The following is a 57,671-nucleotide window of genomic DNA, read 5'->3' on the forward strand; positions in this document are numbered from 1 at the left end:
TATTCACCGCATCAGCTTCCTGATTGACGCTGACGGTAAAGTTGAGCACGTGTTTGACGACTTCAAAACCAGCAACCACCACGACGTGGTGTTGAGCTGGTTGAAACAAAGTGCCTGAAAGTGAGTGTCGGGTGGCGCCTTCGCCTTACCCGACCTACAAGGATCAGTAGGCCGGGTAAGCGCAGCGCCACCCGGCAAAACTACTTCTCTTCCACCGCCGGCACATCCGGCCACGCGTGGACGACCGCTTTGATCAGCGTCGCCAGCGGAATCGCAAAGAACACGCCCCAGAATCCCCACAGCCCGCCGAAAATCACCACAGACAAAATAATTACCAGCGGATGCAGGTTCACCGCTTCCGAGAACAGCACCGGCACCAGCAGGTTGCCGTCCAGCCCCTGAATGATCAGGTACACCGCGAAGCAGCTCCAGAACTCCGTGCCCAGACCAAACTGGAACAGCGCGACGCCCACCACCGGGATGGTCACGACAAACGCACCGATATACGGGATCAGAACCGACAGCCCCACCAGCACCGCCAGCAGCAGCGAGTAGTTCAGGCCGAAGATGAGGAAGCCAATCCAGGTCGCGACACCCACCACAATCATCTCCAGCACCTTGCCGCGAATGTAGTTGGTGATCTGCTGGTTCATCTCCTGCCAGACCTGCCCTGCCAGACCACGGTTGCGCGGCAGAATGCGCCTGACGGCGTTCAGCATCTGCTCTTTATCTTTTACCAGGAAGAAGACCATCAGCGGCACAAGCACAAGGTAAACCGCCAGCGTCAGCAGGCCGACCAGCGAGGCCAGAGAGTATTTCACCACCGAGTCGCCCATCGTCATGATGCGCGCGCGCATGTTTTCGGCCATCGCATCAATAATCCCGGCATCCATCAGCGCGGGGTAACGACGCGGCAGCGTGGCGGCGAAATCTGAGAGTTTATTCAACATGCCGGGCATATCGCGGATCAGGTAGATCCCCTGCTGCCAGGCAACCGGCATCACCACAAATGCCATCAGTAACAATATGCCGACAAACAGTACCAGCACGATGCTGGTCGCCCAGCGGCGGGAACAGCCGATATTTTCCAGACGCGCCGTTGGCCACTCCAGCAGATACGCCAGCACAATCGCCACCAGCAGCGGCGCAAGCAGGCCGCTAAAGAAGAACAGAATACCGAACCCGGCAACCAGAATAACCAGCAAAGCAATGGCTTCCGGGTCGCTAAACCGACGCCGATACCACTGCATTAACATTTCGAGCATACAACCCTTCCCTGAATCGAATGGCGGGAGTGAGAGCTGAATTGTATCTAACTGTCACAAAAAAGACTTTCGCTTTTTGTATCACTGTAACGATTCGCAAAACCCTGATGAATGGGATTTTCTTCATGTCGCAACACGGCTACACTCGCAAGTCAGTGGAGATGAACGATATGCCGGTTCATCGGTCAAATTGACACATCCAAAATACAGGACAGTGGTTATGTTCAGGCAGTTGAGAAAAACACTGGTTGCGACACTTATCGCCGCACTGACTGTCGGTCAGGCAGCACCCGCCTTCGCTGATTCGGCCGACTCGTTGCCGGACATGGGTACCACAGCAGGAAGCACGCTCTCCATCGGTCAGGAGATGCAGATGGGTGATTACTACGTTCGCCAGCTGCGCGGCAGCGCGCCGCTGATCAATGACCCGCTGTTGGTGCAGTACATCAATGGCCTGGGCATGCGGCTGGTCGCGCACGCCGACTCGGTAAAAACCCCTTTCCACTTCTATTTAATTAATAACGACGAAATCAACGCCTTCGCCTTCTTTGGCGGTAACGTGGTGCTCCATTCGGCGTTATTCCGCTATTCCGATAACGAAAGCCAGCTGGCATCCGTCATGGCGCACGAAATTTCGCACGTTACCCAGCGTCATCTGGCGCGTGCGATGGAAGATCAGAAACGTAACGCCCCGCTGACCTGGGTGGGTGCGCTGGGCTCCATTCTGCTGGCGATGGCCAGCCCGCAGGCCGGGATGGCGGCATTGACCGGTACGCTGGCGGGAACGCGTCAGGGGATGATCAGCTTTACCCAGCAAAACGAACAGGAAGCGGACCGCATCGGGATTCAGGTGTTACAGCGTTCAGGCTTTGACCCGCAGGCCATGCCGAGCTTCCTCGAAAAACTGCTCGATCAGGCTCGTTACTCCTCACGCCCACCGGAAATCCTGCTGACGCACCCGCTGCCTGAAAGCCGACTGTCGGACGCCCGTAACCGAGCTAACCAGATGCGTCCGGTTGTGGTGCAGTCCTCACAAGATTTCTACATGGCAAAGGTGAGAACGCTGGGGATGTACAATTCCGGGCGTAACCAGCTCACCAGCGATCTGCTGGACGCGCTCTCCAAAGGCAACGTGCGAGAGAAAAACGCGGCTCAGTATGGTCAGGCGCTGCAGGCGATGGAGGCAAGTAAATATGACGAGGCGCGTAAAGCGCTGCAGCCGCTGCTGGCCGCCGAGCCAAACAACCCGTGGTATCTCGACCTCTCAACCGATATCGATCTGGGACAGAAAAAAGCCACCGACGCCATCAACCGCCTGAAAGGGGCAAAAGACGTTCGCACCAACCCGGTGTTGCAGCTTAACCTGGCGAACGCTTACTTACAGGGCGGTCAGCCTGCCGAAGCGGCGACCATTCTGAACCGCTACACCTTTAACAATAAAGACGATCAAAACGGTTGGGATCTGCTCGCTCAGGTTGAAGCCCAGCTCGGTAACCGCGATCAGGAGCTGGCGGCACGTGCCGAAGGCTTTGCGCTGGTCGGTCGTCTCGATCAAGCCATTTCTATGCTGAGCAGCGCCAGCTCGCAGGTCAAACTCGGCAGCCTGCAGCAGGCCCGCTACGATGCGCGCATCGATCAGCTGCGCGCTTTGCAGCAGCGCTTCAAGCCGTACGAAAAGATGTAATAAGGAAGAAAAAACATGACAGACGCGGTAAAAATCTACCATAACCCTCGCTGCTCCAAGAGCCGGGATACCCTCAGCCTGTTGAAATCTAACGGTGTTGAACCAGAGGTGGTGCTGTATCTCGAAACGCCGCCGGATGCACAAACCCTTCGTCAGCTGTTGCACATGCTGGGAATGGGCAGCGCCAGAGAGCTGATGCGCAAGAAAGAAGATCTGTATAAGTCGCTCAATCTGGACGACTCACGTTTGTCAGAGGACCAGCTGGTGCAGGCGATGGTTGAGAATCCAAAGCTGATTGAACGCCCGATTGTGGTGGCGAACGGCAAGGCGCGCATTGGACGTCCGCCGGAAGACGTGCTCGAGATCCTCTAGCCCTTATGCCGCAGCGCTTCCAGAAAGGCCTGCGGCGTACTTTCCCCCAGTTTTTTCTGCGCTTTTCCCCGGTTGTAAAACTCGCACAGCGCGATCAGCACCTTTCCTGCGGGTTCATCATTCACACGTGGAATAATATCGCGTAATGGCACCGCCACCTGAAGCGCATTCTGTTTTTGTGGATGCGTATTAACAGCGACGTTCTGCGCCGATGGCGTCACCTCAAAACCAAAAGTCTCAATAGATTGGATATCAGCCGGGCAGGCATCAAGCAGCGCCTGCGTCCAGGTGTTAAGGAGCTGAGGCGAGAGTCCCGCATAAAGCCGGGCATAGCACCAGCCGCTCATCGGTTCACGCGCCCAGAGCAGGTGTTGCTCCCCGCCATCGTCCATATGCAGCGACAAAGGCAGATGATGCAGCGTCAGCGCGTGCGGCATAATGCCTGCCTTCAGCGCCTTTTTCCCCTGCAACGGAGCCCCTTTTTGTTTTGCGGATGCCGGTTTGAGGTAGCGATTCAATGTCGCCCGGGAAACGGGGATCCCCAGCACGTCATTGACCATCTGCAGCAATTCATCTAACGGCGCGCCCGAGACGTCACGCAGGGCATTCACCAGTGCGATCTGCTCTTGTCTCATCGCTTTGTGTATCACTTTCGGTGTCGTCTGCTTATCCGAAACCTGCTCGCGGTTACGCCAGCGCCTGACGGTAGTGACCGAGATCCCAAGCTCAACGGCAAGCTCTCTGTCGCTTTTATCTGACTGCTGAAGATAGCGACGGATGCGCGGCGTGGTGGTGGCATTAGCGTGCAGTTTAATTTCCATCCCGATAATTCCATTAACTAATCATATGAGATTTATATAACACCAGCGAACGCTTTGTGACCGATTTCACCTTTCGCTCGCCGCGCTTCACTGATAATCCACAGACATAACATAAACAACGCCACTCAATCTTGTACGGAGTTCACAATGAACAATGTTCTGGGATTTCTTGAAGCAAAACTGATGCCGCTGGCGGCCAAAACGGCCCAGCAGCGTCATCTTGGGGCCATTCGCGGCGCCTACGTGTCATTCATGCCGTTTATCATCGTCGGCTCTATTCTGCTGGTGATCTCCTCTTTCCCGAATCAAACCTATCAGCAGTTTATGTCTCAGGCCTTTGGTGAGAGCTGGAGCGCCATTATTGAAATCCCGTTCAACGCGGTGTTCTCCACCATGTCGCTGTTCATTAGCTTCCTGGTGGCGTTCCGTCTGGCGGAGCACTACGGGGAAGACCGTATCTCCTGCGGCATTCTTTCGCTGGTCGCCTTTCTGATCCTCACGCCGTTTATTAAGGTGGCGGAAAACGGCGGTATTACCGTCATTCCGGTGGAGTGGATTGGCAGCAAAGGGCTGTTCGTGGCGATGATTGGTTCCCTGCTGTGGACGGAGCTGTTCTGCTGGCTGAAGCGCAAAAAACTGGTGATCAAAATGCCGGACGGCGTGCCGCCAGCGGTCCAGGAGTCGTTCGCTGCGCTGATCCCTGCTCTGCTGGTGATGATTCTGGTGCTGGGTATCCGCATCGTGTTTGAAAACACCCACTACAACACCATCCACCAGTTTATTTACGACGTGGTTGCCACGCCGGTGCGCCACTACGGCACTTCATACTTTGGCGCGCTGATGACGGTGTTCAGCATCACCATTCTGTGGTCAGTGGGCATTAACTCTGGCTCGATGATCAACGGCATCATTCGCCCGCTGTGGATGGAGAACCAGACCGACAACATCGCGGCGATTCAGGCAGGCACGACGCCGCCGCACATTATCACCGAACAGTTTTTTGACATGATCTGGATGGGCGGTGCGGGGGCCACGCTGTCGCTGGTGATTGCGATGCTGATTTTCGCCCGCAGTAAAAACATGCGCGAAGTGGCGCGCCTCGGCGCGGGCGCGTCGGTGTTTAACATCAACGAGCCGATTCTGTTTGGCCTGCCGGTGATCATGAACCCGATCATGCTTATCCCGTTCAACCTGGTGCCGCTGGTGCTGGTTACCGTGCAGTATGCGGCGATGAAGATTGGCGCGGTTGCCGTCACCACCGGGGTGTTTATTCCCTGGACGCTGCCGCCGGTCATCAGCGGTTTTATCGTCACCGGGCACCTGAGCGGCAGCGTGATGCAGCTTATCAACCTGCTGATTGGCGCCATGCTGTACCTGCCTTTCATGCGTATCGTGGACAAACAGTACCGCGCGGCGGAAATGGCCACCGTTACGCAAACCGACACCACCCTTGCAAAACAGGAGTAAAGCATGTGGGGAATTATCGCGACCTGGAGAATGGCGCTTGAAGGCGTCACGGAATCTGCGTCTGCGCTGGCTGCGGGCAAACCTGTCGCCCCGGCGGTGGTGGATGCCGTCGCCGCCGTCGAGGACTTTCCGTTTTATAAATCCGTCGGCTACGGCGGACTGCCTACCGAAAACGGCGAGGTGGAGCTGGATGCCGCCTATATGGACGGCGACACGCTGTCCTTTGGCGCCGTGGGCAACCTGGTGGATATCGCCAACCCGGTGCGCGTCGCTCACGCGCTCAGCCGCCAGCGTTACAACAGCCTGCTGGTCGGCCAGGGCGCGCGGGAATGGGCGCTGAGCCAGGGCTTTGCCGACAAAACCATGCTCACCGACCGCGCCATGCAGCACTACCGCAAGCGCTGCCGCGAAACGCTGGATAAGGGCTTAAGCCCTTACGACGGACATGACACCGTCGGCATTATCGGCCTCGATAAACAGGGTTCGATGAGCGTCGCCACCTCCACCAGCGGGCTGTTTATGAAAAAACGCGGCCGCATTGGTGATTCCCCCATTATTGGCTCCGGCTTTTACTGCGACAGCGAAACCGGTGCCGCCACCGCCACGGGCGTCGGTGAAGATCTGATGAAAGGCTGCACCAGCTACGAAATCGTCCGCCGGATGGCGCAGGGTATGACGCCGCAGCAGGCGGCGGATTCCGTGGTGTTCGAACTGGAGGACAAGCTGATGTCGCGCTTTGGCCGCGTGGGCGATCTTTCCGTGGTATGCATGAACAACAGGGGCGAATTTGGTGCCGCCACCAACATCAAAACCTTCTCGTTCGTGGTGGCGACGGCTCGCCAGCCCCTCACCGTTTTTCGTACCGAACGCCTGCGGGAGAAAACGCATTTTCACGCGGTAGACGATGAGTGGATGCAGGCCTATGCCGCGCGGATCCGCGCGCCGATTGAGGAGCAGTAATGATTACGTATCAGTTTATCACCGCGCTTTCTGACGCGAAGCCGCAAAGCCATTTGATTGCCCGCGCGAGCAGTCAGTTTCTGCCGCAAAATGCGCTTGTCGCGGAAATGCGCGAGTCTGATGGCATCGCAGATACCCGCTTTGGCTGCGCCCCGTTTGCCCGGATCACCCTGCTGCCGGATGCTCTCTGGCAGGACAGCCTGACCGAAGGATTACTGACGGCGCTGCGCCCGCTGCTGGCCTCGCCCGTCAGTCCCGAGGTGATACTCGATGTGACTGATATCGACGATGTGGTGCTGGCGCAGGTGCTGCGTTTTCTCTTTAATCAGGCGCACGGGCTAAGCGATTTGCAGTTGAAGAAAACCAGTGACAAGGTCCGTCTTGAACATATCACCGCGCTCTGCTTACCCGAACAGCAGGACCGACTGGCGGTTATTTTCCGCCAGCAGCAGGCCATCGCCTACGGCATGGTCGCGGCGCGACGTCTGGCGGATATCCCGTCCGACCGCTGCACGCCGCAGTTTGTCGTCGAAGAGGCGCAAAAACTGTGTGCCGCCTTCCCCGCCCTGCGGTGTGACGTGCTGGATGAAAAGCAAATTGTTGAGCAAGGTCTCGGGCTGCTTCATGCCGTCGGCAAAGGGGCGACCTGTCCGCCGCGTCTGCTGGCGATTCATTATGACGGCGTCAACGACGGCCCGGTGCGCTGCTATGTGGGCAAAGGCATTACCTTCGATACCGGCGGCCTGTGGCTGAAGGACGGCGCGGGCATGTACACCATGAAATACGACATGTGCGGCGCGGCCAACGTGCTGGGGCTGATGCTGACCGTCGCAGAGCTGGCGCTGCCCGTTCGCATCATGGGCGTGCTGGCGCTGGCGGAAAATGCCATCGGGCCGGACGCCATGCAGCCCGGCACAGTGGCAACGGCCTGCAACGGCACCACGGTGGAAATCAACAACACCGATGCCGAAGGCCGACTGGTGCTGGCAGACGCCATCGCCTGGGCCAGCCAGCGCCATCCGCAGGCGCGCTATATTATTGATATGGCGACCCTAACCGGTGCGGTCGTGAAGGCGCTGGGATATGAGTTGAGCGGGCTTATGACGCAGGATGAACCGCTACGCGCGGCGCTGACGCTGGCGGGTAAGCAGAGTGGCGATGAAGTGTGGTCCCTGCCGCTGGACGCCCGGCTGAAAAAGCAAACCGATAGCGCGATTGCCGACCTGTGCAACACGCCGACCAACAATGCGGCGATCAGCGCCTCAGCGGCGTGGCTGCTGCATCACTTCTGCCCGCCGACCATTCCGTGGGCCCATCTGGATATCAGCGGTACGGCGTTGTGGCGTGAAAACGGACGGAGCGTGGCGTCGGGAAGACCGATTCCACTGCTTGTTGAGCATTTAATGGGAGATCTTTAGCCGGGTGGCGGCTGCGCCTTACCCGGCCTACAAAGTGCGGCGATTTTTTTGTAGGCCCGGTAAGCGCAGCGCCACCGGGCGAGCAAATTCAAAGCTTGAGAATATCTTTCACAAACGGAATGGTCAGCTTGCGCTGGGCGGTAATAGAGGCGCGATCGAGCTGGTCGAGCGTGTCAAACAGCGTGCGCATTTCGCGATCAAGCCGTTTAAGCAGGAAGCGGCCTACGTCTTCCGGCAGCTCAAATCCACGCTGCTTTGCGCGCAGCTGTAACGCCTGAAGCTTATCTTCATCCGACAGCGGCTGGAGCTTGTAGATTTGTCCCCAGTCCAGACGAGACGCCAGGTCCGGCAGCCCCAGATTCAGCTGACGCGGTGGACGATCGCCGGTGATCAGCAGCCGGGTTTTACCCGATTCCAGAATGCGGTTGTAGAGGTTAAAGATCGCCATTTCCCACGGCTCATCACCCGCCACGCATTCGATATTATCGATGCAGACCAGCGAGAGATGTTCCATTCCCTCAAGCACCTCAGGCACGAACCAGGTACGTTTATCCAGCGGCACATAGCCTACCGCGTCACCGCGCGCCGAAAGCTCCGCGCAGGCGGCATGCAGCAGGTGGCTGCGCCCCGCGCCTTCGCGTGACCAGATATAGATGTATCCGCTGTGATCCTGGCGCAGCACGTTTTGCAGTGCAGCCAGTAAAGAGGGGTTATCACCCGGCCAGAAACTCGCGAAAGTTTCGTCGTCAGGGAGATAAAGTGGCAGAGAGAGCTGTGCCGGTCCGTTCAGAAGTACCTCAACCAGATCTTACATAAAATCGGAACGGAGTTTAGCACGGAACCTGCAAGGAGAGAACCGGGCGGATCGTCCACCCGGTTAAAGGATCAATGTGGCGCTTTTTCGCTGTCGTCAGCATCCAGAATTTCTTCCTCAGGACGCAGAACGGAAATCAGCTTAAAGATCAGGCTCAGGCCCACGCCCACGATGGTCGCCAGCGCCATGCCCTTCAGCTCTGCCGCACCGATGTGCACCTTCGCACCGCTCACGCCGATAATCAGGATAACGGAGGTGAGGATCAGGTTCTGCGCCTTGCTGTAATCCACTTTGGACTCAATCAGCACGCGAATACCGGAGGCACCGATCACGCCGTACAGCAGAAGAGAAACGCCGCCCATCACCGGCACCGGGATGATCTGAATCGCTGCCGCCAGCTTGCCGACGCAGGAGAGCATAATGGCGATGATCGCCGCACCGCCGATAACCCAGGTACTGTAGACGCGGGTAATCGCCATCACGCCGATGTTCTCACCGTAGGTGGTGTTTGGCGTAGAGCCGAAGAAACCGGAGATGATGGTGGAGAAACCGTTCGCAAACATGGAGCGGTGCAGGCCCGGGTCGCGGATTAAATCGCGCTTAACGATGTTCGCCGTCACCACCAGGTGGCCAACGTGCTCCGCAATCACCACCAGCGCGGCTGGCAGAATGGTGAAGATAGCGAACCACTCAAAGCGCGGGGTGTAGAAGGTTGGCAGCGCGAACCAGTGCGCTTCGGCAATCGGGGTGGTATCCACAACGCCCATTGCGAAGGAGAGCGCATAGCCCGCCAGCACGCCGATCAGGATCGGGATAATCGCCATGAAGCCGCGGAACAACACAGAACCAAACACCGTCACGCCCAGCGTTACCAGCGAGATGATAATGGTTTTGGAATCCGGTGACTGGCCGTCAGCAGGCAGCAGGCCGGCCATGTTCGCCGCAACGCCCGCCAGCTCCAGACCGATAACGGCAACGATTGCGCCCATCGCCGCAGGGGGGAACATCACGTCCAGCCAGCCGGTACCCGCTTTCTTCACAATGAAGGATACCAGGCAGAACAGCACGCCACACATGATAAAGCCGCCGAGCGCGACCTCATAACCCAGCGGCAGCAACAGCAACACCGGCGAAATAAAGGCAAAGCTCGACCCCAGATACGCCGGGATTTTGCCTTTACAGATGAAGAGGTACAGCAGCGTACCGATGCCGTTGAACAGCAGCACGGTAGCCGGGTTAATGTGGAACAGGATTGGCACCAGCACGGTTGCGCCAAACATGGCAAACAGGTGCTGCAAACTAAGCGGGATAGTCTGTAAAAGCGGCGGTCTTTCACTCACCCCGATAGCACGGCGCGTCATAGTGTTTTCCTCTGTGTAGTATTGTTGGTGTTTTATTCAAAAAAAAGCCGACTATCAAAGTCGGCTTATTTATCGTTATTCGATTATTTCGTACCAAAGATCTTATCGCCGGCATCGCCGAGCCCCGGGATGATGTACCCGTGCTCGTTCAGCCCCTGGTCGATAGAGGCGGTATACAGCTCAACGTCCGGGTGCGCTTTCTCCAGCGCCGCGATCCCTTCCGGTGCCGCTACCAGCACCAGCACTTTGATGCTGCTGCAGCCCGCTTTTTTCAGCAGGTCGATGGTGGCGATCATAGAACCGCCGGTTGCCAGCATTGGGTCAACCACCAGCGCCATACGCTCGTCGATGTTAGACACCAGCTTCTGGAAGTAAGGAACCGGCTCAAGGGTTTCTTCGTTACGGTAGATCCCCACCACGCTGATACGTGCGCTTGGGACGTGCTCCAGCACGCCTTCCATCATGCCGAGACCGGCACGCAAGATTGGCACAACGGTAATTTTCTTACCTTTGATCTGCTCAACCTGTACCGGGCCGTTCCAGCCTTCGATGGTCACTTTTTCCGTTTCCAGATCGGAGGTCGCTTCGTAGGTCAGCAGGCTGCCCACTTCAGAAGCCAGTTCGCGAAAACGCTTCGTGCTGATGTCATGCTCACGCATCAGGCCCAACTTGTGTTTAACGAGTGGGTGTTTCACTTCCACAATCTTCATTCTCTTTCTCCTCTGAGGTGGCATCCGCAAAAAAATCGCGGGATTATACCGCTTTTTTCGGATTAGGCCATACCCATGTTGCTTGACAGGGATCAAGCAAAGACAAAAAACCGGAGATACGTCTCCGGCTTAAGTGTGGGTTCTGCCCGGTGGCGCTGCGCTTACGCGGGCCTACGTGTAGTGTAGGTCGGGTAAGCGTTAGCGCCACCCGACAATTACAGGTTATCGCCGTTGCTCGCAATCACCTGCTTATACCAGTCGAACGACTTCTTCTTGCTGCGGTTCAGCGTGCCGTTCCCTTCGTTATCTTTATCGACAAAGATAAAGCCGTAGCGTTTTTTCATTTCGCCCGTACCGGCAGACACCAGGTCGATACAGCCCCACGGGGTGTAGCCCATCAGATCTACGCCGTCTTCCACCACCGCTTTTTTCATCTCGCGGATATGCGCGGAAAGGTAATCAATACGGTACTGGTCGTTCACCGTGCCGTCGCTCTCCTGCACGTCAATCGCGCCAAAGCCGTTTTCAACGATAAACAGCGGCAGCTGGTAGTGATCCCAGAACCAGTTCAGGGAGTAGCGCAGCCCCACCGGGTCAATCTGCCAGCCCCAGTCGGATTTCTGCACGTACGGGTTAGAGACCAGGCTCTTGCTCTCGTCGTAGTCCAGCTGCGGATTGTCCGCCGTCGCCTTGGTGGCGAAGGACATGTAGTAGCTGAACCCGATGTAGTCCACGCAGCCCTGCGTCAGCGCCGCTTTATCTTCTTTAGTAATATCCAGCGCGAAGCCGCGACGTTCGAAGTAGTTGAGCAGATGCTGCGGGTACCTGCCGCGCACGTGCACGTCGGTGAACCAGTAGCGGCGGTGCATGGCGTTCATCGCCATCATCATATCGTCCGGGGCGCAGGTCAGCGGATAGATAGGGCACATGGCAATCATGCAGCCGATCTGCAGCGACGGGTTAATCTCGCGCCCCGCCTTCACCGCCAGGGCGCTGGCCACCAGTTCATAGTGCGCGGCCTGGAACATCACCGGCTCGCGGTCTTCACCGGGCGCGTATTTCAGGCCAGAGTTGGTAAACGGGGCAAAGTCTTCGTGGAAGTTGGCCTGGTTGTTGATCTCGTTAAAGGTCATCCAGTACTTCACCTTATGCTGGTAGCGCTGGAACACCACTTTTGCGAAGCGCACGAAGAAGTCGATCAGCTTTCGGTTACGCCAGCCGCCGTATTCGGTGACCAGGTGGAACGGCATCTCGAAGTGGGAAAGCGTGATAACCGGTTCGATGCCGTGCTTCAGGCACTCGTCGAACAGATCGTCATAAAATTTCAGGCCAGCCTCGTTAGGCTCAAGCTCGTCCCCTTTCGGGAAGATACGCGTCCAGGCGATGGAGGTACGGAAACATTTGAAGCCCATCTCGGCAAAGAGTTTGATGTCTTCTTTATAGCGATGGTAGAAATCGATGGCTTCGTGATTAGGGTAATTTTTCCCTTCCAGCACGCCGTTGGTGATTTCACGCGGCACGCCGTGCGCGCCCGCGGTCATGACATCGGCCACGCTCACGCCCTTGCCGCCCTCTTTCCAGCCGCCTTCCAGCTGGTGCGCCGCTACGGCCCCACCCCACAGAAAACCTGCTTTAAATCCTGACATTCGCTTTCCCTCATTCTGCGTTATTTTCTGCAAAAACAATTACAGAAACCGGTTTCAGTTCGATGATGTGCAAAGGGAATACCCGTTGCAAGCAGTTCTCAGAAACCGGTTTCATTTTCGTGAACAGAGTCAAGTTTGGCTGCATTCCCGGAGCACGCAGAAAAAAAGATCCCCACGTCCAGAATAGGCTCGCAAACGTTTGCCTGGACTGTTAGAATTGCGCCGATTTTTCTTACTAGCTATGCAATCGCGTGGGGATTTAAGCCGTGACCAACAAAACTTCTCTCAGCTACAAAGATGCCGGTGTTGATATTGACGCAGGTAATGCGCTGGTTGACCGAATCAAAGGTGTGGTGAAGAAAACCCGCCGCCCGGAAGTGATGGGTGGCCTGGGTGGCTTCGGCGCGCTGTGCGCACTGCCGCAAAAATATCGTGAACCAGTTCTGGTCTCGGGTACTGACGGTGTAGGCACCAAACTGCGCCTGGCGATGGATTTAAAACGTCACGACACGATCGGTATCGATCTGGTCGCGATGTGCGTGAACGATCTGGTGGTACAGGGCGCGGAGCCGCTGTTCTTCCTCGATTACTACGCAACCGGCAAGCTGGACGTGGACACCGCAGCCAGCGTGATTAGCGGTATCGCCGAAGGCTGCCTGCAGTCCGGCTGTGCGCTGGTCGGCGGCGAAACCGCAGAAATGCCGGGCATGTACCACGGCGAAGATTATGACGTCGCAGGCTTCTGCGTCGGCGTAGTAGAAAAATCAGAAATTATCGACGGCAGCAAAGTGGCCGATGGCGATGTGCTGATCGCACTGGCCTCCAGCGGTCCGCACTCCAACGGCTACTCCCTGGTACGTAAAATTCTCGAAGTGAGCGGCTGCGACCCGCTGACCACCGAGCTGGACGGTAAACCGCTGGCTGACCACCTGCTGGCGCCGACCCGCATCTACGTCAAAAACGTACTTGAGCTTATCGAGAACGTCGACGTTCACGCCATTGCCCACCTGACCGGTGGCGGCTTCTGGGAAAACATTCCGCGCGTTCTGCCGGACAACACCCAGGCGGTGATCGACGAATCCTCATGGCAGTGGCCAGCCGTCTTCAACTGGCTGCAGACCGCTGGCAACGTGAGCTCTCACGAAATGTACCGCACCTTTAACTGCGGCGTGGGTATGGTTATCGCCCTGCCGGCAAGTGAAGCGGATAAAGCCGTTAAGCTGCTGACTGAAAAAGGTGAAAACGCGTGGAAAATCGGTACGATTAAAGCTTCCGATTCCGAACAGCGTGTGGTCATTGAATGAAAAACATCGTGGTGCTCATTTCCGGCAACGGAAGCAATTTGCAGGCAATCATAGACGCCTGCAAACAGAAGAAAATCAATGGCACCATTCGGGCAGTCTTCAGCAACAAGGCCGACGCGTTCGGCCTTGAGCGCGCGCGGGAGGCGAACATTCCTGCGCACGCGCTGGAAGCCAGCCAGTTCGCCGGGCGTGAAGCCTTTGATCGGGAACTGGTGCAGGAGATTGATGCCTACGCGCCGGACGTGGTCGTGCTGGCGGGCTATATGCGTATTCTGAGCCCCGCTTTTGTCGAACACTTCGCCGGACGTCTGCTGAATATTCACCCTTCCCTGCTGCCGAAATATCCGGGCTTACACACCCATCGTCAGGTGCTGGAAAACGGCGACGAGGAGCACGGTACCTCTGTCCATTTCGTGACCGACGAGCTGGACGGCGGCCCGGTGATCCTGCAGGCCAAAGTGCCGGTCTTTGACGGCGATAGCGAAGACGACGTGACCGAACGCGTACAGACCCAGGAACACGCCATTTACCCGCTGGTGGTAAGCTGGTTTGTTGAGGGCCGTCTGGAGATGCGCGACGGCGCAGCCTGGCTGGACGGCGTGAAGTTACCCCCGCAAGGTTATGCGGCCGAAGAGTAGTTTGTTATGTCGGGTGGCGCTGCTGCGCTTACCCGACCTGTACGTTGCATTACCCGATATTCCCTTCTCCAACCCTCTAAATTCCCCAACAAAAAAAATAACTGTCATACTTTTCTGGCACTGTTGGACATATCGTGGAAATGCTCGCCATAATAAGGACGAGACGGATTTACCACGTCCTGTGATTGAACTGGAGTGTGAGCTGTAATGGGTCAGGAAAAGTTATATATCGAGAAAGAGCTAAGCTGGTTAGCATTCAACGAGCGTGTACTCCAGGAAGCGGCAGACAAAAGTAACCCGCTGATCGAGCGTATGCGTTTTTTGGGCATTTATTCCAACAACCTGGATGAGTTCTACAAGGTTCGCTTTGCTGAACTGAAGCGGCGGATCATCATCAGCGAAGAGCAGGGTCTAAATTCCCACTCACGCCATCTGCTTGGAAAAATCCAGTCTCGCGTTATGAAAGCCGATCAGGAATTTGATGGCCTCTACAACGAGCTGCTGCTGGAAATGGCGCGCAACCAAATCTTCCTGATTAACGAACGCCAGCTCTCCGCCAACCAACAGACCTGGCTGCGCCACTACTTTAAACACTATCTGCGTCAGCACATCACCCCTATTCTGATTAACCGCGAAACCGATCTGGTCCAGTTTCTGAAGGACGATTACACCTATCTGGCGGTCGAAATCATTCGTGGTGAGAATATCAGCTACGCGCTGCTGGAGATCCCGTCCGATAAGGTTCCGCGCTTTGTGAACCTGCCGCCGGAAACCCCGCGACGCCGCAAGCCGATGATCCTGCTGGATAACATCCTGCGCTACTGCCTGGACGACATTTTCAAAGGCTTCTTCGATTACGATGCGTTAAACGCCTATTCGATGAAGATGACCCGCGACGCCGAATATGACCTGGTGCATGAGATGGAAGCCAGCCTGATGGAGCTGATGTCCTCCAGCCTCAAGCAGCGTCTGACGGCCGAGCCGGTCCGTTTCGTCTATCAGCGCGATATGCCGGATGCGATGGTTGAAATGCTGCGCGAGAAGCTGACCATCTCCCGCTACGACTCGATCATTCCCGGCGGGCGCTACCACAACTTTAAAGACTTTATTGGCTTCCCGAACGTTGGCAAAGCCAATCTGGTGAACAAACCGCTGCCGCGCCTGCGTCATCTCTGGTTCGATAAATTCCGTAACGGATTCGACGCCATCCGCGAGCGCGATGTGCTGCTTTACTATCCGTACCACACCTTTGAACACGTGCTGGAGCTGCTGCGTCAGGCCTCGTTCGACCCGAACGTGCTGGCGATCAAAATCAACATTTACCGCGTGGCAAAAGATTCCCGCATCATCGACGCAATGATCCACGCGGCGCACAACGGCAAAAAAGTCACGGTCGTGGTCGAGTTGCAGGCACGCTTCGACGAAGAGGCGAACATCCACTGGGCGCGCCGTCTGACGGAAGCGGGCGTGCACGTTATCTTCTCCGCGCCGGGGCTGAAAATTCACGCCAAGCTGTTCCTGATCTCCCGTAAAGAGGGTGACGACGTGGTGCGGTACGCCCACATCGGTACCGGGAACTTTAACGAGAAAACCGCGCGTATTTATACCGACTACTCGCTCTTAACCGCCGATGCACGCATCACCAACGAAGTGCGTCGGGTATTCAACTTTATTGAGAATCCGTACCGCCCGGTCAGCTTCGACTATCTGCTGGTGTCACCGCAGAACTCGCGCCGCCTGCTGTACGATATGATCGATAAAGAGATCGCCAACGCCCAGAAAGGGCTGTCGTCGGGCATCACGCTGAAGCTCAACAACCTCGTAGATAAAGGTCTGGTGGACAGGCTGTACGCGGCGTCCAGCTCCGGCGTGCCGGTTAACCTGCTGATCCGCGGCATGTGTTCGCTGATCCCGGAACTGGAAGGCATCAGCGACAATATTCGCGTGATCAGCATCGTTGACCGCTATCTGGAACATGACCGGATCTACATTTTCGATAATGCAGGCGACAAGCGGGTTTATCTTTCTTCTGCAGACTGGATGACGCGCAATATTGATTACAGAATTGAAGTAGCGGCTCCGCTGTTGGACCCGCGCCTGAAACAGCAGATCCTCGATATTATCGAGATTTTGTTTAGCGATACGGTGAAAGCACGTTATATCGACAAAGAACTCAGTAATCGCTACGTACCGCGCGGCAATCGCCGAAAAGTGCGGTCGCAGCTGGCGATTTACGATTACATCAAATCACTCGAGCAACCCGATTAACCTATGCCGATAAATGATAATACGCCACGACCGCAGGAGTTCGCCGCGGTCGATCTTGGTTCAAACAGTTTCCACATGGTCATCGCCCGTGAGGTAGATGGTGCGTTACAGATCATCGGTCGTCTGAAGCAGCGCGTGCATCTGGCCGATGGCCTGGACGCGCGCAGCATGCTCAGCGAAGAGGCGATGGAGCGCGGCTTAAACTGCCTGTCGCTGTTTGCTGAACGCCTGCAGGGTTTTTCCCCCTCCAGCGTTTGCATCGTGGGAACGCATACGCTGCGTCAGGCGCTGAATGCGTCGGAGTTTCTCAAGCGCGCAGAGAAGGTTATCCCCTACCCGATTGAGATCATCTCCGGCAACGAAGAAGCGCGTCTGATTTTTATGGGCGTGGAGCATACGCAGCCGGAGAAAGGCCGCAAGCTGGTGATCGACATCGGCGGCGGCTCAACGGAGCTGGTGATCGGTGAAGACTTCGAGCCGCGTCTGGTAGAAAGCCGCCGCATGGGCTGCGTGAGCTTCGCGCAGATGTATTTCCCGGGCGGCACCATAACCCGCGAAAACTTCCAGCGCGCGCGCATGGCCGCCATCCAGAAGCTGGAAAACCTGGCGTGGCAGTATCGCATTCAGGGCTGGAACGTGGCGCTGGGTGCCTCCGGCTCGATTAAAGCCGCCCATGAAGTGCTGCTGGCGATGGGTGAAAAAGACGGGATCATTACCCCCGAGCGTCTGGTTCTGCTCACCGAAGAAGTGCTGAAGCATAAAAGCTTCGACGCCCTGAGCCTGCCGGGCCTGTCCGATGAGCGGAAATCGGTCTTCGTGCCGGGGCTTGCGATCCTGTGCGGCGTGTTTGATGCGCTGGCGATTAAAGAGCTGCGTCTTTCTGACGGCGCGCTGCGCGAAGGCGTGCTGTACGAGATGGAGGGCCGCTTCCGCCATCAGGACATTCGCAGCCGCACCGCGCAGAGCCTGGCGAACCAGTACAACATCGACCGCGAGCAGGCGAAGCGCGTACTGGAAACCACGGAGCAGATGTACGATCAGTGGCAGGAGCAGAACCCTAAGCTGGCGCATCCGCAGCTTGCCGCCCTGCTGAAATGGGCCGCGATGCTGCACGAAGTGGGGCTGAACATCAATCACAGCGGGATGCATCGTCATTCGGCCTATATTCTGCAAAACAGCGATCTGCCCGGCTTCAACCAGGAGCAGCAGACCATGATGGCCACGCTGGTTCGCTACCACCGAAAAGCCATTAAGCTCGACGATCTGCCGCGCTTCACGCTGTTCAAGAAAAAGCAGTTCCTGCCGCTTATTCAGCTGCTGCGCCTGGGCGTGCTGCTCAATAACCAGCGTCAGGCAACGACGACGCCCCCAACGTTAAAACTGAAAACAGACGATCATCACTGGACGCTGAGCTTCCCGCACGACTGGTTTAGCCAGAACGCGCTGGTGCTGCTGGATCTGGAAAAAGAGCAGCAATACTGGGAAGCGGTCACCGGCTGGCTGCTCAAAATTGAAGAAGAGAGCGCCGACGTCGCGGCGTAATGTCTCAGGCGTCTGCCTGAGACGCCTCTTCTTCAGACAAGGATCCAAGTGCAACCGGCTTGCCGATCAGATAACCCTGGACATAATCGATACCTAGCGCGTGCACCGCGCTACGTATCTCTTCAGTTTCTACATACTCCGCCACCACCAGCATGTTCTTCATTCGCGCCAGATGGCAGATCGACGCCACTATCTGATAATCCAGACTGTTGCTGACGATGTTGCGAATAAAGCTGCCATCGATTTTGAGAATATCGGCGTCCACGCTTTTCAGTCGCGCATAGCTCGCGTAGCCGGTACCAAAATCATCTATCGCAATGCGCACCCCCATTTTTTGCAGCTGTCTGAGGTTTTGTTCCGCCTGGTGGGTGTTGCCGAAGGTGCTGCACTCCGTCACTTCGACGATCAGCTGCCACGCCTCCACGCCGTATCTGGTGAGCAGGCGGCTCACCTCAAGCGGGAACTGCGCCCTGCATACGGTTGAAGGCGCCAGATTAATGGCAAAACGTTGACCGGGCAGCCTGTCGCGATGCTCTGCCTGGAAGCGGAGCGTGTGTTCCAGTACCCATAAGTCAACGCGTGATGACAGTCCAAATTCCTGCGCGACAGGCAGGAATCGATCGGGAGACATTAATTCCCCGTTCTCGTCCGACATCCTGAGCAGCACTTCATGATAGCAATCGCCGCGCAGGCCGCGAACGGGCTGAACCATCAGAGTGAACGCGTTTTTATCGAGCGCGCTTTGCAGACGGCTCATCATCGCGACCTTATCTTTCAGGCTGCGCTGTAAATGTACGGCACCACGCTGCTGGAGGTTCTCAGGGTGGTTGGTCGATAGCGACAGATCGGCGACAACGCCCAATTCCCCCAGAACCAGATAAAGATGGTTAACCGGTGAGCGGACATAGCAGTAGCTGACGCCCACCTGAGGCTGCAAGGGCATGCCGTCCCACAGAAAGCGGAACTGCTTGATATGTTCATCCAGCGTATCAATACGCTGCTGATGCGACTCGGCGTTAAGCCTCACCGCCAGGTCGCAACCGGTCAGATGATAGACCCGCTCATTGTGCTGAAGCGTGCCATTAATCCAGTGCGCCAGCTGCTGCTTGTACTGAATACGCAGCAGCACACCGTAGTTACGCCCCAGCACTTCCAGCTCGGGGATACGCAGCAGGCACAGCGCCGACCACGGGTTTTTAGCAAGCTCGCGCGTCAACGCGCGCAGGTTGGGCATGTGCACCACCGGGTCGAGCAGCGCAAGCCTGCGGGAGCGCATATTCACGGCGCGCTGGCGTGTCGCCAGCATCGACATGTAAATCACCACAAACGAAAAGACCAAATAGCTGGATGAGGTAATGGCCAGCTGAATGTCATAGGCCTGGTGCAGCGGAATGTAGCGGTAGAAAAAGTGAATCGACACCAGCAGCACCGGCGTCCAGATTATCGACATCAGCTTATAGCCAAAACGCATTGCTCCCCAGAGCATCACCGGCATCAGTAGCGATAAGGTGTAGTTAGTGCTGAAAATAGAGCTGTTTTCATTCATCGGCTGCAGCAGCAGCGAAAGCAGCGCAACCAGTGCGATAGCCCAAATCAACAGCTCAACGGCCGTTACTTTTTTGTCTATCTGGGCGCGGATTTGGGACATAAGCCCGTTAATGTAGCGAGGATGGCGTATCACGCGAATGAGCAGATAGCTCAGCGGAACGCCGGTCAGTCCGCTGACCAGCAGCGCCTGATAGTTAATGAGCGTTCGAATGTTAAGGGGGTTTAATCCCGCAAGGCTCTGACGGCTCTCATAGATGCCAAGATAAACCGCAAACTGAAACAGCAGCAAAAACAGCGTTGCCGGGCAGAAAACCTGCCAGAAAATGCGCTGCGCCATCAGTCGTATATCCCCATAAGCCGTCATATTGCGGCGTGGAGCAAACACGCGGTAACCGCCCCAGCTGAGCACTAAAGGGATGAAAAAATGGAAAATCCCGGCGACCGTTTCAAACAACCCAACAGAGGCGTAGTAGCGGAAAAATAGCGCCAGCACGATCCCGGGAATGGCTTCCAGACCAAAAAACATCATCAGAGCAAGCAGGAAAAAGAGAGGCAGATAGTAGAGTGTCACAATACCGTCGCCCAGCTGCGCGAAGGTATTTACCACACTGAGAACAGGCAACAGCGCGATGGGTAATATAAACGGCAGAGCCCACCAGCGATCTTTATTTTTTTTCAGGATAGGAAGAAGTTTCATAGATGCCCGTTTAAAACCCTTTCGCTCCAGAGGGTATAAGAAGACAGGCATCCAACCTGACATACTCGTCGTCCGGCAATGTACGGAACGGACGCAGTGGAGGAGGGATTTTAATTATCGGCGCAGGGAAACCGTTGACATAAATCAAACTAATTTATTCAAATTAACCTTCATTATGATTTTTTAGACTCTTTTTCCTGAACTTATCATTACGTTAAATAGATATATTATTTTTAATAACATGGGTTAATGTAAACATTGACGGTTATTTACACATCGCAGAATTGACCCTTTCTTCCCGCTGTGCCTTAATATCCGCATCGCCCGGAAGGGTATACCCAGGAAAAACACAGTGAGTCAGGCCACGCGTATGCACAAACGACACCGATTTAACACCCGGATGACCCGCATCATACTGCTCATCAGCTTCCTGTTTTTCTTTGGCCGCTTTGTTTACTCCTCCATCGGCGCCTGGTATCACCATCAGGACAAAATACAGTCGCAGCAAACCAGCCTGACCGTCGAAACGCCCGAACGCTAGCCTTGCGGATGCCGTTGCAGGATCCGAATAATGCCTGAAATTCCTTTGCTCAGGATCTTATCCTGACGCATCACGACAGCCAGCTGCCGCTGCAGTACGGGCGAGAGAGAACTGACGCATAATCCTTCGCGGTCTGCCCTCTGTTTCACCGCCATTTTCGGCACGATGCTGTAGCCAAGCCCCGAACGCACCATCCGTTTGATAGCCTCAATGCTGCCGAGCTGCATAGCCGGTGCAATCGTTAATCCACTGGCCTCAAACCAGCCGTCAATCAGTGCCCGGGTTCCGCTGCCCGACTCAAAGGCAATCAGCGGTTGCGTATGGAGTGCATCAGGCCTTAAGTCTGTAAACATCGCCTGCTGCTCCAGCGACGCGATAAACACGAATTCTTCGTCCATCACCGGCATCACGTCCAGCGCCCTCCCGCTGACGGGCAGCGTCACCAGTCCCATATCGAGTCGGTTTTCTTCAATGGCGCGAACAATATCGATCGTATTGCCCGTCGTCACGCCCACGCGTAAAAGCGGATAGTCACTGCGCAGCTGCTGCAGCAACGGTGGCAGAAGATGTATACAGGCGGTCGCGCCCGTGCCAAGCGTAACGGTGCCGCTAACGTCGTGACTGAACTCGCTAACGGAACGAAGGGTTTCATCAACTGCCTGTTCAATGCGCTCCCCGTGCACCAGCAAAGCCTGCCCGGCAGCGGTAGCCTTAATCCCTCGCCCGGTCCGCTCCACCAGACGCGTTTGTAAAAACTGCTCCAGCTGGCGTATTTGCAGGCTGACGGCGGGCTGGGAAATGCCCAGCACATCCGCCGCCGCTGAAAAGCTGCCGCGCTGGATCACCAGACGGAACGTGGTGAGATGGCCCAGATTAAGCGTCGTCATCAAAGTTTCTCTTATACCGCGCATAAGGTTGCTGACCTGCCAGCACAATACCGCGCTCGCTATGCTCTGGACAACTGCATAACGGAATGAAAGACAATGGAAACACCTGCCCTGCCTCGCCACCTTGCCCTCGCTGCCGGGTGCAATCAACTCATCAACTGGGGGATCTCGTTTTATATGCCCGGCACTTTTGCGCTGGCGATTTCAGCCGACCGTGGCTGGTCGTCACCGCAGATTTACCTCGGCCTGACGCTGGCGATGCTGGTGATGGCGGCGGTTTCGCCGTTTGTCGCCCGCCTGCTGGCGCGATTTGGTGGCCAGACGGTGGTGATGAGCGGCACGTTGCTGATTGCTGTTAGCTGCGCAGGGATGGCGTATACCCAGACGCTGTCTGGTTGGTACTGCGCCTGGCTGGTCAGCGGTATAGGGATGCGCCTGTCGCTGTACGATGCGCTGTTCGCCGCGCTGGTGAACCTCTACGGGCAGCAGGCGCGAAGAACAATCTCACGCGTCACGCTGGCGGGCGGGCTGGCCTCCGCCGTTTTCTGGCCGCTGGGCGATGCCCTGCTTCAGGTGATGAGCTGGCAGGAGGCGCTGCGCGTCTATGCTCTCTTCGGCCTGATGAGCGCGGCGCTGATAAGAACGCTTCCCCGGCATCGGCTGGCGGTGACGACAAAAGTCACCGCGCCGCCGCTGTACAACGAGCGGCGCAACGGCTGGCTTTATGCCGCCTTCATTGCCCTCATCACCTTTGTCTCGAACGGCACCTCCACCCATCTGCCCGAGTTTATTGCCCACTTCGGCCTGCCGGTCGCCATCGGCATGCTGTGGGGGATCGGCCAGACGGGTGCTCGCTCGCTGGAAGTGCTGGCGGGTGCCCGCTTAACCCCCTTCAAACTGACGCTTTTTACCGCGCTCACCATGCCGCTCTGCTTTCTTCTGGGAATGAGCAGCGCCCTGTTTGTGTGGTGTGCGGCCGGGTTTGTGCTGGGCTATGGCGCCATCAACGGGCTGGTCACCATCGTGAAAGCCACCCTGCCGCTGGAGCTGTTTAGCACCGAAAGCTATGCCCGCCGCACCGGCATGCTGCTTATCCCCGGCCAGCTGATGGCGGCAGCCTCACCGTTTGCCTATGCGTGGCTGAATAAAACGCTGGGGATCGCGGGTGCAATGTGGGTTTCAACGGGGCTGACGCTGGTGATTGCCGGGCTGGCGATAGCGATTGTGCGCCGTCCCGGCAGGCAAAGTGTATCGCACTGTATCCAGACCCCTGCGCTGACAAACGGGTACAAAACGCCGCCTCCGGCAAATATCTCCGATACATAAAAATGGTTTTCTTTCCCTGTCGCCATTCAGAACCGATGAGGAGAGAAACCGATGATCCGTCGTTATGCACTTATCCCTCTGCTTGTCCTGGCATCTGTAGCCCATGCCTGGGCCACACCGCTGGACAACCTGAGCGCCGCGGACGTTAACGGCCCCGCCGCCGTTGCGCCGCTGGCGCAGCCGCAGCCGCCCGCAAAGCTGATCGTCGATCCGCCGCTTGCCGGGCCGCTAAGCAAAGGCGCGGTGTTTATCCAGTACCGTGCCGAAAACCTGCGCATCGAGCCGGTATTCGGCCCCGAAGCGCTCAAGGTCACCCCGCGCATCGGGCACATTCACGTGGTGGTGGATGACGCGCCGTGGCACTGGGCTGACGCCAGCGGAGAGCCGGTGATCCTGGTAGGGCTGCCCGCCGGTAAACACAAGGTGACCCTTATTCTGGCCGACCCGACGCATAAGCCGCTCGACCACAAAACCGTTGAATTCACCGTCCCGCCCCACGCGGCGGTCCATCACTTTTAAGGAGTCTGAAGATGAAAGCACTGTCTGTAGTGACGGCAGGCCTGCTGGCGCTTTCCGCCAGCGCCTTTGCGCAGAGTAAAACCAGCGTGGTGCTGGTCCACGGCGCGTTTGCCGACGGCAGCAGCTGGAATAAAGTGATTACCCTGCTGCAGAAACAGCACGCAGAGGTCATTGCCGTCCAGCTCCCGCTCACCTCGCTTAAGGATGACGTTGCGGCCACAAAACGGGCCATCGCCCGTGCACAGGGTGACGTGGTTCTGGTGGGCCATTCGTGGGGCGGCACCGTGATTAGCGAGGCGGGCAACGATGCGCGGGTAAAATCGCTGGTGTATGTGGCGGCGTTCGCGCCGGACTCCGGGCAGTCGACGGCGGACCTGGCAGGAAGCTACCCTTCACCGCCGGGCAGCGCGGGCATCGCTAAAACGGCGGACGGCTATTTATACCTGCCGACAGGAGCCGTCAGAAAGGACTTCGCGCCTGACGTGAAGCCCGACGCTCAAAACACGATTGCAGCCACGCAGGGGCCAATTAAGGCCGAGGCGTTTGGTGAAAAGGTCGCCCACGCGGCGTGGCATGACAAACCGAGCTGGTATGTGGTCAGCAAAAATGACCGAATGATCAACCCCGATCTTGAACGGGCGATGGCGAAGACGATCCACGCGAAAACCGCCGAGGTGGCTGCGAGCCACGTGTCGATGGTCAGCCAGCCGCAGATCGTTGCCCGGACAATTGAGCAGGCGAGGCGGATGCACTGAGAAAAATTCGCCCGGCGGCGCTACGCTTGCACGGGCCTACGATTTCGTAGGTCGGGTAAGCGCAGCGCCACCCGACAAGAAAGGCCGTCTCAGCCCCCCCTCCCTGCGGGATAATCCCGATTAATCCACGCGTGATCCTCCTCCCAGGTGAACATCCATTTGCGCACCGGCCCCGCCATCACGTTGAGGTAATAGCTGTCATACCCGGCCATTGTCGCGACCGGATGGTAGCCCTTCGGCACCATCACTACGTCGCGATTGTAGACCGCCATACACTCATCCAGCGTTCTGTCGTCGGTGTAAACGCGCTGCATGCAGAACCCCTGCTCCGGGTTCAGGCGATGGTAGTAGGTCTCCTCCAGATACGTCTCCTGCGGCGGGTTATCCGTGTCGTGCTTGTGGCTCGGGTACGAGCTGGTGCAGCCCTCACTGGTCCACACCTCCACCACCAGCAGGCTGTCGGCGGGCCTGTCTTCCGGCAGAATGTTGTGCACGTAGCGCTGGTTGTGACCTTTTCCGCGCGCTTCGCCGTCGATGTCCTGCGGGGCTATCAGCCGCGTCGGATACGTGCCCTTGCCCGGCGCGGCGCAGACCGCCAGCTCCAGCTTCGTCAGCGCCTTCACGTGCACCGACTCCTGCGGGGTGACGTAAACCGCCCACGGCTTGATGCGCTCGAAGGGGCTCATCCGTTCGCCGATGTCATTAAACTGCGCGGAAGGCGTGCTGATGGAGGCCCGCCCGGCGACCAGCACCAGGCAGCGCTCTTCGCGGACGGCGGGCAGCGTCAGCGTCTGCCCCTCCTGCAGCTCATACGCCGCAAAGCCGACGTACCCCCACCCTGCGCTTTCCGGCGTGACGGACTGGGTGCGCCCCTCCGCATTCGGCTGTTGCCAGCGTGATAACAGACGTGACATGTCCCCTCCTCAGATAAGCCCGGCGTCGCGCGCCAGACGGCTCAGGTTGTTATACCCCAGACGGGCGTAGGTCAGCGGATGGGCAATCGCCGGATCCTGCTCGGCCTCGACCACCAGCCAGCCGTGATAATCCTGCGCCTTCAGCAGCCGCATAATCGGCGAGTAATCGACGCAGCCGTCGCCCGGCACGGTAAACACGCCGCTCAGCACCGCATCGAGGAAGCTGGTTTTGCGGTTTTTGACGTCCGCCAGCACGTCGGCACGCACGTCTTTGCAGTGAACGTGGTTGATGCGCGACGCCCAGCGCTGCGCCACCGCCAGCGGATCGGCCCCGGCAAAGGTCAGATGGCCGGTATCCAGCAGCAATCCAACCTCCTCCCCGGTGTGGATCATCAGGTTGTCCACGTCCTCAGCGGACTCAATCACCGTGCCCATATGGTGATGGTAGGCAATCTGCACGCCCTGTTGCTGCGTATAGCGGGCAAATTCGGTGAGCTTCTCACCGTACTCTTTCCAGCGCGCCTGCGGGAAGCGCGGACGCAGGTGAACCGGGGTTTGCTGCTCGCCGTGAATGCAGCCGCTCACTTCCGCAAAGACCAGCACCTTCGCTCCCAGCTCGCGCAACAGCGTCAGATGGGACTGCACGGCGGCGATCTCCTCCTCCACGCTGCGCTCCAGCAGGCGGCCGGAGTACCAGCCGGAGACCAGCTGCAGGTCGTGGCGTTGCAGGATGGGGCCGAGCAGGCGCGCTTCGCGCGGGAATTTATTGCCCAGCTCGAAGCCCGCAAAACCGGCCTCTTTCCCTTCGCTCAGACAGGTCTCCAGCGACGTCTCCGCGCCGAGAGAAGGCAGATCGTCGTTCGTCCACGTCAGCGGGTTAATGCCCAGTTGTACACTCATTGTCGTCTCCATTATGCGTGTCCTCGCTCGCGCCACCAGGCGATAAGCTGCAGGTAGTTGTCCCGAATGCGCGCCACCAGCTGCGCATCGTCAATATCGTGCTTCAGCCACGCGCGGGACGCATCGCCAAACAGCGTGCGCCCCACGGCGAAGCCTTTCACCAGCGGCTGCCCCGCTGCGGCTTTGAAGTCGGCGCGCAGCTGTTCCGCCGGAGCGTCCAGGCCGAGGATCACCACCCCGCGGCAGTGCGGGTCCCGGCGTTCGATAATCTCGCTCAGCGCCGTCCAGCCGTCGGCCGAGAGCGGTGGCAGCTTCCACCAGTCCGGGTAAATGCCCAGGTTGTAGAAGCGGGAGATGGCGCGCAGATAGAGCTCGTCGCTGCGCGGCATGCTGGCGGGCAGGATCACCTCCAGCAGCAGCTCGTGACCGGACTGGCAGCAGGCGTGGTACACCTCGGCGATTTTCTGCTCCTGCTCCAGGCGCAGGCCGTGGGCATCTTCCGGGTGGAAGAAGACCAGGCACTTCACCACGTGCTCCTGCGGCCAGCTGATAAGCTGGGTGCCAATGTTGCCGTGCTCCATCTCCAGCGGCCGGGAGCCCGGCAGCTCGATGGGGCGGCCAATCCACCACCCTTCCCCGGTGATCGCGTTCAGCGCGTCCTGACCAAAGGTGCCGTCGCACAGCAGACCGGCTTTGCCCTCCAGCCCGGCGCGGCTCGCCGCCTCGCGGCTGGCCTGCAGGATCAGCTGCTTCAGCGCCGGAATGCGCTTAAGCGACGCGCCGCACTGCATCGCCATATCCTCAAGCTGGCTGCGGTGGTCGAAGGCCATCACGCACAGCTCAGGCCATTCGCGGCGGCGGGTGGTCACCCGGTGGAGATGGTTAAGACGCGGGTCAAGATCCGGGCGCGGCACATCCGCAGCGCGGGAAAGATAGTCATCCAGCTCGATTTTGCTCGGCATCGCCGGGGCGCAGCCGTGGCGCGAGACCACCAGCGCGCCGCAGGCGTTGGCGTAGCGGCACGCCTGCTCCCAGCCCTCGTCGTTCAGGTAGCCGCGCAGCAGGCCGGACATAAACGCGTCCCCCGCCCCGAGGACGTTCAGCACCTCCACGCGCACGCCGGTCACCGTCAGGCCGTCGTCCAGCCGGGACGGAATGGCGTCGGTGTAGACCGAGCAGCCGAGCGCGCCGCGTTTGCAGACCAGCGCAGCTTCGCTGACGGCGCGCACCTGCCCCAGCGCCTGCAGGGTCTCCGTGCTGCCGCCCGCAATGTGAAACTCCTCTTCGGTGCCGACAATGACGTCAAAGAGGTACAGCACTTCCTGCAGCTCGCGGGTGACCTTATCTGCGGCGATAAAGCGCGTTTCGCCGTCGCCCAAGGCGGTCAGCCCCCACAGCACCGGACGGTAGTCGATGTCCAGCACCGTACGCACGCCGTGACGGCGGGCATAGCCCAGCGCCGTCAGCACCGCCTCGCGGGTCTGCGGATGAGAAAGGTGGGTCCCGGTGATGGCAAGACAACGTGCGGAGGCAATGTAGCGTTCGTCCACATCGCTGGCGGTAATCGCCATGTCCGCGCAGTTATCGCGATAAAAAATCAGTGGAAAGGTGTCCCGGTCTTTAATGCCGAGGAGCACCAGCGCCGTGAGGCGTTGTTTATCGGTAATCAGATGGCTGGTATCGCAGCCCACCTGGTTGAGCTCTTCCCGCAGGAAGCGGCCCATATGTTCATCGCCGACGCGCGCCAGCATCGACGAGCGTAAACCCTGACGGGCGGTGCCGTACGCCACGTTGCCCGATGACCCGCCGAGATATTTGGCGAAGCTCGACGCGTCCTCCAGACGGGCACCAATCTGCTGGCTGTAGAGGTCTACCGCCACGCGGCCCATGCATATCACATCAAACTGCTTTTCCACGTTGATACCTCATCAGACAATGTCGTTCACGTTCAGCCAGCGGCCTTCCCGGTGCGAGAGTGCAATCGCGTCCAGCACGCGCGACACCTTCCAGCCCTCTTCGAAGTCCGGCCACATCGGCGCGTCGGCGGCAATCCCGTCCACCAGGTCGCGCACCTCCACCGTTTTTTGGTCGTTAAAGCCAATCCCGTGTCCCGCGCCCATGCAGAACGAGGCGTAGTCCGGGTGCGCCGGGCCGACGAGCAGCGTGCGGAACCCCTGACGGTCCACCGGATCGTCATGCAGATAAAGCTTCAGCTCGGCCATGCGCTCCTGGGTGAAGCTGATGGCGCCTTTCGTCCCGGTGATGACGTACGACAGCCCCATCTTGCGGCCGCAGGCAACGCGGGAGGTTTCAATCACGCCCTGCGCCCCGCCCGCAAAACGCACCATCGCGTGGGCCTGATCCTCGTTTTCAACGGCAATCATCTCTGACGATCCGGCCTTCGCCGGGCGTTCAGGGACTACGATCTTCAGGTCGCCGCTGACCTGCTCGATATCCCCCACCAGGTACTGGGCCATATTGACGATGTGCGCCGCCAGGTCGCCCAGCGCCCCCAGCCCGGCGGTCTCTTTAAAGCAGTGCCAGTGAATGGGCGACAGCGGGTCGGCCATATAGTCTTCGTTGTGGGTGCCGTAGAAGTGGATCACCTCGCCAATCTCGCCGCGCGCGATAATCTCCTTCGCCAGCTGCGCCGTCGGGTTCTTCATGTAGTTGAACCCCACCAGCGTTTTCACCCCGGCCCGCTTCGCGGCGTCGACCATCTCGCGCGCGTCGTGGGCGTTAAGCGCCAGCGGCTTCTCCGAGTAGACGTGCTTGCCGTGGCGGATCGCCTCCAGTGCCATCTCCTTATGCAGGTGGTTGGGTGAGCAAATATCCACCACGTCAATGGCCGGGTCGGCCACCAGCGCCCGCCAGTCGCCCGTGGAGCGGTTGAAGCCAAACGCCCGCGCGCGCTCTGCCGCCAGCTCCGGCGTGACTTCCGCTACCATCTCGCGCACCAGCCTGCCGCGCAGGTTGAACACCGTCGCGGCCTGGGCATAGGCGATAGCGTGCGCCTTGCCGATATACCCGGTGCCAATCAATCCAATACGAACCTCTTTCATCGTGTTCCTCACAGTGCGCCGCGACGGCTTTTGGCATAGGTATCGAATGCCACCGCCAGAACGATAATTAATCCGGTGATAATCTGCTGGTAGTAGGCCGAGACGTTCATCAGCACCAGACCGTTAATCAGAATGCCCATAATGATGGAGCCGATAATGGTGCCGCCGATGCGCCCGTAGCCGCCCATCAGCGAGGTGCCGCCGATCACCACCGAGGCGATGACGCGTAGCTCAAAGGAGATCCCGGCCACCGCCTCGGCGCTTCCCAGACGCGCGCTCAGGATGAAGCCCGCCAGCCCCGCCAGACAGCCGATCAGCACGTAGACGCTGACCAGCACGCGCTTGACGTTCACTCCCGCCAGGCGCGCCGCCTCCGGGTTGCCGCCGATGGCGTAGACGAAGCGGCCCCAGCGGGTTTTATGCAGCGCCAGATAGCCGCCGACGGCGACGATGGCGAAGATCCAGATAGGAATAGAGATGCCGAGCAGCTCCCCGCGTCCCCACCAGCGGTAGCCGGGGTCAAAACCGGCAATCGGCGCGCCGTCGTTAATCACCAGCGTCAGGCCGCGCCAGATGGTCATGCCGCCGAGGGTGACGATGAACGGCGGCAGGCGCAGTCGGGTGACGCCCAGACCGTGCAGGAAGCCAATCGCCGTGCCCATAGCCAGACAAATCCCCAGCCCAATCAGCCAGCTCATGCCGCCCCAGGCGTTCGGGTCAACGGTGGTGAAGTTGTCGCCTTTGATCACGTACGCCGCAGTCATGGCGCACACCGCCAGAATGGAGCCCACGGAGAGGTCGATCCCGGCGGTGAGAATGACGAAGGTCATCCCCACGGCCATGATCCCGTAGATAGAGACTTCGGTCAGGATGTTGAAAATATTGCGTTCAGAGAAAAAGTTGCTGTTCTGCGACTGGAAGAAGATCAGCAGCAGGATCATGAAAATCAGCACCCCGAAGCGCTCGAAGAAGGCGATGGGATCGATGCGTCCGGCGCGTTTGACCGGGGCCTGCGTTTTAGAAATCATCTGCGTCATGAGAAACTCCGTTATGCCGCGTTCAGGGCGTTGTGGTTGATGGCCATCATCGTCATCAGCCGTTCTTCGTTAGCGTCGTCACCGTGGATCTCACCGGTCACCCGGCCTTCGCTGAGGGTGATGATCCGGTCAGACACCGCCATCACTTCAGGCAGATCGGAGGAGATCACGATCACCGCCACGCCCTTTTTCGCCATGTCAAACAGCACCTGGTGCACTTCCGATTTGGTCCCCACGTCGATGCCGCGCGTCGGCTCATCGACGATCAGCACCCGCGGGTTAAGCGCCATGCAGCGCGCGAGGATCACTTTTTGCTGGTTGCCGCCGGAGAGCTTGCGCACCTCCTGCTCGCTGTTGACCATTTTGATCTGCAGCGCCTGCCGGTAGGACTCAATCAGGTCGTCCTCTTTGCGGGTGTTCACGAACCAGCGCCACTGCAGCAGCGAGGAGAGGCAGGAGAGCGACAGGTTGTCGCGAATCGACAGCCCCAGTACCGCCCCCTCTTTTTTGCGGTCTTCCGGCACCAGCGCCACGCCCTGATCGAGGGCATACAGCGGGTCGCGCGGCTGGTACGGCACGCCGTCCAGCTCAAAACTTCCGGAGGTAAACGCGTCTGCGCCAAACAGGCAGCGGGCCACTTCGGTACGTCCCGCGCCCACCAGCCCGGCAATGCCTAAGACTTCCCCGGCGTGGACGTGGAAGCTGATGTCGTGCAGAGCAATGCCGTGCGGATCCAGCGGCGGCTTTTCGCGGCTCAGCCCCTTCACCGCCAGGCGGACGGGTTTATCTTCATGATGGGTTTCGCTGGCGGGACGACGGTTAAAGGCCACGTCGCGTCCGACCATCAGGCGGATCAGCTGTTCGACATTGGTCTCCGCCACCGCGCCGGTGCCGGTGAAACGGCCATCCTGGAAAACGGTGAAGCGATCGCAGAGCTGGAATACTTCGTGCAGACGGTGGGTAACGTAAATAATGCTCACGCCGCGGTTTTTAAGCTCCCGCACCACGCGGTGCAGGCTTTCCACCTCGCTGTCGCTCAGCGCGGCGGACGGTTCGTCCATGATGATTAACCGGGCGTTAAGGGTCAGCGCGCGGGCGATCTCCACCATCTGCTGCTGGGCGACGCTCAGACGGGCGACAGGCGTGGTCGGCGCAACGTTCAGCTGCAGGTAATCGAGAATGACCTGTGCCTCCTGGTTTACCGCCCTTTCGTCGACGATCAGGTTACGTTTACGCGGCTCACGCCCGAGAAACATGTTTTCCGCGACGGTCATGTTGGGCAGCAGGTTGAATTCCTGATAGATGGTGATAATGCCCTTGTTCTGGCGCGCCACCGGGGAGTCGTCCACCGGCAGCGTTTCGCCGTTGAACCAGATATCCCCGCGCGTTTGCGGCTGCGCGCCCGCGAGCGCCTTCAGCAGCGTGGATTTCCCCGCCCCGTTTTCCCCCAGCAGGGCGTGAATTTCTCCACTGCCGACGGTCAGCTGAGCGCTGCTCAGCGCCCAGACGCCGGAAAAGCTTTTTGCCAGGTCGGTCACTTTCAGTAAGGGTTGCGACATCAGTCTGCTCCTCCTCATGATGAGCCGCCAGAGGCGGCTCGGGACATATTAGTTACCGGCCTCACCGATACGCTCAGCCTGCTGCAGGTTCTCTTTGGTGATCAGCGTCGGCGGGTAGTCGGCCCCGGTGATGGCTTTCTTCTCACGCACGTTGGCCACCAGCTGGCTCATCGCCGTCTGCACCGCAAAGCCCGGACGCTGATCCGCCGTTACCGCCAGCCAGCCGTCGCGCACGCGAGCCAACGCTTCCGGCACCGCATCGAAGCCGGTCACGAGGATCTCGCCCGGCTTCACGCCCTGGCTCTGCAGCGCTTCAATCGCCCCCAGCGCCATATCGTCGTTGGCGGAGAGGATCACCTGCGGGCGCTTCGGCAGCGAAGGCAGCACGCTTTCAACGATGCGCATCCCTTCCGAACGCATCCAGTTTCCGGTCTGATCGGCGACGATCTTGTATTTATCCCCGCCCGCCTTCAGGCTGTCGCGGATCCCTTTGGTGCGTTCAATATTGGAAGAGGAGCCCGGCTGGCCGGTGAGGAGAATGATGTCCGCGCCGTTGGGGAATTTGGTTTTAACGAAGTCACCAACCGCCTGGCCGCCCTTGTAGTTGTTGGCGCCAAAGTGCGGCACTTTCTTCTGGCTGTCGACGGAGCGGTCAAGGGTGACGATCGGCAGCTTCGCATCCTGAATTTCATCCACCGCGCTGGAGACCGCGTTGACGTCGTTCGGGGAGACGATAAAGCCCTGCGCTCCACGGGTGATGGCGTTTTCCAGGTCAGCCACCTGCTTCGGCGAGCTGCCCTGCCCGTCCAGCACCTGAAGCTTCACGCCCATCTCTTTTGCGGCTTTCACCGCCGTGCGCTGCATGTGGACTTCAAACGGCATGGCCAGGTTTGGGGTACTGAAAACAATTTGCTCGTTTTCGGCGAGGGCGGCCCCGGACGTCATGGCGATGAGGGCGGCTACGATCAGTTTTTTCATTATTATGTCTCTCTGTGTAGGGTTGTTGTGTTTAGAGGACGATCTCGCGCTGGCTGCGCAGCGACTCCAGCGCTTTATCCGCGAGGTACAGCGCACGTTCACCATCATCGCCGCTGCAGTCAGGCACCGCTTCGCCGCGCAGGACCGCAACAAAGTGTTCCCATTCCGCGGCGTAAGCGGATTTGTAGCGCTGCAGGAAGAAGTGTTCCGGCAGCGCGCTGGTGCAGCCCTGTTTGCCGTAGTGCTGCACCTGGTTTTCCAGAATGTTGCCCGCGCACAGCAGCCCTTCGGAGCCGTGCAGCTCCAGGCGCTGGTCGTAGCCGTAAGATGAACGGCGGCTGTTAACGATGGTCGCCATCGCGCCGGAGGCATATTTCAGAACGATAAACGCGGTATCGATATCCCCCGCCTCGCCAATCGCCGGATCTACCAGGTTGCTGCCCTGGGCATACACCGACACCGGCTCTTCGCCCATGATGAAGCGGGCCATGTCAAAGTCATGAATGGTCATATCGCGGAACATACCGCCGGAGACGCGCACGTATTCCGCAGGCGGCGGAGACGGATCGCGGGAGATGACGAGCAGCGATTCCGGTTTGCCGATGCGCCCGGCCTGCACGTCGGTTTTCACGCGGCGAAACTGCGGGTCAAAGCGGCGGTTAAAGCCGATAAACAGCGGCACGTCGTACTCTTTGACCACCTTCAGGCAGTCGCGCACACGGGCGAGGTCAAGGTGTACCGGCTTTTCGCAGAAGATGGCCTTACCGTGGCGGGCGGCCATTTCAATCAGATCCGCGTGGGTATCGGTGGCGGAGGCAATCAGCACGGCGTGAACGTTAGGGTCGGTCATCGCCTCGTTCAGGCTCTGCTGGCGGGCCTGATACTGCGCGGCGAGACGGGTGGCAAATTCCTGATTCGGGTCAACCACGGACCAGAGCGTGGTCGCGCCGTGGCTGGCGATGTTAGCTGCATGTACCTGGCCAATTCGGCCAGCGCCCAGTAAAGCAATGTTAAACATAACGGCTCCCGGTGTTGGTGAATGCTGTGAACTAACGACCCTATAAATAAAACATTTATTTCATTTTTATAAATAGTGAAAATTATGTTTTTGAGTGAGGGTTAACACTTTTGAGATGAATGAGATAAATTTTGTTATCAATCTCACAACATGGAAGGACGTGCGGCAACTCCCCTCACCCCGGCCCTCTCCCTCAGGGAGAGGGAGTAAAAAACCACACCGAGCCGTCCCCTCTCCCCTTTGGGGAGAGGGTTAGGGTGAGGGGAAAATGAAATGAAAATTTCGTTATGAAGAGAAAACTCAATACTGGCGGGCTTTTTTCACCTGCGCCTGCGTTTGCTCCGCAGCCTCACGCACGGCAGACGACGCCGCCACCTGCGCATCACCGGTTCGCCACCAGGAGGCGTAATCGTGGGTCATGGTCTTCGGCAGCACCTTGATGTCCAGCAGCGTCGGGCCAGGATGTGCCCGTGACGCCTCCAGCGCCGCCAGCAGGCTTTGCTCATCGTTCACCCGCCACGCGCGGCAGCCGTAGCTTTCCGCGTTTTGCGCAAAGTCTACCTTCACCAGCGGCCCGTCAAGCCGCCCGGTTTCCGGGTTGCGATGGCGGTTTTCCGTGCCAAAGCTGCCCATGCCGTGCCCCATCTGCAGGTTGTTAATGCAGCCGAAGCTGGCGTTATCAAACAGCAGAACGGCGATCTTAATGCCCTCCTGAACGGCGGTTTGCAGCTCGGAGTGCAGCATCATGTAGGAGCCATCCCCCACCATGGCGTACACCGGCAGTTTGGGTCTGGCGAGCTTCGCGCCGAGGGCCGCCGCAATCTCGTAGCCCATGCAGGAGTAGCCGTACTCCAGGTGATAGCTGTCCGGCGTTTTGACCTGCCAGAGACGCTGTAAATCGCCCGGCAGCGAACCAGCCGCGCCCACCACAACGGCGTTATCTTCAACATGCTGGTTGATCAGCCCCAGCACCCGCGTCTGGGTCAGGCGGGTGTTGAGCGTCTCGCCGTATTCCGCCAGCTGCGCGTCCAGGTGTCCCGCCACCTCGGGCGCGTCGTCAGGACGCCACTGGCGATCCCACAGGCGGCGGCACTCGTCGCGCCAGGCGGACTTCGCCTCAGCTATCGCCTCTCCCCAGCCGCTGCGATACTCGCCGAGCGCGTCGGTTAATGCCTGGAGCCCGGTTTGGGCATCGGCAATCAGCGCGATCGCGTCCAGCTTCAGGGCGTCAAACTCGGCCACGTTCAGCAGCAGGAATTCGACGTCCGGATGGGAAAAGAGCGCCTTGGAGCCGGTGGTAAAATCGGTCAGGCGCGTGCCGACGCCGATCACTAAATCGGCCTGCGGCGCGAGCTGGTTGGCGGCCATTCCGCCCGTCACCCCTACGCCACCCAGGTTAAGTGGGTGGTCACTTACCAGCGCCCCCTTTCCGGCCTGGGTTTCGGCAAACGGCAGCCGCAGCGTCTCGACAAAGTCGCGAAACGCCTCATGCGCGCCGGAATAGCGCACGCCGCCGCCGCACACCACCAGCGGACGACGCTTGCGGGCGATCAGCGCCCGCGCCTGCGCCAGACGCTGCGGGTCAGGCGGACGGCGCTCGATGTGGTGCACGCGACGCGCGAAGAAGCTCAGCGGGTAGTCCCAGGCCTCCCCCTGCACGTCCTGCGGCAGGCAAATGGTCACCGCGCCGGTATCGGCGGGGTCAGTAAGCGTTCGCATCGCGCTTAACATCGCGCTCATCAGCTGCTCGGGGCGGTTAATGCGGTCCCAGTAGCGGGAGACCGGACGGAAGCAGTCGTTAGTGCTGATGCTGAGGTCGTGATACTGCTCGATCTGCTGCAGCACCGGGTCCGGCTGGCGGCTGGCGTAGATATCGCCCGGCAGCAGCAGCAGCGGGATACGGTTCGCCGTGGCGGTGGCCGCCGCGGTCAACATATTGGCAGCGCCCGGCCCGACGGAGGAGGTGACGGCAAAAATGCGCTGGCGGCGGTGCTGTTTGGCGAATCCCGTCGCCATATGGGCAATCCCCTGCTCGTTGCAGCCCTGCATCACCTGCAGATGGCCCGGGTCCTGCTCCAGCGCCTGGCCGATACCCAGCACGTTGCCGTGCCCAAAGATGGTGGCCACGCCCTCCACGAAGGGCGTTTCGTTGCCGTCCACGCTGACGTACTGTTGATTGAGGAACCGGACCAGCGCCTGGGCCATGGTCATACGTTCGGTTTGCATAAAACCTCCTGTCAGCCCAGCGTCGGCATGGAGAACGCAGCGCCTGTCTCCTGCTGCATTTCCGGCCAGCGCGCGGTGATGGTTTTCATTCGGGTGTAGAAGCGCACGCCGTCGCTGCCGTGGACGTTGAGCGCGCCAAAAATCGAGCGCTTCCAGCCGCCGAAGCTGTGGAACGCCATCGGCACCGGGATCGGCACGTTGACCCCCACCATGCCCGCCTGCACCTCTTCGCAGAAGCGGCGCGCGCAGCCGCCGTCGCGGGTGAAAATGGCCGAGCCATTACCATATTCATGGCGGTTAATCAGATCCACCGCGCTGGCGTAATCTGCTACGCGTACCACAGAAAGCACCGGACCGAAGATCTCTTCTTTATAAATGGTCATCTCCGGGGTGACGTTATCGAACAGCGTCGGCCCGACGAAGTAGCCCTGCTCGTGACCCTTCACGCTGAAGCCGCGGCCGTCCACGCGAAGTTTCGCACCCTGCGCTTCCCCGCTGTCGATATAGCCCAGCACCTTGCTGCGGTGCACGGAGGAGATGAGCGGCCCCATTTCGTTTTCCGGCGACTGGTCCAGGCCCGGCCCGACGCGCAGCGCGGCAATCTGTTTCTCCAGCCGGGTGCAGAGTTCATCGGCGGTTTTATCCCCCACCGCCAGCACCACCGAGAGCGCCATGCAGCGTTCCCCCGCCGCGCCGTAGGCCGCGCCCATGATGGCATTGGTCGCCATCTCCATGTCGGCATCCGGCATCAGAATGCAGTGGTTTTTCGCGCCACCCAGCGCCTGACAGCGCTTGCCGTGGGCGGACGCGGTCTGGTAAATGTATTCCGCAATCGGCGTGGAGCCGACAAAGCTCACCGCCTGCACGCGCGGGTCGGTCAGGAGCACGTCAACGGACTCTTTATCGCCCTGCACCACGTTGAACACGCCGTCCGGCAGGCCGGCCTCTTTAAGCAGCTGCGCCAGCGCCAGCGCCAGGGAAGGATCTTTTTCCGACGGCTTCAGCACGAAGGTGTTGCCGGTCGCCAGCGCAATCGGGAACATCCACATCGGCACCATCGCCGGGAAGTTAAACGGCGTGATCCCGGCGCAGACCCCGAGCGGCTGCATCAGCGAGTGGCTGTCGACGCCGGTACCGACGTTCGCAGAGTGTTCGCCCTTTTGCAGATGCGGGATGCCGCAGGCAAACTCCACCACCTCCAGGCCGCGGGTCAGTTCGCCCACCGCGTCGGAGAAGACCTTGCCGTGCTCTTCGCTGATGATGCGGGCCAGGCGATCCATGTTCTCTTCCAGCAGCGCCTTGAAGCGGAACATCACGCGCGCGCGCTTAAGCGGAGCATGGCGCGCCCACGCCGGAAACGCCTGCTGCGCGGCGGCAATCGCCTGTTCGGTTTCCTGCGCCGTACTCATTACCACCTGGCGGATCTGCTCGCCGGTGGCCGGGTTGAAGATCGCCTGAACGCGCTGGCCTGAACCGGTGACACATTCGCCGTGAATAAAATTCGCTACCGTCTCCATCCTTAACCTCTCGCTGTTGATACGTGACTGTTACCTGAACACTGTGTACTGGACACTATATATGAAACAAATATTCCATTTTAAGTTGAAATAAAATAAATGATGATTATTGTGATCAAGGATGGATTTTTATGTTAACAGCCAACAACACTGACGCCGCGTGCGCTATTAAGGAATTTCGGGCGAGGAAATGACTGAAGTTTCTGTTTCATTTTTGCTGCCAGATGGATGGCCGACATTTAAAAGACGCGGTTTTGCGTTTAGAATCATAAGACTGTATTTGGGGGATAAGATGACGACAGCAACCAGCCTGAACGAACTGCAGCAGCAAATCCGCGATCGCTACGATAGCCTGAGCAAGAGGCTGCAGCAGGTCTCCCGCTACGTGCTGGATAATACCAACAGCGTGGCCTTTGATACGGTTGCCGTCATTGCCGAGCGTGCCGACGTGCCGCCCTCGACGCTGATCCGCTTTGCCAACGCCTTTGACTTCACCGGCTTCAACGAAATGAAACAGCTGTTTCGCATGAACCTGGTGGAGGAGACCGCCAGCTACAGCGACCGCGCCCGGCTGTTCCGTGAGATGGAGAGCGAGGCCGTGCCGGAAACGCCGCTCGATATCCTGCAGGAGTTCGCCCGCTCGAACGCGCAGGCGCTACAGCAACTGGCCGCCCGCGCCGAACCGGAAATGCTGGAGCGCGCGGTACAGCTATTGGCCGACGCCGACACCATCTACATCGCCGGGCTGCGCCGCTCCTTTAGCGTCGCGGCCTACCTCACCTACGCCCTGAGCCACCTGGAGTGTCGCCCTATCCTGCTCGACGGCATGGGCGGGATGCTGCGCGAGCAGATCAGCCGCATTAAGGCGCGCGACATCGTGGTGTCGATCAGCTTCTCGCCATACGCGGAAGAGACGGTGATGGTCAGCGAAACCGCCGCCAGCGTCGGCGCACGGCAGATCGTGATTACGGACAGCCAGATAAGCCCGCTGGCGACGTTCAGCGATCTCTGCTTTGTGGTGAAAGAGGCGCAGGTCGATGCATTCCGGTCTCAGTCGGCGACGCTGTGCCTGGTGCAGTCGCTGGTGGTGGCGCTGGCGTATAGGTTAGGTGAAGGGGAGAAATAAGAATTCAGTCGCCATAAACGCTGCACCGATTCTTACACATGAAGGTTTAACGCCATATTAGCGATACTCGTTCAATATGGCTTCCCCATGGCATATCGACAATTGATAATTCCCCGGAATGTTTTCTTTAATGAGCATTTAATTTATTGGCGACTGTGGATGATGCCGTTATCTACAGTGTACGCGACCATGTTTTCCGAAGGTATAGATCTTTCACATTTTGATTTGCGCTGCTCACACATTCCGTACAGGATTTCTTAAAAGGTTGAACTATTTGGTGTACCTAATTATTTGATGTGGATCTACTTTCTAAAACATCATAATCATTTTTAGAGCTAAAACCTTTAAATTCGCATTTTTTGTATGGTTTAATTTTTGATACATGCCCTATTTGCAGATAAGATTAATAATTATCTATACAAGAAAGGATGATACATGACTTTACATGGAAAGTTTACAATAAATGATGCTGACTACTCGCCACTTGCATTTGATGGTATTGGTGTCTTTATGGCATTTTCTGGTAACGGTGCATACAGGAACAAAGGAGCATGTGGAATTATTCCAAACGTTGGACCATTACCAAAAGGTAAATATTATATCGTAGACAGGCCTAAAGTAAGTATGGCTAACAGGTTTAGAGCCTGGGGTGTCGATACATATAAAAGCATTTTTAGTTATCATGTTGATCATTCAGAATGGTTTGCTTTGTTTCGCGATGATGGGAATATAGATGATTCTACATTTTACGAAAGCGTAGCCAGAGGTGGATTTAGGTTACATCCGGGTCAGATATCAGAGGGGTGTATAACGCTACCTGGCCAATCAGATTACAGCAGACTAAGAGATGCACTGTTAAGAACAAAGAAAGAAAAGATTAAGGGCATCGATTTAGAGTCATATGGGACAATTGAGGTAATTATTGGTGGTTATCAAAAAACTTGTCCTTAGTTCCCTTAGAATGATTCTATTCATCGGGATATTCGCCATTGTGTCCTGGTTAGATGTTTCTTACTTAGCTGAACACCCACTAATAAGTAATGAAATAGCCATTAAAATTTCCTATATATTTAGAAACAACCCAACCCCAGAAGATATTTACTATAGTTATGATTATGCATTAATTGCATTTAACATTCTTATCTCTCTCTTTTTTTATATTGTAACAATGAAGTTAGTTCAATTAACAAGGAGTAAATAAAATGCCTATCCCTCCCTATCTGTGGCTAAAAGATGATGGCGGCGCAGATATCAAAGGTTCTGTAGATGTTCAAGATCGTGAAGGCTCTATAGAAGTAATCAGTATGGGTCATGGTGTTAATCTTCCCGTCGATACAGCTAATGGAAAGATCACCGGAACACGTCAACATTCATCATTTAACTTTGAAAAAGAAATTGATAGTTCTAGTCCCTATCTCTACAAAGCAGCTGCCACAGGACAAACACTTAAAAGCGCAGAAGTCAGGTTTTATCATATAAATGATGCTGGCCAGGAGGTGTGTTATTACACCGTCTTGATGGAAAATGTAAAAATAACGGGTGTTAATTGTGGTGTGCCCAATGTTAAATTATCAGGTAATGATAAGTTAAATCATATGGAATCCGTCTCTATGCAATATGAGAAGATCACATGGCGTATTGTAGATGGAAATATCCAATTCTCTGATTCGTGGTACGAGAGGCCAACGGCCTAAATTTCAGTCACGTCCTGTGCCGCATTGCATTTTAGAAACTATGCTCTTTGTTGCTAACAGCTGCCAGAGAGTGCCAGATACAAAAGCAAAAAAGCCCGCAATGACGCGGGCTTAGAGGTACTTTATTGCTTTTACGTGCAGGCTGTTACCAGACGTAAAATCATTCCCACTCAATCGTAGCCGGTGGCTTACCGCTGATGTCATATACGACACGAGATATGCCATTGACTTCATTGATTATTCTGTTAGACACGCGGCCTAAGAAGTCATATGGCAGGTGCGCCCAGTGCGCGGTCATGAAGTCAATGGTTTCCACCGCACGCAGGGAGACAACCCAGTCGTACTTACGACCATCGCCCATCACGCCGACGGAGCGAACCGGCAGGAACACGGTGAACGCCTGGCTCACTTTGTTGTACAGGTCAGCTTTGTGCAGCTCTTCAATGAAGATAGCATCCGCGCGACGCAGCAGGTCGCAGTACTCTTTCTTCACTTCGCCCAGCACGCGCACGCCCAGACCCGGACCCGGGAACGGGTGACGGTAGAGCATGTCGTACGGCAGACCCAGTTCCAGACCGATCTTACGCACTTCGTCTTTGAATAACTCGCGCAGCGGTTCAACCAGGCCCATCTTCATCTCTTTCGGCAGGCCGCCCACGTTGTGGTGAGATTTGATGACGTGTGCTTTACCGGTTGCGGAGGCCGCAGACTCGATCACGTCAGGGTAGATGGTGCCCTGCGCCAGCCACTTCACGTCTTCCAGCTTCAGTGCTTCTTCGTCGAACACTTCCACGAACACGCGGCCGATGATCTTACGTTTCGCTTCCGGATCGTTCTCGCCTTTCAGCGCGTCCAGGAAGCGCTGCTCGCCTTCCACGTGAACGATGTTCAGACCGAAGTGGTCGCCGAACATGTCCATAACCTGCTGGGCTTCGTTGAGACGCAGCAGACCGTTGTCCACGAAGACGCACGTCAGGTTTTTGCCGATGGCACGGTGCAGCAGCATCGCGGTCACGGAGGAGTCCACGCCGCCGGAGAGGCCGAGGATCACTTTGTCATCGCCAACCTGCTGGCGGATACGCTCAACAGCGTCGTCGATGATTTTTGCCGGGGTCCACAGGGCTTCACACTGGCAGATGTCGCGCACGAAGCGCTCCAGCATGCGCATACCCTGACGGGTGTGGGTCACTTCCGGGTGGAACTGCACGCCGTAGAAGCGTTTTTCTTCGTTCGCCATGATGGCGAACGGGCAGCTTTCGGTGCTGGCAACGGTCACGAAGTCAGACGGGATGGCGGTGACTTTGTCGCCGTGGCTCATCCACACGTCCAGCAGCGGTTTGCCGTCTGCGGTCAGGGAGTCTTCGATACCGCGCACCAGCGCGCTGTCGGTGACGACTTCTACCTGCGCATAGCCAAACTCGCGCTCGTTAGAGCCTTCAACGTGGCCACCCAGTTGCATTGCCATGGTCTGCATACCGTAGCAAACGCCGAATACCGGCACGCCAGCTTCGAACACGTACTGCGGCGCGCGCGGGCTGTTCTCTTCGGTGGTGCTTTCCGGGCCGCCGGACAGGATGATGCCGCTTGGATTGAATTCGCGAATCTGTGCTTCCGTGACATCCCACGCCCACAGTTCACAGTAAACGCCCAGTTCACGTACGCGACGCGCCACCAGCTGAGTGTACTGAGAACCGAAGTCCAGGATGAGAATGCGATGTTTATGAATGTTTTCCGTCATTGACGCTAATTCCGAGGCAAGTGAAACAAAAACAGAGCGCCCGGCAGAAGCCGGGCGCGGAAACTTATCAGGAGCCCAGACGGTAGTTCGGGGACTCTTTGGTGATCGTCACGTCGTGAACGTGGCTCTCCTGGATACCCGCACCGCTGATGCGTACGAATTCCGCTTTAGTACGCAGCAGGTCAATGGTACCACAGCCGGTCAGACCCATACAGGAGCGCAGGCCGCCCATCTGCTGGTGAATGATCTCCTTCAGACGGCCTTTATAGGCAACGCGACCTTCGATACCTTCCGGTACCAGTTTGTCAGCAGCGTTATCGGTCTGGAAGTAACGGTCGGAGGAACCTTTGGACATCGCGCCCAGGGAGCCCATACCGCGGTAAGATTTGTAAGAACGGCCCTGGTAGAGTTCGATTTCACCCGGGGATTCTTCGGTACCGGCCAGCATGGAGCCTACCATCACGGCAGCTGCGCCCGCGGCGATCGCTTTAGCGATGTCGCCAGAGAAGCGGATACCGCCGTCAGCGATAACCGGAATACCGGTGCCTTCCAGCGCTTCAACCGCGTCAGACACCGCGGTGATCTGCGGAACACCCACGCCGGTGACGATACGCGTGGTACAGATGGAGCCAGGGCCGATACCCACTTTCACCGCGCTGCAGCCAGCGTCAGCCAGCGCGCGAGCGCCTGCGCCAGTGGCCACGTTGCCGCCGATGATCTGCAGGTCAGGGTATTTAGCACGGGTATCGCGAATACGCTGCAGAACGCCTTCGGAGTGGCCGTGAGAGGAGTCAATCAGCAGGACGTCAACGCCCGCAGCAACCAGCGCGTCAACGCGCTCTTCGTTACCGGCACCAGCGCCAACCGCAGCGCCAACGCGCAGACGGCCATGCTCGTCTTTACAGGCGTTAGGTTTACGTTCTGCTTTCTGGAAATCTTTAACGGTGATCATGCCGCGCAGGTGGAAGCTGCTGTCAACAACCAGCGCTTTTTCAACGCGTTTTTCGTGCATTTTTGCCAGCACCACGTCGCGGGTTTCGCCTTCGCGAACGGTAACCAGACGCTCTTTTGGCGTCATGTACACGCTGACAGGCTGGTTCAGGTCAGTCACGAAACGCACGTCACGACCGGTGATGATACCGACCAGCTCGTTCTCTTCGGTCACAACCGGGTAACCGGCAAAGCCGTTACGTTCGGTCAGAGCCTTCACTTCGTGCAGCGTAGTGGTTGGCAGAACGGTCTGTGGGTCAGACACGATGCCGGATTCATGTTTCTTCACCAGGCGAACTTCTTCCGCCTGACGTTCGATAGACATGTTTTTGTGGATAAAGCCAATGCCACCTTCCTGTGCCAGGGCGATAGCCAGGCGCGCTTCAGTCACGGTGTCCATTGCCGCAGAGAGCATAGGAATGTTCAGGCGAATGGTTTTCGTCAACTGCGTGCTGAGATCGGCAGTATTCGGCAGAACGGTGGAGTGAGCGGGAACGAGGAGGACGTCGTCAAACGTCAGTGCTTCTTTAGCGATACGTAGCATGGGCAATATCTCTGACCTGGGTGGTTAAATATTGCCGTGGCATTATACAGAGCGTAACCGATTGCATCCACACTTTTTTAAAAAAAATGCTTGCGCTCACCTCTCAGCAGGTTACTATCGACTGAATAACTTGCTGATTTAGAATTTGATCCCGCTCACATGTTATCCTCTCAATCCCCCTCAATTTATACTGTCAGCCGCCTTAATCAGACGGTGCGTTTGCTGCTTGAGCAGGAAATGGGGCAGGTCTGGATCAGCGGTGAGATCTCTAACTTCACGCAGCCGTCCTCCGGTCACTGGTACTTTACCTTAAAAGACGACACCGCTCAGGTGCGCTGCGCGATGTTCCGCAACAGCAACCGTCGCGTGACGTTCCGCCCTCAGCACGGCCAGCAGGTTCTGGTTCGCGCCAATATCACCCTGTATGAGCCGCGCGGCGATTATCAAATCATCGTCGAGAGCATGCAGCCTGCGGGCGAAGGCCTGCTGCAGCAGAAGTATGAACAGTTAAAAGCCAGGCTCTCTGCTGAGGGGCTGTTCGACCAGCAGTATAAAAAACCACTGCCCTCCCCTGCACACTGCGTTGGGGTCATCACCTCGAAAACCGGTGCGGCACTACACGATATTTTGCACGTGCTGAAGCGTCGCGACCCTTCCCTGCCCGTCATCATCTACCCGACCGCCGTTCAGGGTGACGATGCGCCGGGCCAGATTGTGCGCGCCATTGAGCTGGCGAACGCCCGTCAGGAGTGCGACGTGCTCATCGTCGGACGCGGCGGCGGCTCGCTGGAAGATTTATGGAGCTTTAACGACGAGCGCGTGGCGCGGGCAATCTTTGCCAGCCTTATCCCCGTGGTGAGCGCCGTCGGCCACGAAACGGACGTGACGATAGCCGATTTTGTCGCGGATCTGCGCGCGCCTACGCCGTCGGCGGCGGCGGAAGTGGTCAGCCGCAACCAGCTGGAGCTGCTGCGTCAGATTCAGAACGGTCAGCAGCGTCTTGAGATGGCGATGGACTACTTCATTGCCAACCGTACCCGCCGCTTTACCCAGCTTCATCATCGTCTTCAGCAGCAGCATCCGCAGCTGCGTCTGGCGCGTCAGCAGACTGTACTTGATCGTCTGCGTCAGCGCATGAACGTTGCGGTGGACGCGCAGCTTAAGCGCGCGGTATCGCGCCAGCAGCGCGTAACGCAGCGCCTGAATCAGCAGAACCCGCAGCCGAAAATTTATCGCGCGCAAACGCGGATCCAGCAGCTGGAGTATCGTCTTGCGGAGACTGTCCGCGCCCGACTGAGCGCTACCCGCGAACGTTTTGGCAATGCGGTGACCCACCTTGAAGCGGTCAGCCCCCTCTCCACGCTGGCGCGCGGCTATAGCGTGACGACGGCAACGGACGGCAAAGTGCTGAAGCAGACCAAACAGGTGAACGCTGGCGATGTGCTGACGACGCGTCTTTCCGACGGCTGGGTAGAAAGCGAAGTGAAATCAATTAAACCGGTGAAAAAGACGCGTCAGCGTAAAACCGGATAATTCTTCGCCGGTTACTTACTATACTGCTGCTATTCCCTTTTTTAATAAGGAGAGCAGCATGCCCCATCTTCATAGCGTTATTCCCCCTTATATTCTTCGTCGTATTATCGAAAGCGGTTCCGAGCCGCAGCAACGCTGTGCCCGTCAGACCTTAACCCACGTCCAGACGCTGATGGCCCACATGCCCGGCAAACCCGCCGCGCCGCACGTGAATAAAGCCGGACAGCTGGAGCGCGATATTTACGACGCGAAGCAAACCCAGGAGCTGCCGGGTACGCAGGTGCGTTACGAAGGCCAGCCGTCGAACGGCGATGTGGCGGTGGATGAAGCCTACGATTATTTGGGTATTACGCATGATTTCTTCTGGAAAGAATATCAGCGTGATTCGCTCGATAATAAAGGGCTTATTTTGACCGGCACCGTACATTATGGCCGGGAATATCAGAACGCCTTCTGGAACGGTCAGCAGATGGTATTCGGCGACGGTGACGGGGAAATATTTAACCGCTTTACCATCGCCATCGACGTGGTGGCGCACGAGCTGAGCCACGGCGTGACCGAGACCGAAGCCGGCCTTATCTATTTTGAACAGTCGGGCGCGCTGAACGAGTCTCTGTCGGACGTGTTTGGCTCGCTGGTCAAACAGTACCATCTGAAGCAAACCGCCGATAAAGCTGACTGGCTCATTGGTGAAGGGCTGCTGGCAGCAGGAATTAACGGCAAAGGGCTGCGCTCAATGTCTGAACCCGGCACCGCCTATGACGATCCTCTGCTCGGCAAAGACCCGCAGCCTGCGCACATGAAAGACTTCATTAAAACGCGCGAGGATAACGGCGGCGTGCATCTGAACTCCGGCATCCCTAACCGGGCGTTTTATCTGGCCGCGACGGCGATCGGCGGCTACGCCTGGGAAAAAGCGGGTTATGCCTGGTACGACACGGTTTGCGATCGCAATCTGGCGCAGGATGCGGATTTTGAGGCCTTCGCAAAACTGACGATCGCGCACGGAGAGAAACGCTCCGGCAGCGACGCTGGTGCGGCCATTAAACAAGCCTGGGAACAGGTGGGAGTGTTGTAAATGCAGGTTCCGGAACTGACGGATGACGCCGTGGTTGAGCTGGCCCGGGAAGGCGGCGTCGCTTTTATTCCCAAGCTGAGCGGGCAGCGTACCATCGCGCTTTCGTCGCTCAATGAGGCCCAGCGCCAGCGCCTGGTGAGCATCCTGGAGCAGGCTTTTCCACGCGGCCAGCCGCCGGGGCAAGCCTCTTCCCCCGGCAGCGGCGACCAGCGCTATTTCCGCATCCAGATTATCTGGACCGGGCAAAATCAGGCGCACTACGCCGATATCATCGTGCTTGTGCCCGAGCAGGAAGCGCCCGAGTCGCTGGTCGAGCTGTGGCAGAAAGGCGAAGGCTGCGTGTGCGATTAACCTTCGGCCCGAACAAATTCCACGCGTTTTTTAGAGATAAGACCGTGGCCATTCTGGCAGAAATAGTCCACCGCCCCGCAGGCTTTTAATACCTGAAGTGGCTGATGGCACTCCGGGCAGCGGGCTTCAAGCGCAATATCCTTATTACAGCTGTCGCAGTGCGCTACCCCGTTCAGGGGCTCCAGCGGTGCCTGGCAATCCGGGCAGGTAATCGTCATGGTGACTCCTTTAAAGCGTTCAGATCTGCGGTAATTTTACCACGTTACGTTCAGTGCGGGCCACGCAGCTGCTGCTGTAACGCCAGCAGCAGCGTCACTTCCTCTATCCTGCGGCGCGTCGTGCGGCTCACCTCGTGCGGATCCCGTTCAAACAGGCTGTTGGCACCCAGGATATGCTCTGCAAGACAGTGCTCGTAGATCGTGCCGGGAATGTTCCAGCGTTGACGCGTGTCGCCATTTATCAGCTCCAGCACATCTTCTGCGCCGCGTCGGTCATGGTTGATGATGCGCCCGTCACGCAGATAAAAACGTAAACCTTTTTGCCCACCCGCAGGGCCCGCGTATTTGTTAAGCCAGATATCCACCGGCACGCCGCTGATTTGCCCCTGAAGATGCGCCTCGCCTTCCGCCGTGGTCAGGTCGCCTTTTGCAATATCGCGACCCAGGCGGTCTTTAGCCGTGACGACCCGCAGCGTCATCTCATCATTCCCTCCCAGATAGCGCACCGTTTCGCGCAGCATCGCCAGCACGTGCGTACCGATATCCAGAATCACGCCATCAGGGTGGCGAAGCGTACGCGCGTCCGGCTCGCCCGTGGCAAAGTTAAGCGCGATGGGCTCCCCTGCAGCGTTATATCCGCTCGGCTCCTGCAAAAAACCGTCGATTTTGACGATGTCTGAGATATCGCCCACCAGCGACCGCTTCACCGTTTCGATGCGCGCCATCCAGTGGTCGAGCGCCAGCACGCGGGAGGCGGCATCGGGGTTAGCCAGCAGCGCGTTGAGTTTTTCTATTTGGGGAAGCGTGGCGACAATCGGTTTTTCAACCACGATGCGGGAAACCGATGAGGCGAGAGCGTGTTCAAGCACCTCAAGATGGTGCAGCGACGCCGTGGTAATAAACAGGGTATCAAGCGGCTGGGAGAGGAGTTCAGCCAGTGTGGCACAGCGCGTTACGCCCTCCGGCTGTTTTACGAGCTGGATATCAAAACCCAGACAGTGAGGGAGATTATCAAAGCGTTTTCGTATTGCGGGCAGGTAAGCTGTTTCAACGACTGCGCCAAGACCAACAAACCCTAACAGCATGTTCTTACCTCGTCGAATAAATTGCCGGGGCATAACGCCGCCCCGGCAAGCTCGAGGTTTATGAGGCGTTAGCTGCCGGTTTAGTCTGCGCATTTTCCAGCATGCGGCGCACCGGAACAATGAGGACGATCAGTACCGCGGCACAAATCAGCAGCGCGACGGAGCAGCGAGCAAAGAGATCCGGCAGCATATCCAGCTGATCGGCCTTCACGTGACCGCCAATCAGGCCCGCCGCCAGGTTACCCAGCGCGCTGGCGCAGAACCACAGCCCCATCATCTGGCCGCGCATTCTTTCCGGCGCCAGCAGCGTCATGGTCGCCAGACCGATCGGGCTCAGGCACAGCTCCCCGAGCGTCAGCATCAGAATACTGCCCACCAGCCAGAACGGCGAAACGCCTGCCCCACCGTTGTTCAGCACGTTCTGTGCGGCCAGCATCATCAGGCCAAAACCTGCCGCGGCGCACAGAATACCAATAACAAACTTGGTGATGCTGCTCGGGCGAATGTTTTTGCTCGCGAGCTTCGGCCATGCCCAGCTGAACACCGGGGCCAGCAGGATGATGAACAGGGCGTTGATCGACTGGAACCACACCGCCGGGATTTCAAAATCGCCAATCATGCGGTTAGTGTAGTCGTTTGCAAACAGGTTGAACGACGTTGGCTTTTGCTCAAACGCAGACCAGAAGAACGCGGCGGAGACCAGCAGGATAAAGCAAACCAGCAGTCGGGCGCGCTCTTTGCGATTCAGACCTGCGAAAAGGAACAGGTAGATAAAGTACAGCGCAACGGACGCGGCAATCACGTAGACCAGCACGCTGGCTACCGCGACTGGGTTAATCACAATCACGCCCTGCGCGATCAGCGTCACGATAACTGCCACGCCGACAGCCAGCACCAGCAGCCATGCGCCCACGCCGTTGCGTTTCACTACCGGGCTGTTCCAGGTGGAGTCGAGGCCGACTTCACCGTCATAGCGTTTCATTGCCGGAACGGCAAACAGGCGGAAGATAATCAGCGCCACCAGCATCCCGATGCCGCCAATACCAAAGCCCCAGTGCCAGCCGTGGGTTTTGATCAGCCAGCCGGAAATCAACGGCGCGATGAACGAGCCCATGTTGATACCCATATAGAACAGCGAGAAACCGCCGTCACGACGCGCGTCGCCTTTTTTATACAGGGTGCCGACCATCACCGAGATACAGGTCTTAAACAGCCCGGAGCCAAGCACGATGAACATCAGGCCGATAAAGAACAGGTTGTTCCCCATCACCGCTGAAAGCGCGATCGACAGGTGACCGAGCGCAATCAGGATCGAACCGTACCAGACGGCTCTCTGCTGACCCAGCCAGTTATCGGCCAGCCAGCCGCCCGGCAGCGCGGCCAGGTACATGGTACCGGCAAAGATACCGACAATCGCCGAGGCGTTTTCACGCGCCAGACCCATCCCGCCGTCATAGACGGTGGCGGCCATAAACAGGATCAGTAACGGACGAATGCCGTAAAACGAGAAACGCTCCCACATCTCGGTGAAGAACAGGGAACCGAGCGGATACGGATGGCCGAAGAACGTTCGGCTCTCTTTTGGATTAACAGAGGATTGCATAATTCTCCCGAAAAGGTATGTGTCGTGCTTGTAAACACCAGTAAGTACGCCGGTCTGTTACGTATCAGACCGATTTTTTACATGTGGCGAAAAATTAGTTAACCATTTGATAACCAGACGCTAGTTTTGTCCAGTACTGAACCCTGGACTTTAAGACGAAAATTCGATGATTGTCTACTTTTCTGGATTTAAAGATGGTTGGGAGTGAATAGTGATTGACTTCACACAGGGTTAGCCATTGCTGTGAAAGCGCAAAAAAAACCGCGACGGAGGCGGGTTTTAGGGAAATTGGCAATGTTTATTTATTGTAATAAAAGAATTTTTCAAACAAGGAAATTAGCTTGTGTACACGAAAAACAACAGTGTCTATCTATTTTGTGCAATCAGCGAGCAATACCCCATCCTGTGTATTTTCCGCACTACTTAAAACCAACCATTCAAAACATGCCACCAGCGGTAAGCTGGTGGCCGAATAAGAATTACCAGCGTAATTCCGAAGTAGGGAAAAATGAGACCGACTGTACCACTTCATTCATATCGTATCTGACTTGCATACTAACAGGGCTATGCAACCCGTTTATTGCATACAGGTCCGCACGCCCGATATCTCGTTTCATAACTACTTTAGGGGGCATGCTGCGTATTGGCTGCCCAAAAACAGCATGAACCCTTCCTATTGTCATATTTTTCTCAAGCCCAAAGGGTAAATCGTTAGGAAAATCCCAGTTTTTAATTTCAGGCCGCTGCAGATTCAAGATCACATCTTGAAGAATTCTTCCCTCTCTCTTAAATGACAGATAAACCCCCTCTAAAGCCATATCAAGACTAATATCATATGCCCCTGAAAATCCGGTTGGCGGGGTCTTATAGGGAATAAGTTTAGCATCACGTAAGTCACTATATGACTTACCCAGACTATGGATTAACACTTCTACATTCACGGTCATTTGTACAGTCCCACGTCACTATTTAGATTATGTATTTTCGTTCTGGCCGCTTCTAACTGTCCCTCTGTCGCACCATGCTCTTTCAACGCCGGTTTGATAGCGTCCAGATTATGATCCACCGCAGCCCGTAAGTTACGCGAGTCCAGTTCGATTTGCGCCGGTGTATTTCGCCCGCCGTAAGTTTCACTGATCTTCTGATGCACCTCTTTAGGAACAATAATTGCAGCCACATTCTCAGCCAAGGCATCCAATTCGGAAGGTCTCAAGTCAGGATTATCTCGGGCAAGAGCCACACGAACTGCTGCCGCCGACGGCATGTGATCCGCCTCATACATCCCCTGCCGCGAACGACGTTTAAAGTCACTGTATAACTCGACCTCCAGAAACTCCACTGGCGGTTTGCTCAGGTAGATATATATTGGCGGCAGGTCAGGGAACGGCAGGATTAGAATGTAATCCGCGAAACTCTTTTCCTCCGGGGCCGGGCTGGTGGTCGCCGATATGCCGGTATTATCCGGCATTGGGTCAACAATCACCGGGTTCGGCAGCACAGGCCGCGTCTGGTTGCCGGTATTCCACGGCGTTTTCTCGTCTGTCCGGTCAGGCGTCCACACGATGGTGATGCGCGGTTCTTCCTCCGTGGTGAAGGTGTATGCCTGCGCGCTACTGTCGTACTCCATTTTTCTGACGCGAACATTATCCCGGCCTGGCGGCGTGTGCCAGCCATGCGGCACCGGGTTCCCCCTGCTGTCGTTCTCCCACGTATAGCGAACACGGCTCGGGGCTTCACGCATCTGCGCCAGGCGCATGCGGTCAATATAATCCTGTTCGCCGTCGTTCAGCCTGCCGGGCATCATACCCACCAGCAGTCCGACCACGGGAGCACCCGCTCCGGCGGCAGCTATCTCACCCAGCCCGGCGGCACCGCGTACCGCCCAGGTGCCGTATGTCAGCGCCCTGCCGCTTATCAGTTCCAGCAGGCTTGCGCCTGCTGTGGCCGTCTGTGCGCGTGCAGCGGCAGCTGCGGCGGCAACGGCGGCCTGATAATCCATCTCCTCATGGTTACCGTTCCACCAGCGATACAGGGCGCTGCGTTTCTTCGGTTTGGGGATATCGTCTGGCTTTTTCTTTCTTGCGGTTTGGGCGTGCTGCGGGGCATCTGAATCGGTTGCCGGGTCGCTGACGGGCATGGCCTGAAAAAATGCCATATCAGCAAAATGGGTGTGGGGTTCGCGCTGGTCACCGGCATCATTGCAGCCTTCACCGCGAAGGCAGGATTTTGCAAATACCCGGTTACGCTCCCTTTCCTCCTCTCTGCGTTTTTCCTCCCTCTCCTGCTCTGCCCTGCGTTCGGCCAGCACCGCGGCGTGCTTTTCCCTGGCAATTTTTTCCGGTGATGGCCCACTACCCAACCAGTCCCCTACTGGCGCGATGATGAAATTTGTTCCCGGCGGGCATCCACACATGACGTTAGAGCGATCGACTGCGGCGGCAACACCATAGAATTTTACACGGGGTTCACCATCGAGAATGGTTCCGGGCTTTCCGCATTTTTTACAGGGTGTGGTTTTATCACCAACCCTGATAACCCCTCGCCCGTGTTCGGTACAGTTCGGCAGGGACCCAATACAGGTTGCCCCGGTAGAGGTTTTATCTCCTGTCAACGCCTGCCCACGCCCGTAATTATCGGTTCGATATCCCATGCGTTACGCTCCGGTAACTGTCAGAAAATCCTCCCCTGACGTAATCCCTCCACGCCTGACCAGGTAAATATGCCCTTGCGGGATACTGATAATTTCATCGCCGTTAGCTTTCACAAGGTGTTTCCGTTCCTGTTCCCTTCCCTCTGCGATTATCGCGCGTACTCCATCGTCCATTGCGGCGATTTCTTCCGCTGTAAATGGCGATTTTGCCTGCTGGGCTTTTATTTCTGGCGTTAATTCGTTGGTGCATTGCTGATTCATATAAATTCCCTTTAATTCCAGCCAATTAAAAATTCAAATAATTCTACTATGAATAAGGGTTTATCATTTTTATTCAGCATTTTTGGTTCATATCGAATAATCAAATAATTTCCTGACAAGAAATAATTACCATGAATATTGATATGTAATTTTCAGTGGTATTTGAATTACGCTTTACGCTATTAAGTATCCTCTGGCAGGGATTGCGGTATACCGCTTCCGCTGCGCGCATCCACCGCTTCTTTCGTTATAACTACGCAATAAAAATAGCTCCTTTTTTAATAGGCCAACTTAAATTAAGGGATTTCTTTCTGCCCGATTGCCATCGGAACATATTCATTTACAAGCACGTAGAATTAGCGGCGGTTCCATCTGGCGATGAGTTAGCGATGGCATAACTTATCGGCTTCTCGCAGCACAATAGTATCGGCCCCTGACCGCCAGCCAAGGCGTGCAGTTCATTCCAGATATGGGGGACATCCTACTCCCGAAACCATCGAAGATGGCCGCGATTCGTTATGCTATCTCAGACAAAAAAAACCCGCATGGTTAGCGGGTTTAGGTAATGCATCAAACTTAGTGAGGCCTGATGATGATTATTTGCTTTTCTTAATGTGCTTAATCAAACGCTTACGCTTACGCATCTGGTTTGGCGTCAGGGTATTACGCTTGTTAGCAAACGGGTTTTCCCCTTCCTTGAACTGGATGCGGATAGGCGTACCCATCACGTCCAGCGATTTACGGAAGTAGTTCATCAGATAGCGCTTGTAGGAATCCGGCAGGTCTTTCACCTGGTTGCCGTGGATCACCACGATTGGCGGGTTATAACCACCGGCGTGGGCATATTTCAGCTTCACGCGACGGCCGCGCACCAGCGGCGGCTGATGGTCTTCCGCAGCCATATTCATGATGCGCGTCAGCATCGCGGTGCTCTGACGACGGGTGGAGCTGTCGTAGGCTTCGCGAACGGATTCGAACAGGTTACCGACGCCGCTGCCGTGCAGCGCAGAGATAAAGTGCACGCGGGCAAAGTCGATAAAGCCCAGACGGAAGTCGAGGGTCTCTTTCACCTGCTCGCGCACTTCGTTGCTCAGGCCATCCCACTTGTTGACCACGATCACCAGTGAGCGCCCACTATTCAGAATAAAGCCGAGCAGAGAGAGATCCTGGTCGGAGATCCCTTCACGCGCATCGATAACCAGCAGCACCACGTTGGCATCTTCAATCGCCTGCAGGGTTTTGATAACGGAGAATTTCTCCACCACATCGGTGATTTTCCCGCGCTTACGCACGCCCGCGGTGTCGATGAGGACAAACTCACGTTCATCGCGCTGCATAGGGATGTAGATACTGTCACGGGTGGTGCCCGGCATGTCGTAAACGACGACGCGCTCTTCACCCAGAATACGGTTAGTAAGCGTAGACTTACCTACGTTTGGACGACCGACGATGGCCAGCTTGATCGGCAGATCCTGCGGGTTGAAGGTGTCTTCAGGCTCTTCTTCGCCCTCTTCACCTTCTTCAAACTGCGCCCAATACTCAGCGTCTTCGTCCACTTCTTCCGGCGGGTTCACTTCGTCAACCCACGGTAGCAGCACGGTTTCCAGCAGGCTGGTTACACCACGGCCATGCGATGCCGCAATGGGGTAGATGTCACCCAGACCTAAAGACCAGAAATCCGCAACGGCCTGATCGGCATCGATACCGTCAGTTTTGTTCGCGACCAGGAAAGTTGGTTTTTCGCGCGAACGCAGGTGTTTGGCAATAGCGGAGTCCGCCGGCATCAGGCCAGCGCGCGCATCTACCATGAACAACACTACATCCGCTTCTTCAATCGCCAGCAGCGACTGCTCCGCCATGCGGGTTTCAACGCCGTCTTCTGTACCGTCGATACCGCCGGTATCAATACAGATGAACTCGCGTCCTTCCACCTCTGCACGACCGTACTTACGGTCACGCGTCAGCCCCGGGAAATCCGCAACCAGCGCATCACGGGTGCGTGTTAAACGGTTAAAAAGAGTGGATTTTCCAACGTTAGGGCGCCCGACAAGCGCGACCACAGGTACCATGTTTGAAGCCTCATAAAATTCAAATAAACGTCGCTTTTGCGGCGTTTTTAAAAATGTCAAAACGGCTCCTGAGTGAACAGGAGCCGTTTAGTATACTACAACCGCCGGGTAATTAACGCGTGATCGCGTACAGCGTGCCGTCTTTTGCCTGAATCAGCAGTTTGCCGTCAGCGACTACCGGATCGGTCAGGAAACCAGAACCATCAACTTTTTGCTGTGCAACAAAGCGACCGTTTTCTGGATCAATCCAGTGCATATACCCTTCGCTGTCACCAACCACCAGGCTGCCGTTGTACAGGGCTGGCGCGGTCAGCAGGCGGTGCAGCAGATCGCTCTGCGTCCACAGCGTCACGCCGCCTTCGGTGCTCAGCGCCAGCAGGCGATCGTTCTGGTCAACCATATAGATGCGGTTACCGTCAACGATGAAGTCATTCACGGAGCCCAGCTCACGTTTCCACATGATCTGGCCGCTGCGCAGATCCAGCGCGGTCAGGTTGCCGTTATACGCCAGCGTATAAACAACACCGTCAACAATGACCGGCGTGGTGTCCACGTCGCTCAGACGGTCGATTTCTGTTGAACCGGTCGCCTGGGAGATACGCTGCTGCCAAATCATCTGGCCCTGCTGCATCAGCACCGCGCTCACACGGCCGTTATCACCGCCAACAATCGCAGCACCGAAAGCCGTTGCCGGGGCGGATTCACCACGCAGAGACAGCGCTGGCATATCCAGGTTAACGGTCCATTTCACCAGACCGTCCGCTTCGTTCAGTGCCTGCAGCTGGCCGTTGCTGGTATGGATCAGCACCAGGCCATCACTCACCACAGGACGAGACAGAGACTCACCGGCAACGGTCGTTTGCCATGCAACAGAACCGTCACTGGTGTTCAGCGCATAAACCTGCGCTTTTTCGCTTCCCACGTAAACGTGACCGCCAGCGACGGTCAGGCCGCCGGAAAGCAGCGCAGGTTTACGGGAGAACCAACCGTCTTTTTCCGCCAGGTTGACGGACCAGACTTCTTTCCCGTCATCGGCGTTCACCGCTTTCACGGTACCTTTGCGGTCAGCGGCATAGACAACGCTGTCCGCATACGCCGGATGCAGGTTGGAATAGAAATCACCAATCCCACTGCCCACGGAGACGTCCCACGCGGTGGATGGGGTAAACTGGTTTTCAACCGTTGGCAGCGGGGACATTTTTACAACATCTTCTTCGCCACTGAACAGTGAACAACCACTCAATAACGTAACAGAAAGCAGTCCTGGCAGAAGTAATTTACGCAATTGCATCGGGTCCCTCTCAGACGGACAAATTATTTATTTTCATCTGCATCATTTCGCTCAGCGCAGGTGAAGCTTTGCTATCTACGCCAGCTTGCCACGCTTTACGCGCGCCCGCTTTGTCACCTTTGCTCAGCAGTGCTTCACCGCGCAAATCAGCAACGATGGCAGCAAAACCGTCGCCTTTGATGGTATCGAGCGTTTTCAGCGCGTAATCGACTTTTTTCTGCTGAACCTGGATACGTGCCAGACGCAGGTTGATCACTGCTTTCAGGTTTTCATCGCTTGCAGCAGCAAGGCCCTGAGTCAGTTGTGCAGCGGCTTTGTCCAGTTCGTTTTTATCAACGTACTGCTGAGCCACTTCCAGCGCGGCCAGCGCGCCGTAGGTGTTTTTGTTGTCAGCCGCAAATTTCTCCGCTGCCGTCAGCGTTTGCGGCTGGTCGGCACGAATTGCGCTAACGGTATTTTCGTAGCTCAAAGACGAACCGCGAGCGGCATCAGCCTGATGGTTGTTCCAGTAGCGCCAGCCTACCAGCGCACCTACACCCAAAATAACCCCAACAACCAATGCTTTGCCGTTTTCAGCAAAGAAGCGTTTAATCGCGTCGACCTGGTCGTGTTCGTTCTCGTACATTTCCACGCAGTCTTTCTCCTTAGCCCAATAGAGTGCGCAAGTGCGCCGCAACGCCGTCCTGCGTTACCGTTGTTTGCTCACCAGAGCGCAGGTCTTTCACTACCACTTCGCCGTTAGCCACTTCGGACTCGCCCAGCACCAGTGCAATACTTGCGCCCCACTTATCGGCACGAGCAAACTGTTTTTTGAAGTTGCCGCCGCCATGGTTGGTCATCAGCTTAACGCCCGGCAGCGCATCGCGCACGCGTTCGGCAAGCTGCATCGCCGCAGACTGCGTATCCGCACCTGAGGCCACCAGGTATATATCGACAACGGAATCTGCTTTAAATTCCGGATTAACTGCCTGAACCAGCAAAACAAGTCGCTCAAGACCCATCGCGAAGCCAACAGCAGGCGCTGCGCGACCGCCAAGTTGCTCAACCAGACCGTCATAACGACCGCCCGCACATACGGTACCCTGCGAACCGAGGCTGGTAGTTACCCACTCAAACACGGTGCGGTTGTAGTAGTCCAGACCGCGCACCAGGCGCTGGTTCACGGTATAGGCAATGCCTGCCGCTTCAAGCAGCTTGCACAGGCCCGCGAAGTGTTCGCGAGATTCTTCATCCAGGTAGTCACCCAGGGCAGGCGCATCGTTCAGCAGTGCCTGAACGTCTGCGTTTTTGGAATCAAGAACGCGCAGCGGGTTGCTGTACATGCGGCGTTTGCAGTCTTCGTCCAGCTTCTCTTTATGCTGTTCCAGGAACGCCACCAGCGCATCGCGGTAGTTAGCGCGAGCTTCCAGAGAACCGATAGAGTTCAGCTCAAGGGAAACGTGATCGGCGATACCGAGGGCACGCCACCAGCGGGCGGTCAGCATAATCAGTTCGGCGTCAATATCCGGGCCCTGCAGGCCAAAGACTTCCACACCCAGCTGATTGAACTGGCGATAACGACCTTTCTGCGGACGTTCGTGGCGGAACATCGGGCCGATATACCACAGGCGCTGCTCCTGATTGTACAGAAGACCATGTTCGATGCCGGCGCGTACGCAGCCCGCCGTACCTTCCGGACGCAGGGTC

At 57.3% G+C, this 57,671-nt stretch carries 50 protein-coding genes (2 of these 50 cut by a window edge); 20 read left to right on the forward strand and 30 right to left on the reverse strand.

Going from position 1 to position 57,671, the window contains the following annotated elements; all coding sequences use genetic code 11:
- A protein-coding gene (gene bcp, locus K5E19_RS09355) for a thioredoxin-dependent thiol peroxidase (protein ID WP_221550959.1) crosses the window boundary here: on the forward strand, positions 1 to 118 show its 3' portion. 353 nt of this gene lie to the left of the window's left edge; 118 of the gene's 471 nt are visible here — the last part of the coding sequence; its start codon lies off the left edge, out of view; its stop codon occupies positions 116 to 118.
- 82 nt (positions 119 to 200) lie between these two features.
- Here bcp and K5E19_RS09360 read toward each other — a convergent pair whose 3' ends face one another.
- A complete protein-coding gene (locus K5E19_RS09360) occupies positions 201 to 1,265 on the reverse strand; it encodes an AI-2E family transporter (protein ID WP_010433838.1) in 1,065 nt (354 codons plus the stop codon).
- Positions 1,266 to 1,485: 220 nt separating this feature from the next.
- Here K5E19_RS09360 and bepA point away from each other — a divergent pair, with 220 nt between their 5' ends.
- Both bepA and arsC read left to right on the forward strand, forming a co-directional pair.
- Entirely contained in the window at positions 1,486 to 2,949 is a 1,464-nt protein-coding gene (gene bepA / locus K5E19_RS09365) for a beta-barrel assembly-enhancing protease (protein ID WP_010433840.1), read from the forward strand.
- A gap of 15 nt (positions 2,950 to 2,964) precedes the next feature.
- A complete protein-coding gene (arsC, locus tag K5E19_RS09370) occupies positions 2,965 to 3,321 on the forward strand; it encodes an arsenate reductase (glutaredoxin) (protein ID WP_221550961.1) in 357 nt (118 codons plus the stop codon).
- Here arsC and K5E19_RS09375 read toward each other — a convergent pair.
- A complete protein-coding gene (locus K5E19_RS09375; RefSeq protein WP_221550963.1) occupies positions 3,318 to 4,142 on the reverse strand; it encodes an XRE family transcriptional regulator in 825 nt (274 codons plus the stop codon). The two genes, arsC and K5E19_RS09375, sit on opposite strands and share 4 nt — an antisense overlap.
- Before the next feature lie 147 nt (positions 4,143 to 4,289).
- Here K5E19_RS09375 and celB point away from each other — a divergent pair, with 147 nt between their 5' ends.
- Genes celB through K5E19_RS09390 form a run of 3 tightly spaced genes read left to right on the forward strand, consistent with a single transcriptional unit; the run spans position 4,290 to position 7,987 of the window.
- Complete coding sequence (gene celB / locus K5E19_RS09380) at positions 4,290 to 5,609, forward strand: PTS cellobiose transporter subunit IIC (protein ID WP_221550964.1); 1,320 nt, start codon at positions 4,290 to 4,292, stop codon at positions 5,607 to 5,609.
- A gap of 3 nt (positions 5,610 to 5,612) precedes the next feature.
- Positions 5,613 to 6,569, forward strand: a complete 957-nt coding sequence (locus tag K5E19_RS09385) for a N(4)-(beta-N-acetylglucosaminyl)-L-asparaginase (protein ID WP_221550965.1) — start codon at positions 5,613 to 5,615, stop codon at positions 6,567 to 6,569.
- A complete protein-coding gene (locus K5E19_RS09390; protein WP_221550966.1) occupies positions 6,569 to 7,987 on the forward strand; it encodes a M17 family metallopeptidase in 1,419 nt (472 codons plus the stop codon). The genes K5E19_RS09385 and K5E19_RS09390 overlap by 1 nt, the downstream gene beginning before the upstream one ends.
- Before the next feature lie 88 nt (positions 7,988 to 8,075).
- Here the strand turns inward: K5E19_RS09390 and K5E19_RS09395 are convergent, their stop codons facing one another.
- From K5E19_RS09395 to K5E19_RS09410, 4 genes are all read right to left on the reverse strand, one after another.
- Entirely contained in the window at positions 8,076 to 8,777 is a 702-nt protein-coding gene (locus tag K5E19_RS09395) for a DnaA inactivator Hda (protein ID WP_211438414.1), read from the reverse strand.
- Positions 8,778 to 8,872: 95 nt separating this feature from the next.
- On the reverse strand, positions 8,873 to 10,162 hold the full coding sequence (gene uraA, locus K5E19_RS09400) for a uracil permease (RefSeq protein ID WP_221550967.1): 1,290 nt from the start codon (positions 10,160 to 10,162) through the stop codon (positions 8,873 to 8,875).
- An 83-nt stretch (positions 10,163 to 10,245) separates the two neighbouring features.
- Complete coding sequence (upp, locus tag K5E19_RS09405; RefSeq protein WP_008501641.1) at positions 10,246 to 10,872, reverse strand: uracil phosphoribosyltransferase; 627 nt, start codon at positions 10,870 to 10,872, stop codon at positions 10,246 to 10,248.
- A 215-nt stretch (positions 10,873 to 11,087) separates the two neighbouring features.
- Positions 11,088 to 12,518 (reverse strand): 6-phospho-beta-glucosidase, encoded by a 1,431-nt coding sequence (locus K5E19_RS09410; protein ID WP_221550968.1) that lies wholly within the window; start codon positions 12,516 to 12,518, stop codon positions 11,088 to 11,090.
- Positions 12,519 to 12,784: 266 nt separating this feature from the next.
- On the opposite strand from K5E19_RS09410, the gene purM reads away from it, so the two are divergent.
- The 4 genes from purM (at position 12,785) to ppx (ending at position 18,270) form a co-directional block, all read left to right on the forward strand.
- Positions 12,785 to 13,822, forward strand: a complete 1,038-nt coding sequence (gene purM / locus K5E19_RS09415) for a phosphoribosylformylglycinamidine cyclo-ligase (RefSeq protein WP_032643593.1) — start codon at positions 12,785 to 12,787, stop codon at positions 13,820 to 13,822.
- The gene (gene purN, locus K5E19_RS09420; protein WP_182401083.1) at positions 13,819 to 14,460 is read left to right on the forward strand and encodes a phosphoribosylglycinamide formyltransferase; all 642 of its coding nucleotides are present in this window, start codon (positions 13,819 to 13,821) and stop codon (positions 14,458 to 14,460) included. Before purM ends, purN begins: the two co-directional genes overlap by 4 nt.
- Before the next feature lie 207 nt (positions 14,461 to 14,667).
- A complete protein-coding gene (gene ppk1 / locus K5E19_RS09425; protein ID WP_221550969.1) occupies positions 14,668 to 16,728 on the forward strand; it encodes a polyphosphate kinase 1 in 2,061 nt (686 codons plus the stop codon).
- A gap of 3 nt (positions 16,729 to 16,731) precedes the next feature.
- The gene (ppx, locus tag K5E19_RS09430) at positions 16,732 to 18,270 is read left to right on the forward strand and encodes an exopolyphosphatase (protein ID WP_221550970.1); all 1,539 of its coding nucleotides are present in this window, start codon (positions 16,732 to 16,734) and stop codon (positions 18,268 to 18,270) included.
- 4 nt (positions 18,271 to 18,274) lie between these two features.
- On the opposite strand, the gene K5E19_RS09435 is transcribed toward ppx, so the two are convergent.
- Complete coding sequence (locus K5E19_RS09435; protein WP_221550973.1) at positions 18,275 to 20,515, reverse strand: EAL domain-containing protein; 2,241 nt, start codon at positions 20,513 to 20,515, stop codon at positions 18,275 to 18,277.
- A 352-nt stretch (positions 20,516 to 20,867) separates the two neighbouring features.
- Between K5E19_RS09435 and K5E19_RS09440 the strand changes: the two genes are divergently transcribed.
- Positions 20,868 to 21,056 carry a YfgG family protein gene (locus tag K5E19_RS09440; RefSeq protein WP_042717858.1) on the forward strand — a complete coding sequence of 63 codons (189 nt, stop codon included), beginning with the start codon at positions 20,868 to 20,870 and terminating at the stop codon, positions 21,054 to 21,056.
- Here K5E19_RS09440 and K5E19_RS09445 read toward each other — a convergent pair.
- Entirely contained in the window at positions 21,053 to 21,943 is an 891-nt protein-coding gene (locus K5E19_RS09445) for a LysR family transcriptional regulator (protein ID WP_221550975.1), read from the reverse strand. The two genes, K5E19_RS09440 and K5E19_RS09445, sit on opposite strands and share 4 nt — an antisense overlap.
- Before the next feature lie 96 nt (positions 21,944 to 22,039).
- On the opposite strand from K5E19_RS09445, the gene K5E19_RS09450 reads away from it, so the two are divergent.
- Genes K5E19_RS09450 through K5E19_RS09460 form a run of 3 tightly spaced genes read left to right on the forward strand, consistent with a single transcriptional unit; the run spans position 22,040 to position 24,543 of the window.
- Complete coding sequence (locus tag K5E19_RS09450) at positions 22,040 to 23,269, forward strand: MFS transporter (RefSeq protein WP_221550977.1); 1,230 nt, start codon at positions 22,040 to 22,042, stop codon at positions 23,267 to 23,269.
- A 51-nt stretch (positions 23,270 to 23,320) separates the two neighbouring features.
- A complete protein-coding gene (locus K5E19_RS09455; RefSeq protein WP_221550979.1) occupies positions 23,321 to 23,788 on the forward strand; it encodes a DUF6130 family protein in 468 nt (155 codons plus the stop codon).
- A gap of 11 nt (positions 23,789 to 23,799) precedes the next feature.
- Positions 23,800 to 24,543, forward strand: coding sequence for an alpha/beta fold hydrolase (locus K5E19_RS09460; protein ID WP_221550980.1), 744 nt, complete (start codon positions 23,800 to 23,802; stop codon positions 24,541 to 24,543).
- Between the two features lie 89 nt (positions 24,544 to 24,632).
- Here K5E19_RS09460 and iolB read toward each other — a convergent pair whose 3' ends face one another.
- The 10 genes from iolB to K5E19_RS09510 form a co-directional block, all read right to left on the reverse strand.
- A complete protein-coding gene (gene iolB / locus K5E19_RS09465) occupies positions 24,633 to 25,457 on the reverse strand; it encodes a 5-deoxy-glucuronate isomerase (RefSeq protein ID WP_221550981.1) in 825 nt (274 codons plus the stop codon).
- 9 nt (positions 25,458 to 25,466) lie between these two features.
- Positions 25,467 to 26,357 (reverse strand): myo-inosose-2 dehydratase, encoded by an 891-nt coding sequence (gene iolE / locus K5E19_RS09470; RefSeq protein ID WP_221550982.1) that lies wholly within the window; start codon positions 26,355 to 26,357, stop codon positions 25,467 to 25,469.
- 11 nt (positions 26,358 to 26,368) lie between these two features.
- Positions 26,369 to 28,273: a bifunctional 5-dehydro-2-deoxygluconokinase/5-dehydro-2-deoxyphosphogluconate aldolase gene (gene iolC / locus K5E19_RS09475; protein ID WP_221550983.1), complete on the reverse strand. Its 1,905-nt coding sequence runs from the start codon at positions 28,271 to 28,273 to the stop codon at positions 26,369 to 26,371.
- 12 nt (positions 28,274 to 28,285) lie between these two features.
- Positions 28,286 to 29,419 (reverse strand): Gfo/Idh/MocA family protein, encoded by a 1,134-nt coding sequence (locus K5E19_RS09480; RefSeq protein ID WP_221550985.1) that lies wholly within the window; start codon positions 29,417 to 29,419, stop codon positions 28,286 to 28,288.
- Positions 29,420 to 29,427: 8 nt separating this feature from the next.
- Positions 29,428 to 30,456, reverse strand: coding sequence for an ABC transporter permease (locus K5E19_RS09485; RefSeq protein ID WP_028014045.1), 1,029 nt, complete (start codon positions 30,454 to 30,456; stop codon positions 29,428 to 29,430).
- A gap of 11 nt (positions 30,457 to 30,467) precedes the next feature.
- Positions 30,468 to 32,015, reverse strand: a complete 1,548-nt coding sequence (locus K5E19_RS09490; protein WP_221550986.1) for a sugar ABC transporter ATP-binding protein — start codon at positions 32,013 to 32,015, stop codon at positions 30,468 to 30,470.
- Positions 32,016 to 32,063: 48 nt separating this feature from the next.
- A complete protein-coding gene (locus K5E19_RS09495) occupies positions 32,064 to 32,993 on the reverse strand; it encodes a sugar ABC transporter substrate-binding protein (RefSeq protein WP_023333011.1) in 930 nt (309 codons plus the stop codon).
- Between the two features lie 31 nt (positions 32,994 to 33,024).
- Positions 33,025 to 34,011 carry an inositol 2-dehydrogenase gene (gene iolG / locus K5E19_RS09500; RefSeq protein WP_221550987.1) on the reverse strand — a complete coding sequence of 329 codons (987 nt, stop codon included), beginning with the start codon at positions 34,009 to 34,011 and terminating at the stop codon, positions 33,025 to 33,027.
- Positions 34,012 to 34,311: 300 nt separating this feature from the next.
- Positions 34,312 to 36,237, reverse strand: coding sequence for a 3D-(3,5/4)-trihydroxycyclohexane-1,2-dione acylhydrolase (decyclizing) (gene iolD / locus K5E19_RS09505; protein ID WP_221550989.1), 1,926 nt, complete (start codon positions 36,235 to 36,237; stop codon positions 34,312 to 34,314).
- Positions 36,238 to 36,248: 11 nt separating this feature from the next.
- On the reverse strand, positions 36,249 to 37,754 hold the full coding sequence (locus K5E19_RS09510) for a CoA-acylating methylmalonate-semialdehyde dehydrogenase (protein WP_221550990.1): 1,506 nt from the start codon (positions 37,752 to 37,754) through the stop codon (positions 36,249 to 36,251).
- A gap of 292 nt (positions 37,755 to 38,046) precedes the next feature.
- Here K5E19_RS09510 and K5E19_RS09515 point away from each other — a divergent pair, with 292 nt between their 5' ends.
- The 3 genes from K5E19_RS09515 (at position 38,047) to K5E19_RS09525 (ending at position 40,574) form a co-directional block, all read left to right on the forward strand.
- Positions 38,047 to 38,880 carry a MurR/RpiR family transcriptional regulator gene (locus K5E19_RS09515; protein WP_013098260.1) on the forward strand — a complete coding sequence of 278 codons (834 nt, stop codon included), beginning with the start codon at positions 38,047 to 38,049 and terminating at the stop codon, positions 38,878 to 38,880.
- Between the two features lie 435 nt (positions 38,881 to 39,315).
- On the forward strand, positions 39,316 to 39,831 hold the full coding sequence (locus K5E19_RS09520; protein ID WP_221550991.1) for a DUF2778 domain-containing protein: 516 nt from the start codon (positions 39,316 to 39,318) through the stop codon (positions 39,829 to 39,831).
- 251 nt (positions 39,832 to 40,082) lie between these two features.
- Entirely contained in the window at positions 40,083 to 40,574 is a 492-nt protein-coding gene (locus tag K5E19_RS09525; protein WP_062857327.1) for a type VI secretion system tube protein TssD, read from the forward strand.
- A 160-nt stretch (positions 40,575 to 40,734) separates the two neighbouring features.
- Here the strand turns inward: K5E19_RS09525 and guaA are convergent, their stop codons facing one another.
- Complete coding sequence (guaA, locus tag K5E19_RS09530; RefSeq protein WP_006811514.1) at positions 40,735 to 42,312, reverse strand: glutamine-hydrolyzing GMP synthase; 1,578 nt, start codon at positions 42,310 to 42,312, stop codon at positions 40,735 to 40,737.
- Between the two features lie 67 nt (positions 42,313 to 42,379).
- Positions 42,380 to 43,846: an IMP dehydrogenase gene (gene guaB / locus K5E19_RS09535; protein WP_029741666.1), complete on the reverse strand. Its 1,467-nt coding sequence runs from the start codon at positions 43,844 to 43,846 to the stop codon at positions 42,380 to 42,382.
- A gap of 159 nt (positions 43,847 to 44,005) precedes the next feature.
- On the opposite strand from guaB, the gene xseA reads away from it, so the two are divergent.
- Genes xseA through K5E19_RS09550 form a run of 3 tightly spaced genes read left to right on the forward strand, consistent with a single transcriptional unit; the run spans position 44,006 to position 46,808 of the window.
- Positions 44,006 to 45,379 (forward strand): exodeoxyribonuclease VII large subunit, encoded by a 1,374-nt coding sequence (xseA, locus tag K5E19_RS09540; RefSeq protein WP_221550992.1) that lies wholly within the window; start codon positions 44,006 to 44,008, stop codon positions 45,377 to 45,379.
- A gap of 58 nt (positions 45,380 to 45,437) precedes the next feature.
- Positions 45,438 to 46,457: a M4 family metallopeptidase gene (locus tag K5E19_RS09545; RefSeq protein ID WP_159514687.1), complete on the forward strand. Its 1,020-nt coding sequence runs from the start codon at positions 45,438 to 45,440 to the stop codon at positions 46,455 to 46,457.
- Positions 46,458 to 46,808 (forward strand): protealysin inhibitor emfourin, encoded by a 351-nt coding sequence (locus tag K5E19_RS09550; RefSeq protein WP_006811517.1) that lies wholly within the window; start codon positions 46,458 to 46,460, stop codon positions 46,806 to 46,808.
- On the opposite strand, the gene K5E19_RS09555 is transcribed toward K5E19_RS09550, so the two are convergent.
- The 10 genes from K5E19_RS09555 to hisS form a co-directional block, all read right to left on the reverse strand.
- A complete protein-coding gene (locus tag K5E19_RS09555) occupies positions 46,805 to 47,026 on the reverse strand; it encodes a zinc ribbon domain-containing protein (protein ID WP_202781856.1) in 222 nt (73 codons plus the stop codon). The genes K5E19_RS09550 and K5E19_RS09555 overlap by 4 nt on opposite strands.
- A gap of 50 nt (positions 47,027 to 47,076) precedes the next feature.
- Positions 47,077 to 48,111, reverse strand: coding sequence for a Gfo/Idh/MocA family oxidoreductase (locus K5E19_RS09560; RefSeq protein WP_221550993.1), 1,035 nt, complete (start codon positions 48,109 to 48,111; stop codon positions 47,077 to 47,079).
- A gap of 58 nt (positions 48,112 to 48,169) precedes the next feature.
- Positions 48,170 to 49,714 (reverse strand): peptide MFS transporter, encoded by a 1,545-nt coding sequence (locus tag K5E19_RS09565; protein ID WP_221550994.1) that lies wholly within the window; start codon positions 49,712 to 49,714, stop codon positions 48,170 to 48,172.
- 479 nt (positions 49,715 to 50,193) lie between these two features.
- Positions 50,194 to 50,661 (reverse strand): DUF6392 family protein, encoded by a 468-nt coding sequence (locus K5E19_RS09570; RefSeq protein WP_221550995.1) that lies wholly within the window; start codon positions 50,659 to 50,661, stop codon positions 50,194 to 50,196.
- Positions 50,658 to 52,364 (reverse strand): S-type pyocin domain-containing protein, encoded by a 1,707-nt coding sequence (locus K5E19_RS09575; protein WP_221550996.1) that lies wholly within the window; start codon positions 52,362 to 52,364, stop codon positions 50,658 to 50,660. The genes K5E19_RS09570 and K5E19_RS09575 overlap by 4 nt, the downstream gene beginning before the upstream one ends.
- Before the next feature lie 3 nt (positions 52,365 to 52,367).
- The gene (locus tag K5E19_RS09580; RefSeq protein ID WP_221550997.1) at positions 52,368 to 52,625 is read right to left on the reverse strand and encodes a hypothetical protein; all 258 of its coding nucleotides are present in this window, start codon (positions 52,623 to 52,625) and stop codon (positions 52,368 to 52,370) included.
- 596 nt (positions 52,626 to 53,221) lie between these two features.
- Entirely contained in the window at positions 53,222 to 54,694 is a 1,473-nt protein-coding gene (gene der, locus K5E19_RS09585; RefSeq protein ID WP_221550999.1) for a ribosome biogenesis GTPase Der, read from the reverse strand.
- A gap of 112 nt (positions 54,695 to 54,806) precedes the next feature.
- On the reverse strand, positions 54,807 to 55,985 hold the full coding sequence (bamB, locus tag K5E19_RS09590; protein WP_010433943.1) for an outer membrane protein assembly factor BamB: 1,179 nt from the start codon (positions 55,983 to 55,985) through the stop codon (positions 54,807 to 54,809).
- 10 nt (positions 55,986 to 55,995) lie between these two features.
- Positions 55,996 to 56,616: a YfgM family protein gene (locus K5E19_RS09595; RefSeq protein ID WP_221551000.1), complete on the reverse strand. Its 621-nt coding sequence runs from the start codon at positions 56,614 to 56,616 to the stop codon at positions 55,996 to 55,998.
- Between the two features lie 13 nt (positions 56,617 to 56,629).
- Positions 56,630 to 57,671 carry the 3' portion of a histidine--tRNA ligase gene (gene hisS, locus K5E19_RS09600; protein ID WP_089597811.1) on the reverse strand. It continues 233 nt past the right edge of the window, so 1,042 of the gene's 1,275 nt are visible here — the last part of the coding sequence; the start codon falls outside the window, past its right edge — the gene reads right to left on this strand; it ends in the stop codon at positions 56,630 to 56,632.

This window comes from Enterobacter sp. RIT637, assembly GCF_019718755.1.
Taxonomy (GTDB): Bacteria; Pseudomonadota; Gammaproteobacteria; order Enterobacterales; family Enterobacteriaceae; genus Enterobacter.

Bases quoted from the DNA above. Each gene is read 5' to 3' on its own strand.
- K5E19_RS09575 (WP_221550996.1), bottom strand. From the start codon at position 52,364: ATGGGATATCGAACCGATAATTACGGGCGTGGGCAGGCGTTGACAGGA.
- K5E19_RS09515 (WP_013098260.1), top strand. From the start codon at position 38,047: ATGACGACAGCAACCAGCCTGAACGAACTGCAGCAGCAAATCCGCGAT.
- arsC (WP_221550961.1), top strand. From the start codon at position 2,965: ATGACAGACGCGGTAAAAATCTACCATAACCCTCGCTGCTCCAAGAGC.
- K5E19_RS09360 (WP_010433838.1), bottom strand. From the start codon at position 1,265: ATGCTCGAAATGTTAATGCAGTGGTATCGGCGTCGGTTTAGCGACCCG.
- iolG (WP_221550987.1), bottom strand. From the start codon at position 34,011: ATGTTTAACATTGCTTTACTGGGCGCTGGCCGAATTGGCCAGGTACAT.
- K5E19_RS09455 (WP_221550979.1), top strand. From the start codon at position 23,321: ATGATCCGTCGTTATGCACTTATCCCTCTGCTTGTCCTGGCATCTGTA.
- K5E19_RS09410 (WP_221550968.1), bottom strand. From the start codon at position 12,518: ATGTCAGGATTTAAAGCAGGTTTTCTGTGGGGTGGGGCCGTAGCGGCG.
- K5E19_RS09580 (WP_221550997.1), bottom strand. From the start codon at position 52,625: ATGAATCAGCAATGCACCAACGAATTAACGCCAGAAATAAAAGCCCAG.
- ppx (WP_221550970.1), top strand. From the start codon at position 16,732: ATGCCGATAAATGATAATACGCCACGACCGCAGGAGTTCGCCGCGGTC.
- K5E19_RS09525 (WP_062857327.1), top strand. From the start codon at position 40,083: ATGCCTATCCCTCCCTATCTGTGGCTAAAAGATGATGGCGGCGCAGAT.
- K5E19_RS09385 (WP_221550965.1), top strand. From the start codon at position 5,613: ATGTGGGGAATTATCGCGACCTGGAGAATGGCGCTTGAAGGCGTCACG.
- K5E19_RS09565 (WP_221550994.1), bottom strand. From the start codon at position 49,714: ATGCAATCCTCTGTTAATCCAAAAGAGAGCCGAACGTTCTTCGGCCAT.
- K5E19_RS09550 (WP_006811517.1), top strand. From the start codon at position 46,458: ATGCAGGTTCCGGAACTGACGGATGACGCCGTGGTTGAGCTGGCCCGG.
- K5E19_RS09510 (WP_221550990.1), bottom strand. From the start codon at position 37,754: ATGGAGACGGTAGCGAATTTTATTCACGGCGAATGTGTCACCGGTTCA.
- guaA (WP_006811514.1), bottom strand. From the start codon at position 42,312: ATGACGGAAAACATTCATAAACATCGCATTCTCATCCTGGACTTCGGT.
- bamB (WP_010433943.1), bottom strand. From the start codon at position 55,985: ATGCAATTGCGTAAATTACTTCTGCCAGGACTGCTTTCTGTTACGTTA.
- xseA (WP_221550992.1), top strand. From the start codon at position 44,006: ATGTTATCCTCTCAATCCCCCTCAATTTATACTGTCAGCCGCCTTAAT.
- purN (WP_182401083.1), top strand. From the start codon at position 13,819: ATGAAAAACATCGTGGTGCTCATTTCCGGCAACGGAAGCAATTTGCAG.
- K5E19_RS09545 (WP_159514687.1), top strand. From the start codon at position 45,438: ATGCCCCATCTTCATAGCGTTATTCCCCCTTATATTCTTCGTCGTATT.
- K5E19_RS09445 (WP_221550975.1), bottom strand. From the start codon at position 21,943: ATGACGACGCTTAATCTGGGCCATCTCACCACGTTCCGTCTGGTGATC.
- K5E19_RS09485 (WP_028014045.1), bottom strand. From the start codon at position 30,456: ATGACGCAGATGATTTCTAAAACGCAGGCCCCGGTCAAACGCGCCGGA.
- K5E19_RS09560 (WP_221550993.1), bottom strand. From the start codon at position 48,111: ATGCTGTTAGGGTTTGTTGGTCTTGGCGCAGTCGTTGAAACAGCTTAC.
- K5E19_RS09570 (WP_221550995.1), bottom strand. From the start codon at position 50,661: ATGACCGTGAATGTAGAAGTGTTAATCCATAGTCTGGGTAAGTCATAT.
- uraA (WP_221550967.1), bottom strand. From the start codon at position 10,162: ATGACGCGCCGTGCTATCGGGGTGAGTGAAAGACCGCCGCTTTTACAG.
- K5E19_RS09390 (WP_221550966.1), top strand. From the start codon at position 6,569: ATGATTACGTATCAGTTTATCACCGCGCTTTCTGACGCGAAGCCGCAA.
- K5E19_RS09435 (WP_221550973.1), bottom strand. From the start codon at position 20,515: ATGAAACTTCTTCCTATCCTGAAAAAAAATAAAGATCGCTGGTGGGCT.
- K5E19_RS09555 (WP_202781856.1), bottom strand. From the start codon at position 47,026: ATGACGATTACCTGCCCGGATTGCCAGGCACCGCTGGAGCCCCTGAAC.
- upp (WP_008501641.1), bottom strand. From the start codon at position 10,872: ATGAAGATTGTGGAAGTGAAACACCCACTCGTTAAACACAAGTTGGGC.
- K5E19_RS09480 (WP_221550985.1), bottom strand. From the start codon at position 29,419: ATGAAAGAGGTTCGTATTGGATTGATTGGCACCGGGTATATCGGCAAG.
- guaB (WP_029741666.1), bottom strand. From the start codon at position 43,846: ATGCTACGTATCGCTAAAGAAGCACTGACGTTTGACGACGTCCTCCTC.
- celB (WP_221550964.1), top strand. From the start codon at position 4,290: ATGAACAATGTTCTGGGATTTCTTGAAGCAAAACTGATGCCGCTGGCG.
- K5E19_RS09450 (WP_221550977.1), top strand. From the start codon at position 22,040: ATGGAAACACCTGCCCTGCCTCGCCACCTTGCCCTCGCTGCCGGGTGC.
- ppk1 (WP_221550969.1), top strand. From the start codon at position 14,668: ATGGGTCAGGAAAAGTTATATATCGAGAAAGAGCTAAGCTGGTTAGCA.
- K5E19_RS09490 (WP_221550986.1), bottom strand. From the start codon at position 32,015: ATGTCGCAACCCTTACTGAAAGTGACCGACCTGGCAAAAAGCTTTTCC.
- der (WP_221550999.1), bottom strand. From the start codon at position 54,694: ATGGTACCTGTGGTCGCGCTTGTCGGGCGCCCTAACGTTGGAAAATCC.
- K5E19_RS09495 (WP_023333011.1), bottom strand. From the start codon at position 32,993: ATGAAAAAACTGATCGTAGCCGCCCTCATCGCCATGACGTCCGGGGCC.
- iolE (WP_221550982.1), bottom strand. From the start codon at position 26,357: ATGAGTGTACAACTGGGCATTAACCCGCTGACGTGGACGAACGACGAT.
- K5E19_RS09460 (WP_221550980.1), top strand. From the start codon at position 23,800: ATGAAAGCACTGTCTGTAGTGACGGCAGGCCTGCTGGCGCTTTCCGCC.
- K5E19_RS09520 (WP_221550991.1), top strand. From the start codon at position 39,316: ATGACTTTACATGGAAAGTTTACAATAAATGATGCTGACTACTCGCCA.
- K5E19_RS09375 (WP_221550963.1), bottom strand. From the start codon at position 4,142: ATGGAAATTAAACTGCACGCTAATGCCACCACCACGCCGCGCATCCGT.
- bepA (WP_010433840.1), top strand. From the start codon at position 1,486: ATGTTCAGGCAGTTGAGAAAAACACTGGTTGCGACACTTATCGCCGCA.
- iolB (WP_221550981.1), bottom strand. From the start codon at position 25,457: ATGTCACGTCTGTTATCACGCTGGCAACAGCCGAATGCGGAGGGGCGC.
- iolD (WP_221550989.1), bottom strand. From the start codon at position 36,237: ATGCAAACCGAACGTATGACCATGGCCCAGGCGCTGGTCCGGTTCCTC.